Source organism: Paenibacillus sp. OAE614, assembly GCF_040546645.1.
GTDB lineage: Bacteria > Bacillota > Bacilli > Paenibacillales > Paenibacillaceae > Paenibacillus_AQ > Paenibacillus_AQ favisporus.
This window is the reverse complement of sequence record NZ_JBEPOD010000001.1, coordinates 7,348,872-7,406,542: the sequence shown is the minus strand read 5'-3', so window position 1 is coordinate 7,406,542 and position 57,671 is coordinate 7,348,872. Positions and strand designations below refer to the sequence as shown.

Here is a 57,671-nt window from a genome sequence, read left to right as displayed (position 1 = left end):
TACAGTCCCACCAGCGCATACAGCGCCTTCTCCAGCGACAGCGTGCAAGCGGCCAAAAGGATGACCGATCCGTCCAAGATCACAACGCACAGGGAGAAGCTCAGTCCGCTGTACTTCTGGATAATTTGAGCCAGCGTCGTCAGTCCGCCGGTAGAGCCCCGTCCCCGGTACACGATCCCGATGCCGAGGCCGACCGCGATCCCGCCGTAAATCGAAGCGAGCAGCGGGTTGCTCGTCGGCAGCGGCCAGTCCTTCGTCAGATAGACGAACAAAGGCAGCACCACGCTGCCCAGCAGCGAGCGGATGCCGTAATTTTTTCCGAGCAGCAGGATGCCTAGGATAAACAGCGGGATGTTGAGGGCCCATTGGGTAAAGGCCGGCTCCATGCCAAACCAGGCTTCGGTCAATACGGAAATCCCGGATACCCCGCCGGAAGCGATCCCGTTCGGCAGGAAAAACAAATTAAATCCTAAAGCGATAATAAAGGAACCGATAATGATGAGCAGGGTGTCCACCACATGGCGCCGGGGTCCGCTCATAGGCAGCGATGCCTTTCTGCGGTTCGATGACTTCTGAGACATGAACAATTTTCTCTCCTTACCTAAAATATAAATCAACATCCAGCAGCCAAGCCTTTCCAAAGTGCTAAAATCAGTCCATTACACCAAAAAATTCCTACACGAATAGCGTGTAGGAATTCACTTGGTTTTATTCGGTTTCCACCTTAATTTGGCTGCGCAAATAACCATCAATGAAAGGATCCAGGTCCCCGTCCATGACAGCGCCGACATTGCCGGTTTCCACTGAGGTACGGTGGTCCTTTACCATACTATAGGGATGAAACACGTAGGAGCGAATCTGGCTGCCCCAGGCAATATCCGACTGTTCCCCTCGGATTTCATCCAGCTGTTTTTGCTGCTCTTCGAGTTTGCGCTCGTACAACTTCGATCGAAGCATCGTCATCGCGCGCTCCCGGTTTTTGATCTGCGAGCGTTCGTTCTGACAGGTCACGACCACGCCCGTCGGGAGGTGGGTAATCCGTACCGCGGAGTCCGTCGTGTTAATGTGCTGACCACCGGCGCCGCTGGCCCGGTACGTATCGATCTTGAGATCCTCTGTCCGGATCTCCACGTCGACGTCCTCGGTAATCTCCGGCACGACATCGCAGGAGACGAACGATGTATGGCGGCGTCCAGACGAGTCGAACGGCGAGATGCGCACCAGACGGTGCACGCCCTTCTCGGCTTTCAGATATCCGTAAGCGTTAAAGCCTTTGATCAGCAGCGTAACGCTCTTGATCCCGGCCTCGTCACCCGGCAGATAGTCCAGAGTTTCGACTTTGAATCCATGCTTCTCTGCCCAGCGGGTGTACATCCGCAGCAGCATCTGTCCCCAATCCTGGGACTCGGTGCCGCCCGCACCCGGGTGAAGCTCGAGAATGGCGTTCATTTTATCATAAGGCTGATTCAGCAGCAGCTTGAGCTCAAAATCGTCCAGCTTCTTGGTTAACGACTCCACCGCCTCGGCGATTTCGGCGGCCAGCGATTCGTCGCCTTCCTCGTCGGCCAGCTCCGCCATCATCGAGGCGTCGTCGTATTCCTGCTGCAGCTTCTCATACTCGTCAACCGACGACTTCACAGCGTTCATTTCTGCGATGACCGATTGAGCCTTTTCGTTGTCATCCCAAAAATCAGGGGCGGACATTTTCTCTTCGAAGTTTGCGATCATTTCCTGCTTCAGATCTAAGTCAAAGAGACCCCCTAAGATTGGTGAGTTTCGTTGCGATTTCCCGCAGGTCGTGCTTAACGCTTGGATCTAACATGGTTTACTCTTCACCTCTTTATCGACATAAACTCCCTTAAGCGGAAAGACCCTGCGGCCACCCTCCTCTTCAGAGCAGCGCCGCTACGGGTCTCCCGGTTTAAGGGAGCTTTGGCTCCGCTTCTTAGGGTTGCCTAAGAAACGGCTGTTGTATGAATCATTGTACCATTGGCTTCTATATTATCTTATGCTTCTTGGCCGTGGCAGTGTTTGTACTTCTTGCCGCTGCCGCAAGGGCACAAATCATTGCGTCCGATCTGTTCGCCGACTTGCACCGGCTTCTTCTCGGTCGGCTCGCCATTCGTGGATACCTTGCTCTCTTCCACGACCGCCTGGCGCTCCTGGTTCGCTTCGATATGGGCTTTCATCACGTACATGGCCACTTCCTCCTGGATGCTGGCCGTCATCGTGTTGAACATCTCGAAGCCCTCGAACTGGTATTCACGAAGCGGATCCGTACCGCCGTAAGCACGGAGGTGGATACCTTGACGAAGCTGATCCATCGCGTCGATGTGGTCCATCCACTTGCTGTCGACGGAGCGAAGCACGATAACTTTCTCGAACTCACGTACCAGCTCGGAACCGATCCGCTCTTCGCGTTCGTCGTACTTCTTCTTCACCTTATCGAAGATAAACTCTTCAATCTCCTCAACCTCTTTGCCCCACAGATCGTCGCGGGTAATCGTGCCTTCGTCAAGGAGCTTGCTGTTCACATAATCAGCCACTTCCTGGAGTTCCCAGTTTTCCGGAATATCGTCGGAACAGTGCACTTCCACCGCACGGTCAATGACCGGCTTGATCATCTCCATGACGATATCCTTGATGTTGTCGGATTCCATGATTTCACGGCGCTGCTTGTAGATGATCTCCCGCTGCTGGTTCATGACGTCGTCGTATTGGAGAACGACCTTCCGCAGGTCGAAGTTGTTGCCTTCGACGCGTTTTTGCGCGGATTCGACCGCACGGGTAATCATCTTGCTCTCAATCGGCTGGTCTTCCTCGAAACCGAGGCGTTCCATCATGTTCAGCACGTTGTCGGCGCCAAACCGCTTCATGAGCTCATCGCCCAGCGACAGGTAGAACTGCGTCGAGCCCGGGTCGCCCTGGCGTCCGGCACGGCCGCGCAGCTGGTTATCGATCCGGCGGGATTCGTGGCGCTCCGTACCAATGATATGCAGACCGCCCACATCAGCCACACCTTCACCGAGCAAAATATCGGTACCCCGTCCAGCCATGTTGGTGGCGATCGTTACCGTACCCGGCTGACCGGCGCGGGAGATAATGTCCGCTTCTTCGGCATGGTATTTGGCGTTCAGCACCTGGTGCTTGATGCCCTTGCGCTTCAGCATTTCCGAAATCAGCTCGGAGTTCTCGATGGATACCGTACCAACCAGCACCGGCTGGTTCTTTTTGTGGCGTTCCACGATCTCGTCGACAACCGCCTTGAACTTGCCGTTCACGCTCTTGTACACGATGTCCGGCATGTCGTTCCGTTGGTTCGGCTTGTTTGTCGGTACCTGGATAACCTCCAGTCCGTAAATTTTCTTGAATTCTTCTTCCTCCGTCTTCGCCGTACCGGTCATGCCGGCCAACTTGCGGTACATCCGGAAGTAGTTCTGGAAGGTAATCGTCGCGAGCGTCATGCTCTCGTTCTGCACCTCGATGCCTTCCTTCGCTTCGATTGCCTGGTGCAGACCGTCGCTGTAACGGCGTCCGGCCATCAGGCGGCCCGTAAACTCGTCGACGATCACTACTTCGTCCTCCGTTACGACGTAGTCGACGTCGCGGCGCATAATAACGTTCGCTTTCAGCGCCTGCACAATGTGGTGGTTCAGCGTGATATGGCTGTGGTCATAAAGGTTCTCGATGCCAAAAGCGCGTTCCGCTTTGGCGACACCCTTTTCCGTCAAAGCAACGGATTTGACCTTGATATCAACCGTATAGTCTTCTTCCTTCTGCAGCTGCTTCACAAAGCGGTCCGCTACGTAATACAGCTCCGTCGACTTCTGGGCTTGTCCTGAGATGATCAGCGGCGTACGCGCCTCATCGATTAGGATCGAGTCCACTTCGTCAATCGTACAGAAGTACAGCGGGCGCTGCACCATTTGTTCCTTATACAGCACCATGTTGTCACGCAGGTAGTCGAAACCGAACTCGTTGTTCGTACCGTACGTAATATCACAGGCATATGCCACTTGTTTATCCGCATGGTCCATGCCGCTCAGGTTCACCCCGACGGTCATGCCCAGGAATTCGTAAATTTGTCCCATTTCCGCGCTGTCCCGCTGAGCGAGATAGTCGTTGACGGTGACCACGTGCACACCTTTGCCGAGCAGGGCGTTCAGGTATACCGGCAGGGTACCTACCAGCGTCTTCCCTTCACCGGTCTTCATTTCGGCGATCTTGCCTTCGTGCAGCGTCATGCCGCCAACCAGCTGAACGTCGTAATGACGCTTACCGAGCACGCGCTTGGATGCTTCGCGTACGGTGGCAAACGCTTCAGGCAAAAGATCATCGAGGGTTTCACCCTTCTCCAGACGCGCACGGAACTCCGCTGTCTTCCCTTTCAGCTGCTCATCGGAAAGGTTGACGAATTCCGGCTCTAATTTGTTGATCTGATCAACCGTCTTCATCAGACGCTTGACCTCACGATCGTTGACGTCACCGAAGATTTTTTTGACAATACCTAGCATGGTTAACCCCTTTCGCGCAAAACAATTGTTAGAATCAACTTCAGTTATTTCAGGGTTATGTTCAAATGAAATAGATTCTTCATGAACCAATTCACACAGACACCGGCTGAATGAGAAGGATTCATAAAGAATCGATTCATACAGGAGTATTGAAGATCTGCTGCTTGTTGAAATTGATCCGGACAGAATCGGCTTCATACAGACAAAATGCAACTGCTTGAAGTTCATTCCAATCGTGTTCAAACCGGTAATTAGAATAAAAACGGGTTTGCATAAATTGTAACAGTTTGTAAGAGATGCCGCAACAACTTACAGGCCTTACAAACGGCCTCTATTTATATACGCACGAAGAGCCCCATCCGTTGCAGGACAAGGGCTCTTTTTTTACTCGAAACTCAATAAATATTTACATAACCATGAAAATTGTTACAACGGACCATCAATTTGTTAATACGCGCGACCTTCATTTTGCTCGATCAAACCGTATTTTCCATCATTCCGTTTGTAAACGACATTCACTTCCTGAGTATCAATGTTCGAAAAAACAAAGAAATTATGTCCGACCATGTTCATCTGCAAAATGGCTTCTTCCACGTCCATCGGCTTCAGGGTGAAGCGCTTCGTGCGGACCACTTCCAGATCGTCGTGCTCTTCCTCCGTCATCGTCGGCAGCAGGCCGGTACCGGTCGCTGCTTCTTCCGTGAACAGCATCTTCAGGCTTCCTTCCTGGCGGAACTTGCGGTTGAGCTTGGTCTTGTGTTTGCGGATTTGGCGTTCCAGCTTGTCCACGACGGCATCAATGGATGCATACATGTCATCGCTGCGGTCTTCGGCCCGGAGCATCACTCCAGGAAGCGGAATCGTTACCTCCACGCTGTGCAAACCTCGAGTAACTCCAAGTGTCACATTTCCTTCTGAGGCGGGGGGTGCATCGAAATACTTCTCAAGCCTGCTGAGCTTCTTGTCGACATAGTCCTTCAAAGCGTCAGTAACCTCGATTTGTTGACCTCGAATAGCTAAATTCATAGGGCACTCCTCCTTTGCAGTTCCATTATATCACAATTGTTAACGCTAAGTAAAAAGGCGTTTTCGGGCGGCTGTCCGCCAAATGAAAGCCCTTTACTCACCCCCGCTGTCCGCCTAAAGCAGGGTAAAATTCCTTAACCGCATAGGAGGAAATGAAACAGGTTCGATCGTGGTAAAATCTGCCGGAACGCAAAGAAAGACCCTGGAGATCCAGGGTCTTATCGCTACCGTTCTTCAATTACTTAACCATCGAACCGTATATGTAGGTCGGCCTTGCCGGATGATTATAATTTCGTTACGTTAGCTGCTTGCGGTCCACGAGCGCCTTCGACGATGTCGAATTCAACGTCTTGACCTTCTTCCAAAGTCTTGAAGCCATCAGATTGGATTGCGGAGAAGTGTACGAATACGTCGCCACCTTCAGCAGTCTCGATGAAGCCATAACCTTTTTCTGCGTTGAACCATTTAACTTTACCTTGCATGCACTAACATTCCCTTCGTCGTCAAATAAAGTGTGACTTACGCCCACATTCCTGAATATACCACCCAAACTTGTCCATTGTCAATTGGAATGGAAAGGGGTTTAATTGTATAAAATTCCAACCAACTGGCTATTCGGAATGTCGATACGTAATCATTTATATGCTGTATTAAACGGATTTAATACGAGTGAAACGGGAAAATAATTAATTATTTGTTCCCAGTTCTTATGTGTCTTGCGGCCCTTGTTGCTCTTCGGTCGGTTGAGTGTCTTGTGGTTGTTGTGGTTCTTCGGGCACTTGTTGTTCGCCAGTCACTAGGGGCTCTTCTGGGGTTTCAGGAACATATTCCCCACTCAAGATCGTATTGTAGACTGAATAACTTTCTCCATTTTTTAATGTGATTGTAATTTTTGCTTTAAACGGTTTTTGTGTAATATCATACGGAGTGCTGTACCACCAATCGTTGGAGCCTGCTTTTTCACGATCTGTGAAAGCTGCGCTTAATTGACCGTCTAGATCACCATATTCCATATCATCCGATGCCAGTTTTTCAATTTGGGCGCCCGTTGCCGTGCGGGTCGCTAATGTCTTACCTTCCTCATCTTCTAGAGCCACTTCGATTTTTCCAATGTCGTCATAGCTAATATTGTTTAGCTGAAGTTGGAAGCCAACATTATACGCTTGGTAATCCACCCAGTATCCAAAATCTTGAGCAATAACAAAATCCTCCGGTTTTGGCGCTTCCGTTACAACTACCTCGTGTTTAGAAGTTGCGAGCACCTTACTACTTTCGACTTCAACCAATTCAAGCTTGTAGCCATACGTGCCTTCTTGGTTATACGTAACTTTAAACTTGCTCGTAGCATCCTTAAGCGGAAATCCGGAAGCAGGTCCGTAGACGGCTACTCCACTATTAAAGTTCAACGGATGGTAGTTTCGGTCATTGACTTCAAAGTATTGAAGATCTAGATTTCCAGCTTGGGTTGAGTCATCAAGCGTGATGACCACTTTTACATTTGAACCTGCTTTCCCATTGGCTGCAGTACTAACCTCCACGACCTGTTCGACATCAGTATACGCCGCATCCTTAATCGTACTTGTAATTACCGGTGATCCATGGATTGCTTCTAGATAATACTGTGTTTGTCCCGGCTCAATTGTAGTGGTGCTCGTTGCAGGACTATTATCTACTTCACCTTGGCCATCGATGACCCAAATGGTAGGTTTGCCATAGGACTCCGTTTCGTTGGTTAAAGTTCCAACCACATTTAACACGGAATTATTAAGCCCCGAAGCTGTACCTTTAGATACCTCGATACCGCCAAATTCGTTTCCGCCTAGATTAAGGTCACCTTCTAAAGTTACGTCAGATCCATTCACCAGCAACCCAGCGTCTCCACCTGTTAAATTGAGGTCGCTGATCGTTACGCCTGAAGTGTTGTAGACGTGCAGAACGTAGTTGCCTTGCCAGTCAGCAGCATCCCCCTTAAACGTAATGCTATGGTTTCCTCCATTAATAGATACCTTCCGAGTAACTGTGATTTTCTTATCGGTTTCAATATTCGCCGAAAGGATTATCGTTGCTTTTGCTTCATCTGCTAGGGCTGCATTCAGCTCATCCAGAGTGCTAACACGAATCGTATTCGCAGCATCAACCACAACGTTTCTAGTCACTTCTTTCGCTCTATTCCCTGCTGCATCGCTCACGTTGTAGTGAATCGTGTAGGTACCAGCTACTTCCGTATCAATCTTATCTACAACCTTACCGTCCTTGGAATAAGTGACATTTGCTTTCAAACCAGTATCTTTGTTATCCGTAATGGTAACACCTTCATCGAAATATTCTGCGCCATATGCCAGAGTTACGGTAGACTCACCTTTCAGGGTAATAACAGGAGCTACTGTATCCGTCGGAGTCGTCGTTCCCCCACCATTATTCCCTCCGCCATTCGATCCGCCGGAAGATCCGCCGCTGCTGCCCCCACTACTGGAGCCACCGGAATTGCTAGAGGATGTTGGTGACGATACTTGGATGGAATCTTTTTGAGAACCTTCCGTTTGGTTCGGTTTAGTTTGGAAAATAGAGCCTTTGGCGCCATCGTTAATCGTTGCGGTCTGAATCTGGCCGGAGCCGAGGAGTTTCGCTACCGCATCCAAAACAAGTTTCACGATTTTCGCTTCACGGCTCAGTTCGATCGATGTATTTCCTGCAGAACCATCAACTTGAACATTTTCGATGGAACCCTTAACCAATTGAACAGAAATGGATGCAGCGAAAACATCAACATCATCAAATGTTCCGTTCAGTGTGACTTTTGCATGTGCCGGGAGTTCCTTAGACAATTCAACATTTGTAAAGCCCTCGCCGCTGGCATGGTCTTCTTCCAATTTGGCCGACGACTTCACAACGACGCTTTGGGTGACCGTGGAACCTTCAGCCACAATACGCACGGTTCCGTCCTTTTTGTTCACAACGATATTCACCAGTACGGAATCAACGAAGTGGATCGAGTTTTCGCCGCCACCCTGAACGTTTGTGGTTCCATGAACTTTGACGTTTCTCAGGGTGGCATCTCCGCTGCCAATTCCTTCGGCAAGGGTCAGGTTGCCTTGGATCTCTACATTTTGGAGTGTTATTCCAGGAGCGGCGATGACAACGTTTCCATGAATAACCTGGATTTCTTGATCTTTACCGCCGTAGGTGCCAGCCTGATCAAAGGTCACGGTCTCATCTGTTTTCTTTGCAAAGGCTGCGTCAATCAGCACAACCGCTTCGGCTCTCGTTAAACTTTTCTGCGGTTCAAAAGTTTGGTCCGGGTATCCATTCATGATTTTACTTTCCAGGACTGCGGCGACACCTTGCTTGCTCCACGCAGAGGTGCGATCGGCATCCTTGAAGGTGGACAACGAATCCGTCTGTCCCGCGGTCAGTCCCACGACTTTGGCGATCATAGCCGCAGCTTCTTGCCGGGTGACATCAGCAGAAGGGTGAATCGTCTGATCTTGGTACCCTTGGACGTATCCTGCTCTAACCGCTTTGGCTACATCCGTATAGGCCCAGTTGCTGTTGGACAGATCGGAAAATTGAACTTGAGCAGATTCGGTGTATCCAAAAATACGATTGACCAACGCGATAAATTCAGCCCGAGTAATCGATTGATTGGGTCTGACCGTACCATCCTCAAAACCTTTCAAAGTCCCTTGGTTTACCCACTCCTGCAGCTGTTTTTCAGCCCAGTGACCATTGATATCTTTTACAGGTTGTGCTGCAAATGCGGGACTAACAGCACCCAAAGTCATCCCCAAACCTAGCAATCCGGTTAACGTACCATGCAAACCTTTTTTCACTAGAATATCCTCCTATAGACTTATGTGTTTATGCGTTAAAACGAAAAATTTGAAGTAAATCGACATTATTTTCATCTGAAATTGCTTTGTTTGACCTCCATTTCTCAAAAAATCAGAAAACTTATAACAATAGAACCAGGACTTAAAGACTATTAACACTTCTTGTATCCTACCATATTTAGACAAAGGAAATCTATACTTTTGTTCCTTTTGTTTCCTATTATCTTTTTTTTCGTTGCTAGGTTGAATTAAAAATAAAAACAAAAAAGACTAGAATATCGATTCTAGTCTTTTCCCGTGTCTTGCTATATTAGGCTTTGTTGTCAGGCTATGTGTTACTTCCTTTGGTCCATCAAAAAGCTATCCGGTGTGTATGCTGCTTCGTAAGCGCTCCGCTGCATCTTGGCTTGTCCTCTGTGCTGAAGCCAGTCGGAGGCTTCCATTTTTAGCTGGTCCATGCGGTTAAGGATGAGCGGATCCGCCTGTAAGATGCTTTGTAATTGCTTAACTTGGCTCGGTGAAAATGGGGTGTGCTGCTTGAGCCGGTTCAGTTCATCAATCAGCTGCTGACGTTCCTGAACAAAGTCCTGCAGCTCCTCATAAGCCGTATACTGCAGGCGTGCTACGACGTTTTCGGTTAATGCTTGGAGCGAAGAGATCAAGTTATCCATTAGCTGTCTCTTGGCTCAAGCTGCCAGCTGTCATTTTAGCAGCTTCGGCAAAGGTCTCCCGCAGATCCATCAAATACCCCAGCGCCTCTTCAGCAGGTGCCACTGTCTTTTTCACGTTGGACTCGATCAGTAGATGATTAATATATTCATATAAGGATGCGAGCCCTTCCGAAACCGCATAACTTCGGTCCAGCGTAGACAGCAGCTCGTTGACGATACTTTGGCTTTTGCCTAAATTCAAATTGGCCTTCTGCAAATCTTTCTTCTGCAAGCTGTCGATTCCAGCACGGACAAAGCGGATGGCTCCATCATACAGCATCAGAAGCAGCTGCCCTGGCGTAGAGGTTTGAACGGATGACTGACGGTATTTTTCATAAGGAGATGTAATCAAGTGTCTTCACCCTTTACTAAAAAAATTATTGGGTAGTTCCGAACAGACTGGACGACTGGGACTGCAGTTGGTTCATGGCCGTTTCCATCGCGCTAAATTGCTGGTAGTATCGGGTCTCCTGATCATCAAGCCGCTTCATTAAATCGCTGATTCGCGACGTGTATTCCTTCATTTGTTTGCCCATGACGCTCTCGTCTTTAAAAGCTGCGCTCAGGTCCCCGCTGAAGCGGTTCGTACCAGCGCGATCGGAGAACTTTTGAAGCGTGTTAGTCATGGTCGTGGACAACTTGTTAACGATTCCGTCTGAACCTTGAAACACATTGGACAGTTGCTGAGGATTGCTTTGTAAAGCTTTTTTCAGCTTATCCTCGTCAAGATATAGCTTACCGCCCTCATAGTATTGGCCAGTTGTAATCCCCAGAGAGCTAAGCTGGCCGATGCTGTTGTTAATGACAGAGCGCATAGCAGTAATCGTATCTTTGAGGATGTCGTCATTTTTTAGAAGGCCACTTTTCGCTTTAGCTTCCCAGGCTGTGATCTCGGTTTCCTTCATGGCCGATCTTTGCTCATCAGTCAGCGGCGGGTAGTCACGGTATTTCTCCTCGTCCACCTTGGTATTCATGGTGTTGAGAAGGTCGTTGTAAGTATCGATGAAAGATTTGATCGTTTCTACAGCCTTGGTTGTATCTATAGTGGTCGTTACGGTAGCCGGATTGGTCCCAGTTTCTTTCAAAAAGGTTAAGCTAATTCCGTTGACCTTTAATGTATTATCAGTAGTAGAAAATGTATTGGTGCCTACGACTTTTCCGCTAGAATCCAAGGTATTAATTTCGACTTCACCGTTTTGTCCGCTTTGAACCGCGGCTGTCTTAAGATTAAGCAAACCCAAAAGGCTCGACGTCTTTGTAGCTGATCCACCATAGTCACCTTCACTGACTTTAACTTCCTTGTTACTACCATAGTCTTTAGCAGTAATCGAAAACTTACCGCTGACTTCGTCAAAGGCCGCTACTACGTTGGCACTGGAATTATTGATCTTGCTAAGCACACTGGAAATTGTATCTTTTGTTGAGAAATTAAATTCTATATCATTGACTTTGATTTGGAATGTTTCTGGTTTATCATCCGTTGGTGCTGGATTTGTATCCGGCGTATAGCCATTTAATTCACCGATCGTAGTATTAAGGTTTGCTTTTGTAGGTGTTGTCGATCCAGAGGCAGGTTTAATATCAATTTCGCCTGTGGATTGGACAGCAGTTTTGGTGGCCAACTTCGTTACAGTAACACTCATTGGAACGGAGGAAGCATTTGCAGATGCCTCAGCCTTAATTGCATCTTTGTTCCCATCGACCACAGCGGTTTGAGCTGTCATATTGCTGGTTTTTCCAAAGAGGTCCGTGGCAGATAGTTTTGTTTTAAATGCAAAAACCTTGCTGTTCATTTCTCTGTAGCTATCACGCTGCCAGGAAAGGTATGTCTTCTGCTGATTTAATTTATCAAGTGGAGCACGTTTAGCATTCATTAATTCCTTGACCATGCTGTCGATATCCATTCCTGAAAAACCGTTTATACGAAGTGTCACTTTTGAAACTCCTCCTTACACTTTAGCGTCAATCATAATGCCCGCCAGTTCCATCATCTTGGCTACCAAGTCCAAAGTTTTCTCCGGCGGGACTTCTCGGATCACTTCTCCTGTTTCTTTGTTGAGTACTTTGACCATGATTTCATGGGTTTTATCGTGAATACTGATATCTAAGGTTGTCTCCGGCCCTTGAAGAGATTTTACGGCACGGTCAATGTTCCGGATCAGCTGCTCTTCCCCGATTGATACCGAAACACCTTGCTTTTCTTTCAATGCCAGATCTTCACCGTTTCGGATCATGGATGCTGCTGCGTTCATGGATGCGACGGAATCTGTTTTGTTCTGAGATGACGTACTCGCGGTTAAGGAAAATTGTACATTCATCCTGGCTACCTCCGACAAAAGGATATATATACTATATATCGGCTTCTATCGGTTGGAGGTTTAGTTGATGTTGCATAATTGTAGAAAATAAAAAAAAGAGTCCTGGGAAAATCCCAGAACTCTTAATAATAACTTTAAAATTAACGAAGCAATTGCAGAACGCCTTGTGGTTGTTGGTTCGCTTGGGCCAACATAGCTTGAGCAGCTTGAGCAAGGATGTTGTTCTTGGTTTGTTCCATCATTTCTTTCGCCATATCAACGTCACGGATACGGGATTCAGCAGCTGTCAGGTTCTCAGAAGCTGTTCCCAAGTTGTTGATCGTGTGCTCCAGACGGTTTTGAACGGCACCCAGTTTGGAACGTGCACTGGAAACGGTTTGAGTAGCTTTATCCAGAACTGCGATTGCTTTAGAAGCATCTTCAGCAGTAGAGATATTCAGGGCAGCTTCAGTTTTCACGTCGTTCGTTCCGTTAGTAACGGAGTTTTCTTTCGTGAAACCAGCTTGACCAGCGTTACCCGTGATTCCAAGAGCCGCTGCACGCATGTCGTCAATCGAAAGAGACATCGATTGTCCTGTGTTGGCACCGATTTGGAATTTAGTGTTGAAACCAGAGCCTTGTGCACCAGGTCCAACGACTTGGTCTACATTACCGATTGCTGTCATATCAGCAGGAGTTGTAAAGGATAATCCAGTTCCACTTGCGAGAGGACCGTTAGTTCCATCTTCAAGCTTGATATCTTTTCCTGTTTCAGAGATAAATTGAATTTTGTTATCTTTCGACAGGGAAGCAGTTACTTTACCATCAAGGCCAGCTTTTTGCAAGGCAGCGTTAACATCTTTAATCAAGTCTTGTCTAGCTGCGGCTGCAATGTTTTCATCAGCATTGTTAGTGTCGTATGTCTTAGCAGTAGTACCTTCGTTCAATTTTACTTCAACTGGGCTATCAGTACCTACAGTAACCTTGAAAGTAGAGCCTGCAGCAATTGAAGTTTGACCACCTGCTCCAATAGCAGCGGAACCTTGAAGGCCGGCACGTTCTACAGTAGTAGGATCACCTTTAAATTGAACCGCTTTTGCCGGTGTTCCACCATCGTTAACGTCACCGTCAGCTGTCAAACCAGAAGCAACGTCATCTGCTCCAAAAAATTGAATTGTACTTGTGGATCCCTCGGACTTAGCTTCAAAATTAAGTTTCCCACCTACCAAAGTAACATTGACAACATCAGATAACTTTACTCCGCCGGATGTAACATCTTTAATCTTTTGGAGACTTGCTTCGGTAGTTGCAGCGTCAGTAACGTCAATCACAATATCTTTTAGACTAAATGTTTGATTGTCAACACTAATTTTCACATCTCCAATTGTTCCATCTGCAAGAGCTCCTTGCAGGGTGTGAGATGCGCTTGTTGCCTTTGTTACCTTAGTTCCTTCATTCCCACCAATACCACCATTCAGCAACTTCTGAGTGTTGAACTCAGTTGTGTTACCGATACGGTTGATTTCGGAAGTCAATTGGTTCATTTCGTCTTGCAGAGCGTTACGGTCAGTATCCGTGTTCGTTCCGTTTGCGGATTGGTTGGAGATTTCGCGCATACGCTGCAGGATGCTGTGAGTTTCGTTCAGAGCGCCCTCAGCTGTTTGGATCAAAGAGATGCCGTCTTGAGCGTTACGGGAAGCTTGGTCCAAACCGCGGATTTGGCCGCGCATTTTTTCGGAGATTGCCAGGCCGGCAGCGTCATCGCCCGCACGGTTGATGCGAAGACCGGAAGACAGTTTCTCGATATTTTTGTTTGTGTTCGCTGTGTTAATGGACAGCTGGCGGTGAGTATTCAACGCCGCAATGTTGTGATTGATAATCATTGGGTATTTCCTCCCTGAAATATAGTTAGTACCACGTCCATGTGGTAACGCTGCCTCTTTAAGGTCGGCCGCCCCGCCAAAGCAGCGTCTAAACTATATATCGACACAGCGAACATCTCTTTTTAGACTTTTCTCGTGATTTTTTTATTTTTTATTCCGATCACGCAATTTTCCCAGGAGGGCTTCCAGCATGGCCGGTGCGGGTGCCGCCGACTCCTGGTTGCTCTCTTTGATTGAAAGGTAGATCTCTTTGCGTAAAATATCAATATGCGGCGGAGCGGAAATGCCGACTCTCACCGTATCTCCCTCCACGCTCAATATCGTGATTTCGATTTGATCCTGAATGACGATGGACTCATTTTTCTTACGAGATAATACCAGCACGATTATTCACCCGCCTTTGCTGAGGGTTGGGAGCCGCTTTCGCTCCAAAGTGGATGCCGCGTCTGATATGGAGAATGATGCAGCACTACCTGTTTGCCTAGGTTCTTCTCAGGGTTCAGCACGATAGGCGCGAGCAAATTCATCGTGGACTGATCTATCTGCTCTTTTAACGAGATAATGCAGCGAATCACGACCTGGGATTGAATATCAAGCTCCTCTGTATCCGCCTCCGGCAGGTCGAACTCGTACTGTGGAAAATATACAAACGGGTCTCCCAGCAGAAAAGCAAAGCCCGGCTCCTTCGTCGACTGCAAATAATCAAAAGGTCCTTCCTCCAGCGAAATCAGCGCGAACTCCGTTTCCTCCTCGAATCCCGGCATGCCTTTCGGAAACCGATAAATTTGCTCCTCGGCGATGTCGAGCTCTCCCCAGGATGCGGTCTGTATAATCATGGCGGTCACTCCTTGTTCATCGATTGATATTTCTTAGTCCAAAGACTCAATTATTTCTTATCTCTAAATAAAAAGAAAACTATAGAAGGCGATCAAGAATCCCCCTCTATAGTCTACTCTATCATTTCATGCCTTCCCAATCAGAGCTGGGTATCAATCTCCGGCGGGATATACTGCACGGACGCATACTGCTTCATATAAATGTCCAGCTTGCCCCGGGTATATTCGATCTCCGGCCGATTCACCTGCACCTGAATATCCGTATGCGCCTTCCGGAACTCGATATCCGGCTGACGCGTGTCGATCTGGATGTCGACGTTATCGATGGAAGCTGGCGTGCGCGTCTCCGGAAAAGGAACTGGCTGCCAGTCCTCGCCATAAATATTCGCAATCGTGTTGCTGGCAATATGAATGGCCGCGGCGCGGTTACCCTCCTCGACCCTTCGGGCAATCCCCTGCAGGTACAGCTCCTGAAAGCCGGAATAGATCCGGCTGTTCATATCGATAAAGTTGCCGCCGGTGAAAGCCGAGAACGCCTTGGATTGATCCACATGAAGCTCCGGCTTATACTGGTGAATTTCCAGCTCTGACGGCGTAGTGTTCATGGTCACGTCAGCCTTAGGCTGGCGGATGGAATACTGGCCCAGGTCGGCATCGATCCCAATCTGGGCCCGGGTCTGGCGGATTTGCAGAATAGGCTGTACCATACCTTCCTCCTACAAACGATACTATCTCAGAAAATCAACCAGAGTTGGTTGAATGATTTTGGAGCCGGCAGACAGCGAGGCGTTATAAATGTTCTCCTGGATTTTGGAGTTCATAATCAGCTCCGCGTAGTCGGCGTCTTCGGTTTTGGCCTGAAGGTCTGTCAAGTTGATGTTCAGATCGGACAACCGGTCCTGCATCAGTTCGATCCGGTTCGTTTTGGCGCCGAGCTCCGCGCGGGACGTGAGCATTTTCTCGGTACGGCTGTCGATCAGTTCAAGCTGGGAGGACAGGCCGGCAAAGTTGCCGTCGTCAAGGTTCTTGCTGATATTTTCGATAATGGTGAAAATGTTATCCGGATCGTTCCCGTTCCCAAACACGTCCGTACCGGTCATGTTGATCGGGAGCTTCACGCTTTCACCAACGCTGAAATTGATGAAGCCCTTATCCGTAACGATATCGGCAATCCCCATGCCATTGGAGGAACCGTCCGCGTTCAGACCGGTCGTATTGGAGGTACCGTCATCGTTTTTCGGAAAATCGTACGGCTTCTTGTCATACGCTTCCCCATTAAAAACATACTTCCCGTTCAGCTTGCTGTTTGCAATATCAATCAGCTGTTCTTTCAGCTGGGACACTTCCTGCTTGATACTGTCCAGGGCCGACTGCGGATTCGTGCCGTTCGCCGCTTTGGTTGTCAGCTCGCGCAGACGCTGCACGACATCTCCAGCTTCGCTGAGCACTGTATCATTAAAATCCAGCCAGGACAGCGCGCTGTCCACGTTGGATGTGTATTGGTCATTGGAAGCCAGCTCCGAACGGTAGCGCAGCGAGTAAGTAATGCCCACAGGATCGTCCGAAGGACGATTCAGCTTGCGGCCGGTGGCCAGCTGGTTCTGCGTGTTGTTCATCTCGCGCGCGTTGCGGTTCAAGTTCAGGAGCAGCTGGGAGTTCATCATATTGGAAGTCACTCTAAGCATTTCGTTAACCCACCTTTACCGTTATCTTCCTACAGTTCCTGTAGAGTTGATCAGTTTATCCAGCAGCTGGTCGAACGTGGTCATGAACCGCGCGGACGCGCCGTACGCATGCTGGAACTTGATCAGGTTCGCCATCTCCTCGTCCAGAGAAACGCCGCTGACCGATTGGCGCTGGCTCTCGACCTGCTGTACCAGAATGTCCGAGTTTTGCGTCTGCCGGCTCGCTTCCTGGGCTTGTACCCCCAGCTGTCCCACCATCGAGCTGTAATAGCCGTCGATCGTCGTAGAGCGGGTGCCGTCCGACGAAGTAAAGTTGGTCTGCTTCATATTAGCCATGAGCAGGGCCAGCGTATTGCTTCCTTTGACAACCTTCTCGTCCGTTCCCGAACCTTCGGTTCGCAATGAGGTAGCAATCAGGGTGGGATCTTCCGCAATCTTCGTGTTCAGGCGAATATTTCCCGCCGTAATCGGACCACCGTCGCTCGATTCAAAGAAAGGCAGACCGCCCGTGGTGGTCCCATCCATCGTATATCCCAGCTGGTGCAGGCCGTTCAGGCCTTTGACGGTTACGACCGTATCCTGATCGACCACCCGCCCGGTAATGCCCGGGAGGGTGACGCCGGCTGGAAGTACGCTGCCTTTAGGAATTGTGATCTGAATATCGCCGTTAGCCAAGGTGTTGGCCAGGTCATTGAGCTGCTTCTGGTAATCCTTCACATAGCCTTCGCGGGACGCAATGATGCCGTAAACTTCTCCGCCCTGCAAATTTCCTGACGCGTAGGCTGCTTCAAGAAAAGCACCCCGGTCATCCGGACCCGTACCATCCACATCCGCACTCACGGCAAACCCTTCGACGAGGGCTTGTCCGCCCATCGAAATGTTATAGCCCTGGTCGGTGTCCTGGACCGTGATGTTTATGATTTTGGACAGCTTGTCCGTCAGCAGGTCGCGTTGGTCTCTAAGGTCATTGGCGTTGTCCCCGAGCCCCTCAATCCGCGTGATTGACTGGTTCAGGTCCGCAATGGAGTTCAGGTAGTTTTGAACCTCGCTGGCTTTGACGCCAACATTGTTGGTCAAATCCTGGCTCATTTTATCCAATTGCCCGCTCATATAGTTCATTGCATCCGTCAGGGCCGTTGCATTTTCCTTGACGACTTTGCGCGCCGCGGCGCTTTCCGGATCTTTGCTCAAGTTGGACCAGGAATTCCAGAAGTTGCCGAGTACCTTGCTGATGCCCGTGTCCGACGGCTCGTTAAAAATACCCTGCAGCTTGTCCAATGTGTCCGATTTGATCGTCCAGCTGCCGTTGGCATTGCTTTCGCTGCGGAACTGCGTATCGAGAAAGCTCTCGCGGATCCGTTCAACCGACTGGTATTCAACCCCTGTGCCCAGCTGTCCAGGCGCAGTGGAGCGGTTCATGCCGTAAGCCTCAATCGGGCGGGACGCCTGCATTTTTACCGTTTGCCGGCTGAAGCCCTCCGTATTGGCGTTGGCGATGTTATGGCCGGTCGTACCCAGTGCAGCGGTCTGCGTGAACAGACTTCGCTTGGCCGTCTCGATGGAATGGAATGTGGATGTCATGCAACAAAATCCTCCTTCACGTTCGGGGGAGAGCCGGGCTCACCCATGTCTCAATAGCCCCACGTTGTGGGTCTCTGCTTCTTCGTTGGTTCATGTGAAAATCTGCGGGGAGCCCCGACACTCGTAATGCTCATTAGAAAAACAGACTTCTAAGAACCTAAGCCCTTGAATCGAAAAGGCCGCTCCGGGCCATGTTCCCGCTCCGATCCGCCGGATGGTGGTAGGTGACATCCTGATTCGGTCGGCCGACCAGAATATCCAGGGACAAATCTATAAACGAAAGCGACTGCTCGATCAGCTTCTGGTTCAGCTCGTTCGCCCTTTTCAGCTTCTGCAGGGTCTCCGACAGCTTCTCCTGAATGGCAAGCAGCCGCTTCTTCTCTTCCACGTCAAAAACAAGCCGCGACAGTTCCGTCAGATTCAGGTTCAATTCCGACTTGATGCCGCGTTCGCGTAAATACTGCTGTGCGGAGGCCGCGCGCTTCTGTTCGAGAATTTCGATCTGCTTCACCAGCTTGGCTTCCTGGTTCATGATCTTGATGAGAGACTCTACTTCATTGGCAATGATGGCTTTCTTCTTCTCCGCAGCCAAGTCCAGCATGTGGTGATGAACCGTATCCAGCTGCTCCAGCAGGTCGATTAAAGTATGAACAGACATATGGGGTCACCTAATTCCTTGGGAACTCTTTAAAATAGGGCATCAGCTTATCGGCCAGTTTACCAGCATCCACTTGATAGGTGCCGGAGGATATTCTCTGCTTCAGATCCTCGAGCTTCTTCGCTCTCTCCGGGTCATTGGCACGGCTCTGGGCCTCAAGCATTTCAATCGCCTCCGAGGAAATGGAAACCTGGTCCTTCTTGCGTGCAGGCTTTTGCGTTTCCTGCCGCTGCGTCTCCATATTCCGTTGATAAGGGTTAACTCCACCAATTCTGCCGGTATCATTAATTTTCATATCTTCCACCTTCTTTCACATTATGCGGGCTGCTCTGCCGGGTACTCACCCGGCTTCCCAAGCCGACACGTCAGCCCGTTCGCATGCAAAATGCAAACAACCGATAATCTTTACTAAGTTTATCGGTCGTCACTGAAACATTATTAATAGCTGCTGCCGTTTTTAGTGCGGCAGTCGGTTATTTGTGGAATTTATCCACGACACGGTAGGCACCTTCACCCGGTTTTCTAGGACCTGAATCCTGATCTTGGCCTGCTTGTGCAGCCTGGCTGAGCTCCCGGGTCAGACGGGTGCGGCAAGAGTCGCACATATGCCCCTCACGAATCAGTGTACCGCAAACCTCGCACGGATACATCAAGTTCGGTGCATTCACGACCGAGATCCGGCCCTCACGGACAAAACTCGTAATCTGCTTGACGGAAACACCCGTGGCTTCCGACAGCTCCTGTATATTGGCACCCTTCTGCTCCCGCAGATAATCCACGCAAATCTCATATTCGCGTTCGATCTCCTTGATGCAGTTCGGGCAAATGTCTCTGAAATTGGCAGCAAACAATCTGCCGCAGCGTGGGCAATTCGCAAGTTCCACAATAACTCTCCCCTTATCGAATACCAAATCAAGCCATGATGATATGGTTCTAGATTACCTTATTCCGGCTCCCCTCGTCCATCTTAATTTACGAATTTCGGTAAATCTTGACATGATTTTTTGTCGTTATTACGACCTGGCCCATGTCAGGCTATACACTTCAGAGGCAAGCCCCAATCCTTGGTGCAAAGTATCCCGCAGCACCTCTGCACACGCATTAATCGTGCTCCCTGTCGTATAAATGTCGTCTATTAAAAGAATTTGCATGGGCTGAAGCTCATCTTGGGCCGTTACTGCATGTCCATAGATTTCTTGACGAGTCATCTCGTTATTACTATGACTTATATTAGTTGGCCTCCCATATGTACGCATATACAACGATAAGGCTGCTATCACCCCCTCCTCATGTACAGCAAACACATTCTTCATCGATTCGATCCGCTCCTGGCGGGACTTATAGCTCTGCTTGGCGGTGTGCTCCCTGCGGACCAAAAGCGGCATGACAGGAATCCGATGCTTGCTTCCAAGCCCTCTCGCCAACACCTCCGCCTGATTAAATCCCCGTTCCTTCAACCGGACGTCGCTTACGGGGACATAAGTAATCACGTCCGGCTTCCATAAAGCCTGTTGCGAGTTTCCTCTTAATCTATGGAAAAAGGGGATCTCTGGCAAAACGGAGCCGCCCCTTGAAATAACCATGGAGCTAAGCGTTGAAAAGAACCCAATAGAGGCATCCGATTGAAACGGCCGATTTGGGGTATCAGACGTAAGGCCAAGCATAAACATGCCTAACTCCTCCTGCATCTGCACAAAAGCTTGATTCAGCATATGGACAATCAGATCCGCGTATTTCTCATGCCCGCGATACTTATATTGGGCCAGCCATTCCCTCATTATCCCGTTATACTGGACGGCGCTCCGGTTGCAGACAAAAGACCGCCGCCTCGTCTCTTCCCGCAGACAGTCCGGACAGCCGATGGCACGGCCGCAGCAGAGACAGCGGGGCTTATGAATCCAGGGGATCGCCACTGCGCAGGATTGGCAAATACCCGGCCATTCGCGGACAAGACGGCTAACGCTGCCGCAGGTCAGGCACGTTTCGCCGGGTGGAGATAGCAAATACTGCATCATCTGTAACAATGAACTACTGGACTTCAACTTATCATCCCTCCTATCGGCTTATGACTTAGAAGGCTGCTCCTTTAAATATCCGTGCTTGCCGGCAATCCGGTTCATCGCCTTGATCTGGCTCACAGCCAGCTTTTGAGACAATGTCCACTGAGATGAAGCAAAAATGACCCTTCCTGCCGGATCCTCGGAAGACCGTCCGGCCCGGCCGGCCATTTGGACGAGGGATGCGTCGTCGAACAGGCTGCTGTCTGCGTCCAGAATATACACATCGCTGCGGGGAACGGTCACCCCCCGCTCCAGAATGGTCGTCGTGACGAGTAAGCGGATGTCCTTCTTTCGAAAAGCCATGACTTTCTCACCACGACCAGAATCCTCCGAGGATGTCCCTTCCACCGAAATATCTTTGAACCGGCGGCGTAGAATCTCGACGAGCGGTCCGATATGGCGTATTCGGGAGACAAATAAAAAAATCTGCGCTCCCCGGTCGATCGACTGGCGAAGCTCCGCAGCCAGTGGCCCCAGCAGCTTCGGCTGCCGCAGGCAGGTTTCCACGCTGCGCATTGCGATCCGCTTCGGCACGGGCAGCGGGTGGCCGTGATACCGGACGGGTACCTTGGCATGCAGCAGCGTGCCCCGGGATACCTCCCGCTGCAGCGGGCGCGGCGGTGTCGCCGACAGGTACACAAATTTCCCGTCAGTCTTGCAGGCATGCTGCGCCGCATAGGCCAGCATAGGGTCGTTATGATAGGGAAATGCGTCGAGCTCATCGATCACTACCAGGTCGAATGCGTGATAGAAACGCATCAGCTGATGGGTGGTCGCGAGCGTTAAGGCGCCGCTCTCCCAGCGCTCGGCGCTGCCGCCGTACAGGGTAACGATCCGGACACCGCTGAATGCTTTAGCCAGGCGTGGGGCGAGCTCGAGCACCACGTCCCGGCGCGGCGTGGCCACAAGCACGCGCCCGCCCACCGCCAGCACGGAGTCGAGCAGCGGGAAGATCATTTCGGTTTTGCCCGCGCCCGTCACGGCCCACAGGAGGAAGCGGGAGGGCGCGATGCTGGTGCCGCCTCTGATCGCGGCACCCCATCTCGGCCGCATCCAGCCGGTGCGGCCGCCTGCTGCGGAGCCCCCTTTGGGCGGCTCCGCCAGGAACCCCAGCGCAGCCCAGGCGGCATCGCCCTGGGCTGCGCTCAATCCCCACCGCCCCGCGACGGCGGCGGTGGATTCCCCGGCCGTGCCCCGCACGGCCGGATCCGCTGCTGTGCGAAGCAGCAGCGAGCAGGCGCGGCTGCGCCCAAGCGCGAGGCATGCCTCGCAGTAGGCGCAGGCCGCGAGACCGCACGCGGCGCAGGCCGTGCGGCCCGTGGCTTCGCTGCCGCACCGGCGGCAGCGGGGGGCCTGGCCGCGGCCGGCGCGAAGCGCGCCGCGGGGCCCCTTGCGCGGGCTGGCGGCAGCCACGCCCGCGTCGAGCGCCAGCTGGCCCTGCAGGTAGGCCAGCTGCGCCGCACTGTGCCAGGCGCCGGCAAGCCCCGACGCCCGGTCGCTCAGCAGCGAGTCGACCTCCGCTGCAAGCAGAGATCTGCCGCGCAGCCTGTCCACCAGCTGCGCGGCCTGCTCCGCAAGTTCCCCGAGCACTGCCCTTACGTCTCCTGCCCACTGCCCTTCCTCCGGCCTGACGCATCAGCTCCTGCCAAACGGCAGGGGATAGCGGCTCGCCGAGCTCCCAGCGCCACATTCCTGAACAGTCATCCCCGACCTTTCTGTCATTGCCTTTTGTGTTGAATCCATCCCGCGCCGATCCGTCATTTCCCTTCGGGTTAAGCCCATCCCGCACAGCTCCGTCATGTTCCTTGGCTTTGAATCCTTCCCGGGTCACTCCGTTATTGCCCTTGGATTTGAACCCATCCTTCGTCGCCAAGCCATAGCCCTTAACCTTGAATCCACCCCGCACTGCTTCATCATAGCCCTTGAGGTTGAGTCCTTCCCGCTCCATCTCCTCCCTTAACTCCGCCTCCAACCACCCCTTCCACTGCTTCATCTTCCAGTGCCTCATCTCCGGCCCACCCACAAAATCTTTAGCCACCTTGCAAGCCCAGCCTAAAGGCATGTCCCCCGACAGCAAAACCATCGTTCCATCCATCCCGGTATTCCTGCTTACATACTCCCACCATACGATATCAATACGCAGGTCCAGCGAAATCTTCATCCTCCATCGCTGCCCTTGCCGGATGGCATATACGGCCACACGCATGCATGCTCCTCCTTTCTCCCTTCCCGTTTCGGTGAAACGTAAAAGCCGAATATCCTGTCCTCTTACGGAAAACCTCAATCTCTTCAAGAATCTTTTCAGCACGAGTGACATGTAAATCTATATAGAACGAACTAAAGAAATGAAAAGAAATGAATGTTATAGGCGACTATTGGGCCGTTATAACAGGAAGTTCAATGCATAAATTTAGTTCAAACTATATAAGTCATTAGAAATCACAGAGCTCAGACAATTTTCCGCCCAACGCAAAAAAGCACACCCCCGGCTTGTCGCCTCTGGAGTGTGCTTCACTCTGTATTCTGCATTATGCCGCCTCCCGGCATGAACGCAGTTCCCTGCGTATTAGACATAAGGAATGCGCTCCGCTTCATGCGGCTTTCTCAAATCAATCATTTCGGAAATCATGCCGTCAGCCAGCACCAAGGTTCCTTCGATGTCTCCGTTCTCCACGGAGGACTGCATCGGGACGACGGACAATTCCATACCCGCGGTTCCGTGCATTCGGTGGACAATCTCCACGGTCTGATCCGTGGAAGCTGCATCCATCACCGTTAGACGAAGCTTCTTGCCTGAAATGAACGAATACCACCCGAATGCCCGGATGTACCATTCGATCTGTCCTTCATGGTTGGACGTCACCAGCGTATAGTGAACCCAGGGTGAACTTTTGCGCTTCTGCCAAGCATGAAATAAGTGAACCGCCGCAGCCGCCAGCACGTATACCGCCGTGATCCACAAAAGCGGAATCATCATGCAGACTCACCTCCTGTATACCCACACTATATGCGGGTACAAACCGGACGGTGAATGATAAAGGCCGGATCGCCCACACCTCTGACGAAAGGGGCATGAGCGAGCGTACAGTGGAATTTTTCACAAACTTTGGCAAAGGCAAGCAGCTACCCCAAAATTATGGTATTAGAGCGTTACCCAACCGTATTTAATCGAGTTGATAACTGCTTGCGTACGGTCGTCGACTTCCATCTTCTGCAGGATGCTGCTGACATGGTTCTTGACCGTTTTCTCGCTAATGAATAAAAACTCTCCGATCATCTTGTTGCTCTTGCCTTCCGCCATCAGGCGCAGCACTTCAGCTTCCCGCCGGGTCAGCGGATTGTTCTCGCCGGCCACAAACTTGACGCCTGCTTCGCGGACGCCGCTCTCGGTCATGGCACCCGTTTCGTTCAGGAAGGTCATGCGCCGCAGCTGCTGAATCAGCTTGCCGGTCACTTTAGGATGAATAAATGCATAGCCTTCCTGAACCGAACGGATCGCATTGATCAGCGACTCGGCTTCCATATCCTTGAGCAGGTATCCGTTCGCGCCCTTGCGGAGCGTCTCGAATACGTAACTCTCATCATCATGAATGGATAGAATAATGACCTTTACATCCGGAAACAGCTCGCGGAGCTTCTCCGTGGCCTCCACACCATTTTCCACAGGCATATTAATATCCATCAGGACAATGTCGGGTTTGATATCGTTGCAAAATTCGAGCACCTGAATACCATCGCCGCATTCCCCGATGACCTCAATGTCTTCCTCCATGTTCAAAATACGCTTCAGACCCTCGCGAAACAGTTGATGATCGTCAGCCAGGAGGACCTTAATGGTTGTTTTGCCGGAATCTCTCGTTTCCATCCAACTACTCCTTTCCCTTTTCCACGTTCGTTGGGATATGGATAATGATCTTCGTACCCTGGTTCTCGGCCGATTCGATCTCCATTCTCCCTTCGAGAAGCTCTACCCTCTCGCGCATTCCGATTAAACCGAAATGATCCTTGCTCTTCTGTTCCAGAAGCTCGACTCGGAATCCAAGTCCATTGTCTTGAACGACAATTTTAACCATCTGCGCTTGATATGTAATTTCAATTAACACATAGGTTGGGTGGGCATGCTTCGCCGCATTGCTCAGTGCTTCCTGGACCAGACGGTAGATCGCCGCCTCCATTGCAGAAGAAAGACGATGCTCTTTTCCTCTCGTTTCGAACATGGTACGGATCTTGGTCTTCTCCTCGTAATCGTGCGCGTATTTGCGCAGCGTCGGGATCAGTCCCAAATCATCGAGTGCCATAGGACGCAGATTAAAAATGACCTTGCGCATTTCTTCAAGGCTGGAGCGTACCTGCCCCTTCAAATCTACTATTTCGTCCTGCACCATCTTAAATTCCTGCTTCAGCAGCATTCTTTCCACAATTTCGGTTCTCAGGACCAGGTTAGCGAGCAGCTGCGCCGGACCATCATGGATTTCACGGGCGATGCGTTTGCGCTCTTCTTCCTGCGCCAAAATAATTTTCAGACCGATCACCTGGCGGTTCTTGGCCGTCTCGATGATCCGGGTCACTTGTCCCAGCTCTCCCGACAGGTATTCCATGACAACGCCCATCTGCGATCCGATGGATTCGGCACGTTCTATCGAATTTTCGACACTTCTCACCCGCTTCTGGAGTTCATCGCGTCTGGCTTTCAAATACATTTCCTTCTCGCGATAAATCATCACATCAAGCTGCAGCTGCGTCGCTTTCTCGTAGGCCTGCCTAATATCATCCTCTTTGTACCGGACGAAGTCCCGGCTGACCTCGGTCAGCCGGATCCGGGAACGCCGGTAGTTCAGCTCCAGCTGATCTACCTTCTGCAGCGTATCCACGGTTTCCTTCATCACTAACTGCAGTTCCTGATTCAGCGTGAGCAGCTCGTCCCGGGCCGTCTCGAGAATCTCGAACATCTGATATTTGCTGTTTTCAACCACCTGGATGGCATTCTTAATGACTCGGTCTATCGCATCGGCTTGAAAATCCACGAATGTTCTACTCCATTTCTAACCATTACAGTTCTACATAGAATGAGCTGCAGTCGCATTTCCTAAGTTCAATTCTATACATATCATACCATATCATGATTGGATGGTAATGGTCTTCGTGTTTTGTTCCCAATTTACTTGTAATCCTAATTGCTCGGAAACGAGCCGAAGTGGGACTAAAGTACGACCTTGGGTGATGAATGGAGCAACTTCTGCGCTTTTACGCTTGCCGTTTAGGATATATTCCTTTTTGCCGACCGTCAAGTCCATCAGCTTGCCGCCCCGCAGGACGCTGATCCGCTGATTGGCCGAATCCCATGTGGCCTGTCCGCCAAATGTATCCAGTACGTATTTCACCGGGATATAGGTCGTACCGTTCTTCATGACCGGCGCAGCGTCCATGGATTTCTTCTGACCATTCGACATATAGGACTTCTGCCCGACCGCCATGATCACCTTGCCGGTTGGAAGGCCGGCATCGCTGGACAGCGAAGGCATCGTGAATTTAATGTTGTCAAAAGCAACCGTACCCGTCTTCGCCCGCTCGTCCTGGCCATCTTCGACATTGACGACGTAGAGGCGCTTCAGCTGGGCCGGGAAGGCGATACCCAGGCTGCTCAAATCGACGTTGATCGTTTTCCAGCCCGTCCAGTCAATGGCTTTGGCCAGATCGATGTATACCGTCTGTCCTTTCGCGTCCGTCAGCTCGGCACGCATCCAGTTCAGGCTGTTGTCGCCCATCGCGTCGATCGACAACGACGTGGCCGCTGCATTAATGCCTTTGCCCGAAGTACCGTTCAGTTGTGCATAAGCATACATTTTGCCGCTGCCGGCCGTCATGTCATACTGCAGTTGAAGCACTTTGGAATTGGCGTGGTCGCCAGTTCCCTGCGTCACCTGAGCCGATCCGGTCACCTGGCTGCCGCTGTTCGTCGTAAAATCGACCGGGTATGTGACATTTTCAAAGTTTTCCCACATGTCTTCGCCTGCTGCCGACAGCACAACGACGGTGCTGAAGCCGTTATAACGGGCGATCGCGTAACCAACCTTCGTATTGGCGTTCACCGAAGCGACCGTCAGCTTGTCATCCTGCACGCTGCCTTTAAAGCCAACGAATTCCCACTTCAGGGATCCGGCCGGAACCGCAATGCTCTGCCCGTCCTTCGTTACGGCCGTTACCGGCACCGATACCGTGCTGCCAGCCTTCAGCGGAGCCGTTGCCGTTCCGACGTTCAGGGCGGACAGGTCGTCACCGCCGATAACCTTCACCTGCATGCTGGCGTTGGCTTTGCCGCTGACCGCGGTAATCGTCGATGTTCCCGGCTTCACGCCCTTCACCGTCTGCCCGCTGACGACGATGTTGCCGTTGCTCGACTTCCAGGTCGGCGTAATGCTCGACACGTCGATCGGGTTGTAGTAGGTGTCATAGCCTTTCAGCTGGAACGACGCCTGCTGCCCGATCAGGATCGCGGAAGAGCCGCTGATTTTCAGTCCGAGCAGGCTGCCCTGCGGCGCCTCGGTGTACACGCCGACAGCGTTGACGACGCTGCGCTGGGTCGTGCCGTATTCCGTGTCGAACGTCAGCTTCGTGCCCGTTTCGCCAAGCGGCCGGTCCACCATCGTTGTAGAGCCGCCTCCGTCCAGGTTCATGCCTTTCCAGACGCCGACCTTGACCATAAAGGTCTGCAGCTCGGACAGCGACATGCCGGAGCTGTTGTCATTTTTTTCAACGGCTACGATATATGCGTAGCGCTGATCCTTCGAATATCCGAGTGCCGTACGGGCGCGGTAGCCTCCGATGCTGGATACGTCGCGCGAAAAGGCCGACGCCGCTCCATTATTCACCAGGATGGTATGCCCGCCGATCATCATCTGCAGGTTGGCCGGATCAAGCGACTGTCCGGACGTTTTGGACAGCAGCTTGTAGTCGGTTTGGATCGTTTGGCCGACTGCCATATGGTTCGTTACGAACTGCGCGGCCGTTCCGTGGGTCCGCAAAATGTACCCGTCCTCCGGCACTGCGAAATCGAAGCCGCCTGGCTCGGAAATTTGCGTAATCACGTTGTTTTGCACCAGAACCTCAACCGGTGTAGTGGAGCTGTTCTTCGGACGAACCGGCGACTTCCAGGCACTTGTATAAATATACATGGCATTCGCATGGCTGTAATTCGAAGTACCGCTCTCCGGCGTGTAAGATGCCTTATTGACACCAGCCAGCGGGAACGTAGAGCCGTCTTGGGCTGTCACCGTTCCGTCAAACGAAAACTGATCGATGACCGGCGTGCCGCTCTTGGTTACCGCAAAGGAATACATCCCTTTCAGATCCGAAGGCGTCGATACCAGTTCCCCGCTGGTGACCTGCCCCCCGATCGGCGCCCCGTCTCCGGCCGTATTAAAATAGTCCCCGTTCACGCCCGCTACCGCGCCGGTCTCTTTGACCATGCCGCCGGTGCTCTGTTTCGTGGTCAGCTGACCGTCCTGGCCGTTCATGACGTCAATCTTGACGTTCGGATTCTGCAAATCCACTTTGATAACATCCGCCAGTGCTGTCGCCTGTTTGCCGGAGCGCGTTGTCGTAAATTTGTACTTGGTCATTATCGCCCCAGACGTAACCGGGCTCTCACTGAGCTTCGTTACGGTCGCCGCCGTGGCCGCGCTGGCCACCGAAGCAATAGAATGTCCGTTCAGCGGGATGCCGCTGCCGATAACCGGCGTAATAAACAGCAGGCCAGCCAGCGATACGACCATCCACTTCTTGCCTGCACCCTTCTTGTGCTCGTTCCCCATGCGATCATTATGCCATTTCATGTACTGTTAACTCTCCCATCTTCTTCATACGCAAAGCTATTCTATCGTTGCTCGTTCATAAACAGGACCAACCGACTATACACGTTACAGCATGAGTTCACAGACTCTATTATCTAGGTCCAGTATGAACTCCCTATTAAATAGACTGAAATTATCCAAAAAAGTTACGGAAAATTAATCTTTTTAGCAAAATCCACCGGAAAATCCCACAAAAAAAGCCCCACCGAAGTAGGGCTGACGTACCGAAATGGAAACTCTATGATTTTGTGAGAGATTTAGCCTGTTCACTGCTCTGGTTACATGTACCCGATCTTCTCCAACAGACGCTGCAGCATGACTGCTGCCTGGGCGCGAGTCGCATTTCCGCGGGGCTGGAACGTGTTCGCCGTGACGCCCTGGATAATGCCTTCCTTCAGCACGCGGGCCGCGGAATCCGGATACTGGATTTGCTTGCTGTCCTTAAACACTTTCAGGTACGTGGACGCCGGATAGCTCAGCGTCGAGTTGTATCCCGCATAATTCATGGCCCGGACCATCATGATCCCCATCTGCTCGCGAGTAATCGAGCTGTTTGGCTTGAACGATCCGTCCGTATTGCCGGTGACGATGCCGGCTTTGGCCGCCGCCCCGATATAGGCGCTGGAGCCGATGTTGACCACGTCATAGAAGCGGTCCGCGCTCTGCGCATCCCCTTCCAGTCCGAGAGCCCTGGCCACGTACTCGGCGAACTCAGCACGGGTAATGCTCTGATCCGGGGCAAAAAGCGTATTCGTGCGGCCCTCGATGACCTGCTTGGCGGACAGCGTGCTGATCGCGTCTTTCGCCCAGTGATTGCCAAGATCGCTGTAATATTTGTAGAATGTCGCTCCGAAAACGGTGAAGTTCCCCTTTACCTTGGCATGGAACACGCGGCGGCTGCCTGCCGTGTCGATCACGCCTGGAACGTAGGTCAGCTTGTTCGCTCCGCTGTCGAAGCGGACCAGGCTGGACCGGCTGTCCTGCAGTGCGCTGCTCGTCCGGACGAGGTATTCCCCGCTGAGCTTCAGCTCACGCGGATTGTTCGGCGAACTGTTGTTCACGGCGGATACATAGAAGTCTACTGGCTCGGTGATCTTTTGGCTGGAGCTGGTGTTCAGCTTCTTGCTCAAATCCGCGGCGGCCTCCGTCGACAGCTTCTCTACCGTGATGCCCAGCGTGACGGAAGAGCTGCTGGCATTCAGGCTGCTGGCAATGTCCGGCAGGTTCATTTTGCTAAAAGGTACCATATACACGGCGTCCCCGGCTTTTACCGCCAGCACTGCACTGCGATCGATGTTATAGACTTGCTGCAGCGCATCCAAAGGGAACGTAACCGATGCAGAGTTTAGTCCAACGGCCGCATCCACAACGAGCGTGTGAATCTTTTCACCGGAATTCAGCATATATTGGTAGGCTTGCTTCAGCTTCTCTCCATCAACCCGATACTGCTTGATATATTGGTTGTTGCGGGACTTTACGTCCGACACGGCCGTCGCCTGATTGCCCAGCGCAAACATGGCCTGTCCAAACTCTCCCGCTTCCATCAGTGTCAGGTAGGACGGACGGTTCGGATCGGTCGTTCCGCCGCCGGTTGTCGTGCCCGTGTTGCTGACCGGGACTTTGTTAAAATACTTCAAATAAGTGCCTGCACTGTCCCTGAGCGGCGTAGCCCCTGGAATGTAGGACAGCTCCACCTTTTGTCCATTAATGACCGGATTGCTGAGCTTGATCGTCAGCGTGCTGCCATTGACCGAGGCGCTGGCCAGGGAGCTTGTCGTTCCGTCCACCAATACTTGGAATTGGGTTACTGTGACGGAGGACTGGGACACCAGCGTTTTATTGAACACGACCTGGATGGTATCTCCCTGTACTACCGCCGATTGGATGTCACCCATATCGAGCAGCGTCGTAACCGTAACCGGCTCCAGATTCAGATATCCGGCCGAGTTCCCATTTAGGTCCGTTAGGCGCGCGGTACCGGGTACGTACGAGATCGTCACTTTGTTATCTTTGCTCAGCGCAGACGTCAGCGTCAGCGTTACCTGGCTGCCCTTGATCTCCACCGCGGTCACGTAATTCGGCACATTGTTGACCAGTACGGAAAACTGGCTTTTCATCGGCACATTGGTCGTGCTGAGCAGCTCGTTATACGTCAGGACCAGCTTGGTGCCGCCGCCTTCCGCCTTGTCCAGGACCGGAGGCTTTGTGTCCCAATAGTTGCGGACGATGTAGTCTGTGAATTCGGCGATATTTTGTCCGCGGGAATCCTGAATCGGATACGCCCCCGGTTTGTAGCTGACCCGCACTACCTGCCCGTCGCCGACGGACGTGTTCAGGGACAGCGTCAAGGACTGGCCGCTCTGACTCACGCTTTTGACGCCCATACTCGTTCCGTCCGCCGTCACTGTGAACTGCTCGTAGGCATAGGCAGATGGGCTTTTCAGCGACTGGCTAAAATACAGCACCACCGTGCTACCCGAAATCGTGCCGCTGGTTGGCTTCGGCAGCGCGGAGTCCACGCCGTTCACGACCTCGCGGGCCCCAAAAGCCGCCGCCGCATTCCCCGCCGTATCGCGGATCGGGCTGGAGCCGCCGCTGTAGCTGATTTTCACATTTTGCCCGACAGCGACGCCAGTCTCCAGAATGACATAAACACTGTCACCGGAGGTATACACGTTGCTGATCCGCCGCGCTTCATCATTCACTGTCACGTTAAAGTTGGCCGTCGATGGCCATGAGTCCGAATACAAAGCCTCATTATATACGAGCCGGATCGTCGTATTGCTGTACATCTCACTGCTCTGCAGTACTGGAGCTTGCTTGTCCGACGTGTTCGTCTGAAACGTCCACCCCGTACTGCTTGTAATTCCGGCATAGTTCATGCCAGGGTTCTGTTTGTCGTAAAAAGCCCCCGGGTCAACGGTCACGTAATAGGACGCGTCTTTGTCGAGTGTGTAACTGGACTGCAGCTGGATTTTGGCCTGGGTCCCGCTCACCGTGACCGTCACTGGAACACTGGCACCATTGGAGGATTTACGGAGCATTACATTCCCCGAACCGCGAACCACTTCCCGGTTAAAATTCATATACAGCGTCGTGTCCACCGCCACGTTCGTGCTTCCGCTTGTCGGGGACAAGCTGGTCACGGACAGCGGAGTCGTGCTGCCTGGCGCCGCAGCTGTCGTGAAGGTCCAGCCATTGGTCGAAGTAATGCCCGGCACATTCTTGCCTTCCCCGTCCTGAAAAGCGCCCGTCGGCACAATCACATAATACGACGTCCCGTACGACAGAACGCTTCCCGGATCAATCGTCACAACTGGCGAGCCGCCGCCTGTCACCTGAGTGGATTGGACATTAATCGAAGTTACCTTGGTGCCGTTCAACTTATACAAATCAATCGTCCCCTGCCCCGGATACACCGGGTTGTTGAACGTCAGCTGGAGCTTGCTGTTCGTGGCGATCCCGGTCGCAGCGCTTTGCGGCGATTTGGCCGTAATGGTGGTATCACCCTGCGTCGTAAAATACCACTGCCCGCCCGTCGTCAACCCGCTGAACGCTTGCCCATCCAGCGTGGTGATCGCACCTGCTGGGATATACACGTAATACGTCGTGTTTTTGTCCAGAAAGCGGGACAACGTGAAGCTTACCTTTTTCCCATCCACTTGAACCCGCGAGTTCGTCTGCCCCTGCGTCAGCGTAATGGAGTCCACCACTTGGTTGTCGGACACGCGTTTGATCTGCACGCTACCGCTTCCCGTCTGAACTTCTTCATTAAAAGTCAGCTGCAGCGCGTTGGAAGTACTGGCTCCGATTGAACCCACTTGTGGCGTATAGTCCACGACAGCCAGCTTGCTTAGCGTGGTGAACGTAAACGTCGACTCGTCCAACGGTTGATCTGAAGCGTCTTCCAGAACCCCCGCCTCGACTTTCATCTGATATTCCGTCTTATAGGACAGCCATTTGCCTGCAGGCAGCTGGAAGGTGAGTTTATTGGTGGGCGCTGGATTCGTTGAATTCATGGCCTTCAAATCGCTTAGGCTGAGCTTGATCTGGTTGGCCTCTTCCGGATGAGCCGGATCGATGATCCGCACCGCTGGGTCCGACGCTGGATCGCTGGATGGATCGGCAATATGTACGTTTTGATTAAAGGTCAGCTGAAAATCCGGACGTCTCCCGACTTCCACAGCCCCATCTGCCGGTAGCGTGGAAACAAGCGGTCCGCTCATTTGAGCCTGTACTGCCGCAGCAGCAGCTGATACGGGACTTCCTCCCATCCCTCCTGTGATTCCTATGTCCAATGCCATGGCGAGTGCTAGCATGCATGCCGTTATTTTTTTCATAGAATGGCTTAAACCTACCTTTCCTCGTATTCCGACCTGTGAAATGAATCATACCGCGCCCTTTTCACAGGCACACGCTTATACTTCTATGTCGGTTAAAATGGAAAGGAAGTTTAGTCTATGGCTGGAAACGCAAGGTGATAGGCACGCAAAAAACCTCAGCCCGGCCATTTGGCCAAACTGAGGTTTAAAAAAATATCTTCTATTATAAGTAGTCGCTTCGATTACAAACCGGCTTGAGCACGCAGCTCTTCCGCTTTGTCCACGCGTTCCCAAGGCAGATCCACATCCGTACGGCCAAAGTGACCGTATGCCGCGGTTTGCTTGTAAATCGGACGGCGCAGATCCAGCATGCGGATGATGCCGGCTGGGCGCAGGTCAAAGTTGGTGCGAATCAGCTCAACGAGCTTCTCGTCACTTACTTTACCCGTTCCGTACGTATCGACGTTGATCGATACAGGAGTCGCTACGCCAATGGCGTAAGCCAATTGGATTTCGCATTTGTCAGCCAGTCCTGCAGCAACGAGGTTCTTCGCTACGTAACGCGCTGCGTATGCGGCGGAACGGTCCACTTTCGTCGGATCCTTACCGGAAAAGGCACCGCCGCCATGACGGGCATATCCACCGTACGTATCGACGATAATTTTACGTCCTGTCAAACCAGCGTCCCCTTGAGGTCCGCCAATGACAAAACGACCCGTTGGATTGATATAATACTTTGTCTCGGCGTCAAGCAGTTCAGCAGGAACAACCGGCAGAATGACCTGCTCTTTCACGTCCTTCTGGATTTGCTCCAACGTCGCATCTTCCGAGTGCTGCGTCGATACAACGATCGTATCTACACGAACAGGCTTGTCGTCCACATACTCGATCGTCACTTGCGTTTTACCGTCCGGACGCAGGTAGTCCAGGGTTCCGTTCTTGCGCACCTCAGACAGACGACGGGCAATCCGGTGGGACAGTGCGATCGGAAGCGGCATCAGCTCAGGCGTCTCGTTGGTCGCAAAACCGAACATCAGACCTTGGTCGCCGGCACCGATGTTTTCGGTTTCTTTATCCACCTGGGCAGGGTCACGGCTCTCCAGAGCGGCGTTAACGCCTTGTGCGATGTCGGCCGACTGCTCGTTGAGCGATGTCAACACGGCCATCGTGTTGGAGTCAAAGCCATACTTGGCACGAGTGTACCCGATTTCTTTTACCGTATTTCGAACAATTGCTGGAATATCCACATATTCGGATTTCGTACTGATTTCACCGATGACGAGCACCAGGCCGGTCGCAACCGACACTTCGCACGCCACGCGGGCATTCGGATCATTTTCCAGAAAAGCGTCAAGAACTGCATCGGAGATCTGGTCGCAAATCTTGTCCGGATGTCCTTCCGTAACGGACTCGGATGTGAACAGATGACGTCCTTTTACAGACATTGTATCAACCTCCTATAAGGGTATTATAACAACGGCAGATAAGTTCTAAACAAAAAATGAACCTTTTCCGCAAAGGAAAAGGTTGTTCTACAATCCTCGTATGTCATATTAACGTATTTGTCAACCCATGTCAATCAAAGCAGTTGCAACATGGGCTTCGGAAAAAGCTGCATGAGTGCTTCTCTGATCAGCGTTGAAATAGGTTGTTACAGCAGGTTTTGCTGCGCCAGACGAACGAGGCGTTTCGTCATTTCGCCGCCCACTGAACCGTTCTCCCGGGATGTCAGATGAGCCCCGTTCACACGGCCAAATCCAACGCCTCCAGCTTCACCCAGGTCGGATGCAAATTCAGTGTCCGCACCGCTAAATCCTGCAGATCCGTACGCTGCACCCAGCCCAAACTCGGCAGCGATTTCGTACTTCATTTGATTCAGCATATTCCGGCTTTCCGGTACCACTTTACGATTGCTTCTTGCCATGATGGATACACCTCCTGCAAATATGGTCTTGCAAGAGTAGTATTTGTCATCCGGCCGTCTCTAGACGTATAAATCATTGTTACTTCTGGCAAAAATAAGATTATGTAGTGCGTCGTTTACTGGATTGAATAACCGCCACGAACCATAACCGTCAGGCTGGACTTCACGCCGTCTTGGACCATAATGCCGCGTCCGGCTCTCGGAAAGGACATCAGATGGTTATTTCCCACGGCTTGTCCATTCGTTACATCTTTGCCATCCGTAAGATCAGCGACACCGTTGGAGTCGGCACTGTAGATAACAGCATGTCCATTGCGGACGATAAACTCGGCACCTGCAGCGGCGATCAACTTCTCGCCTGGTTTTACAGTGACAATCGTTACTTGGTCACTTGAAGAGGATGAATTATTATTCCCTGAATTGTTGTTTCCATTATCCGTTGGTGTTGTAGGCGTAGTTGGCGTCGTTGTTCCTCCGCCCAACGCTTTTTGGATCTGTTGATCAACGTAGCTCTTCGTTACGACCGGATCATCGGCTGTGCCTGCTTGGCCTGTCACACCTGCGCCTTGCGCGGTGATGTCAAAGATGGAGCCGAGGGCTACCCCAGCGCCGAGAACGAACACGGTAAGGGATAGTTTGGTGATGGATTTCATGTGGGACCTCCTGTATTGATATTTGGGCTTGTATAAATTATCCACTCGTAAAATAAGCCCGACACAAAATTTGTGTCGGGCTTATTACAAACATTTCAATTCACTAACGAGGTATTATTTGTTTACTGCAGCTTTAAAAGTTGTTTCAGCAGTTTTCAAGTCATCTACTGCTTTATTAACTTCATCTTGCGTTGCATTTGCTTTGTTAAATACTGCTTTTGCATTTGCAATTGCTGTATTCAATGCATCAATAGCAGCTTTAGGATATTGACCAGGGTCAGTTCCTTCAACAGCACTATCGGCAAGATTTTGTGCAGTCAGAATCTCAGTGCTCAATGCAGACTTGCTCACTGTAACTTTTTTGGATTCAAAATCCTTAGTTGCAGTATTCAAAGCTGAAAGTGCAGCATCAATTTGAGCCTGAGTGCTAGAAGTGTTTTTCACAACATCTTCAGCTTTTTTGATTGCTGCTTCGTATGCATCAATAGCAGCCTGTGGATATTGGCCATCAGCTGTACCCGGTTGAGCAGCAGCAAACTTAGTTTTTGCATCAGTGATAGCTGCTTGAAGACTAGCAGCGCTTACTGTTGAAACCTTAACTTGCACTGCATCAGTTTGAGAAGCTACAACATTGTCAGATGCATCCAACAGGAATCTTGGGTTTGGAATAGAAACTTCCAAGATGCCGGATTGAGGTTCTGTGAAAGTCAGAGTAACAACGTCACCAGCCACTGTTGCAGTATAGCCTTTGGAAAGAGTGTTAGGAGCAAGTGTTCCATCGCTATTCTTTACAACAAAGTCTGTAGCAATGTTTTTCAAGTAATCAGCATCATTCGATGCTTTCAGTGCTTCATTGAACTGGATTGCAACAGTACCGTTGTTTGGACCAGATACGCTTTTAACAGTTGCTTTGATTGCATCTGCAACTTTATTAGCATTTGTGTTAGTAGTCACAGCACTAATTGGTTGGCCTACAGCAGTAGAAGTTGTTGCACCGTCTTTAATTTGAACATAAACATCGCTGTCTGTTGCTCCAACTTTTGCATTTTGTTTCAAATCTTCAGCAAGTGTCAGAACAACTGTATCAGCGTCCGAAACCTCTGCACTTGAAACTGCAATTTGGGAACCATTAGCCAATACTACACTAAAGTCGCTTGCTCTTACAGTTGTAGAAAGAAGGTTTTCAGTAAATTTAACCGCAATTTTGTTAGCAGCAGTAGCTTTTACAGATGTAACATTAACAGCAGCAGGATCTCCAACATTCAAATCCTTGCTAAGTCCTTCCATCAGGTTACCAGCTACGTCCTTAACAAGCTGCACACGTACTTTGTCTACATTAGCAACTTTAATGTTAGTTGGGAATCCAAGAACAGCAGCTTTTCCATCAGGAGTCACGTTAACATTAACGGAACCTGGGACAACTTTCCAATTGTTTTTGTCATCAGAAGTTGTGTAGAAATAATGAGTACGGTCAACAATAGATCCGTCGCCACTTACAGCCATTTTCTCTGGGTAAGAAACAACGATTGTGTTGTTAGCAACATTTCTCTTAGCTGCATTATCGGATACTACTGGTCTAGTAGTGTCTCCAACGTTAATTTCCTTGGAATAAGGAAGCAGCACATTTTGAAGAGTTGTATTGTCGCTAATTCCGCTGATTTCAAGTGTGTACTTTTTAGATTCGTCAAGCGGAGCTCCCAAGTTAACGAGAACTGTTCTGTCACCGCTCAAAGATACGGTTTTCAGCTTGTTAACTTCTTTGCCGTCTGCATCCTTAATTACAAAGTCTGTTGCTTCAACAGAAGAAGCCAACAAAGCTTTAGAGAATTTAACTGTAATCACGTTACGAGCGTCGTTCACACTAACGTTTACTACAGTTGGGCGGTTTTGATCAAGCACAGGATTAACTTGTACTTTAGTATCAGCAGCAATTGTGTTTCCGGAATAGTCTTTTACGCCGGTTACAAACAGATCAGTTGCATATTGAATTTTGTTCGAACCACTAAAAGTAAACTTGTAAGTGTCGTCTGCAATTTGGACTACAGAACCAACATCAGCTGTTCTCTTAGTAGTTCCTTGCATCCAATAAACATTGGAAGCTACAACTGTTTCAGGATCAACTGGTTCGCTGAATTTCAATGTTACCGATTCGAATGTTGCATTAACAACAGAGGCTACAGTTGGTGCAGTCTCATCTTTAACCACATCATACGTAAGCTCTTTGCTCAAGGATTTAAAGCCAGCGAAATCCTCAACATTCGTAACAGTAATTTTGTGTGCTCCATCAGCAAGTGGAGTATACAGTTTAACAATTACAGTGTTACCGGACACTTTAGTATTTCCAACCAATGTGTTACCGTCAACCAGGAAGTTGGATGGGTTAGCTTTTTCGATAGGCTCATTAAATACTACGCGAATTGTGCTGTTACCCAACGCTTGAACACTTTCTGGTACTGGAATTGTGGAGTCAACTGGAGTAAATTCATAGTCAGTCGCGCTAAGAACTTTGTCTCCTGCCTTCACATTGTTGAAAGTAATTTTATAAGGCAATTGGTTTACAAATTTGTCGCTGTCAGCAGTTGCGTTTGGCAAAGCAACAGTCAGAGTAACGGATTTACCATCCTCAGACAGTACTGCAGATTTTACTGTTTTAGCAGTAGTAGTGTCACGCTCAGTGATTGTGTAGTTATCTACCAGCTCTGCTGTAGATTTATCTACTTCACCGTCGAAACTCACTACAACTTGAGCCAGGTTGCTCGAAGTTACGCTAGCTACTTTAGTAGCCGTAGTCACTACATAAGTAACTTTTGCAGTGTACTCGTTACCAGCTGCGTCTTTGAATTTCACTTCAGTTTCTTTGTTGGCTTCAAGCGGTTTGTCAAGTTTAACCTTTACTACTTCACCAGTAGAAAGTGTGAACTCAACGTTGCTTGGGTCAACGACTTTGTAAGTGAAAGTGATGTTAGCCGCTTGGTCGATTGCGTATGCAGCTTCGACCAGTTGGGAACGGCTAGCGTTTGCTTTGAAGTTAGCATCTTTAGAGATGAGGCCTTTGTCGATTGCTGCTTGAACATAACCTTTAGCCCAGTCAGCTGCGTTGTTGTCTGGGTTCGCAGGAACTTCAAGTTTCAGCGCACGAGTCAGAACAGTCGCCATTTCTTGGATGGTTACTTTACCGTTGTAGTTGAAGATTTTCTTCACGCTGTCTTGACCTTGCATGATGCCAGCAGCAGTTACTGCTTCAATGTAAGGTACTGCCCAGTTCTTGGCATCGTAACCTTTATCTTTGTAAGAAAGAGTTCCAGTTACTTCTTTCAGTCCAAGAAGTTTTGTGATGACTTTCGCGAACTCAGCGCGAGTCATTTCTTTTTCAAGATGAGCTTGTTTGTCTGGGTAGCCGTTGAAGATCCCTTTAGCTGCCAGAGCGTCGAATTTTTGTTGCGGAGTTACTGCGGTATCACCGAATGCTACAGAAGCAAACATGGAGAATGCCATTGCTGTAGACAGAGCGACTGTCAAAATTTTCTTCATAACCTTTTTTTCTCCTCCTTGAACATTCATCACATTAGAGTTTTCTTTAAATGGGTAGCTCGTGTTACTCATTAGCCAGTGCACCCCCTTTCCCGAGTTGAGCATGGTTCTTATAAATGATGTCTGTGACGATATCACAGAAACTGGTAAACTTATCAATAAAAAGCGGCAAAAAAAAGAGTAGATTCCTAATCCTACCTAAGTATTATACAATGGGCCCCAGATAGCGTAAAGATAATTTTTCTAAAAAATAGACATCTTTCTTGCTTAGGGCAATGCTGGTTAAATACCCATCGTAATTGACTCTACATCTTAGACGCGCGTGTTTCTAAAAAGTTGCACCTTTTTTAAAAAAATTTCAAAATTGTTACCGAACCATAATAAAAGACGACAGAAGGTCTGTTTGTCCAAGAAATATCTGGAAAACATTAACCTTTCCTTGCTTGCTTGAAACATTGGAAAACAAAAAAACAAGGCGCCGATTGGCACCTTGTTGGACAATGTAAATGAGTCAAAGGTTACAAAATATTAACGAATCTTCATGGCAAGCTGAATGATCTGAGCGCGCATTTCCGGGCTTGTATTAAGGTTTTCATACATTTGCTCGATCGGCTGCTTATTTTCGCGGTAGGTTTTGTCATGCTTAATTGTCGAATGAGACCATTCAATGAGTTCGTTTTCAGAAATGACCAGCTCGTTATATGCATCATGGAATCCGGTCTCCATTACGAGACCCTCCATTACTTCCTGCGTAATTTCTCTCGTTTTCCGAGTGGTTTCGATTTTCTTCTCCAAAATGCTAGCTTTATTCTCAAATTTAGTCTTCGCTTTCAAATAATCCAGCTGCGCCTTCGAATAGATCGGTTTCATAAGATTGCCTTCACCCTCTAAGATAAAATATCGTTCTACGCCATTGTATCCTAATTTCCGACAAATTACAAAGAGTTGAAATTGGAAAAAGATAGCCTCTCCCCATAAATAAAGGGAAGAGGCTTATCCATACTAGCTTAGATTTTTAGGGAAGATGCTGGTGCTCTTCTTGAGCAGCTCAACAGCAATCTTACCGGCTTCCGCACGCGTCATGCTGCTTTGCGGATTAAAATTATAAGAAGGTTTTTTCTGGCCCGTAATCGTAATCGGCTGGCCAGCCATGATTTTAGCGCTCACGACGGCTGAAATACCAGGACGCGCGTATATATCAATTTTCCCCGAATCTTGGAACTGCTTATCTAACGAAGCCTTAAGCTTAGCGTCATTCGCAGGCATTTTCAGTTTCAGTGCTCGTGCGACCATGACCGCTGCCTGTTCACGGGTAATCGGTTCTTCGACACCAAAGTATCCCTCACCAATGCCCGTGACAATGCCTGCTCTAGAGGCTGTCTCAATGTATTTGAAATCCCATGTATCGGTCTTAGCCCCAGGCACAATATCGAAATAGGTCTGTACATTATTATCATAATTCAACGGAATATCGAGACCCTTAACCAGCAATGTAGCAAACTCACCACGAGTCGTCAGGTCATCAGCACCGAAGGCATCGGCTTGAACATTGGACATAATGCCTTTGGCATAAAGAGCATTCAGAATGTCTCTTGCCCATGGATGCTTCGTAATATCGCTGAATCCGCGGCTTTGCTTCATGACGACATAATAGCCCGAGTCATCAAAAGGAACGGTAATGGTGTGAGCCTTGGTGTTCACGGCTCCTCCGACATTCTCCCATTCTGCTTTATCCGTAAATCGGAATACGGTCACGGTTGTGCCTGCCGCATCCACCACGTCCGGGTTAAACGCAATGGTCAACGTTCCCCGCTGGGAAGGTACAATTTTTCTCTCTGGCTCGAGGATCGACAAATCTCTGAAATTACCTTCAATAGAGTATGGCGCCAGGCCATTCGTTGATGGTTTATAACCCGGCGTATCTGGGGACCCAGATTCCCCTAATCCAGCGCTAATCCAATATACATTAGATACTCGTGTGAAGTTATACGTCTTGGCTGTAGAATTGAAGAACTCCAGCAAGTCGACCGGAAGCTTGATCGTTTCCTGCCCATTCGGCGTTCTTTGGTCTTTGTTCAAGCCGATCACGTCTCCGTAATCGTTCTTTCTTTCCAGGACCCCGTCTTTAGGATCTGCAATGCCGAACAAATACTTATTGTCAGGATAGAATTTTGCCACTTCCCCTATACCGACATTCGCCGATTTCAGCACGGTTCCTTTCGGGAAGGAAAGTTCCAGGGCTTTATTAAAGGCACTGTACTTGGTAGCCGGTTTTTCCGTCATGTATTGGGAGTCAACGGTCACGGCGCTGGTGTAATAGACATCCACCGTTTGGGTGAGCGTCTGCGTGCCTCTTACAATTGATATCTTGATCTTTGTGGATTTGTCCGGTTTCAGTCCTACAAAATCATAGAAGAAACGGTCGTTCATATCCGATCTCTTCGTGGCTACACCTTTATCGACCAGAACTTGAGTGGCTCCTTCTGCCTCGATATCGAAACGCACAAAGTTCTTATTGACCACGATCTGGTCTCCAACCGTTGCTTTCGGCGACAAAATACGGAACGGTGCCACGACGCGTGTAATTTCAAGGCGTTGACTGGTACGCGCCCCTGTACTATTAATCAGCTCCAGATTATAGACATGACTTCCTGGTGCATCAAACGGAATGTTTCGGATTCGCAGCAGGAACTTCCCATCAACTATGGCCAGATCATAGTCATAATCCTTGCCATTGTATCGGAACTTGTCTGTTTTAATCTCTGTGGTTCCCGTTGTCACTTTGGATAGGTCAATTTTTTGGTCCTGAGACGAGAAGAACTTTTGCGATCCAAGGTTTAGATTGATAATTTTCGTACCGCCACCTTGAATCACCAAGTCGTACTTCAACTGACTTGTTTCATAAATATTGTCCTTATATTCGAAGAGCGGCGAACGTTCCAAAATCTTATCCAGTTTTGGATTGCTTGTCGTCTGCGCCAAGTTCAATTGGCTAAATGGTTCACGGTTTGCATCATCAGCAATGGAAGGCTGGAATGTCGTAATATTTGAAACGTTCGTATCTACGATATAAATTCGCAGTTCTTTACGGACGACCCGTGTATTGCCCTTACCGTCCATCGAAGAACCTGTCAGAACGATCCGGTTCTCTCCATAATAAAGAGGACCTGACACATCAACCTTAAGATTTAAATCAAAGTTTTTGGTTGTATTGTTGATTTCAAAAGACTTATCGAGCTTCAAGTCATCTCCTGTAAGGCCATTGACGAACAGTTCTGCATTCGAGATGTTTTCAAAATCACGGTATTCACCTTTTAGACGAATGGTTGCTTCTCCCTTACTGGAGTCAATTTCAAATGTCTGACCGTCGTAGAGATTTTCTACATAAATATAGTTCTTCGTAGCATAGGTGATATTGACCGTATAATAAGCGCTGGAGTCATTGAAATGGAATCTCACCTGCTGCTTACCGTTGGAGAATCCTGTTACTTTGTATACAGCTTCGTTATCCTTTAGATCGGACGGCTTCGTTTTAGCTTTAGCAACTGTCACGCTGCCGGTAGGAAGGTACTCTGCTTTCAACACAGGTTCCGGCGTGATGTCGTCTAAATCCTGGTCTGCTTGTACAAGCACGTAGAAGGAATCAGACTCAAGTTCCGTTCCATCCAGCGGCAGTACACTCGTTGCGGCCAGCGTATTGCCTTCCTGATAGCCCTTCAAGTACTTCATATTCAAAATGCCAATTTCACCCGGCAAATATTTGAAAATCAAGTCCGTAGCAGCATCGATCTTGTTGTCATAGGAAACGCCAAGCTTGATTTTTTGCGCTTGGACACCGGCAGTGAACGCCAGGGAGTTTACTTTAAACGTAACAAGACGATAAGCTGGAGTAACTCCGTCTGGTGCCGGAATAGCTACTTCTTCTAAAACGGAGTAATCAGTTATTTTTTGGTTTTCGATGAGGACCGTACCGGCATCTTTAAAGGATTTACCTGTGTCATCAAGAAGAACTCTTGCGGTTAGAGTACCCGCAGGAGACCCGTTTTGGCCGTTATCAGTAACGGTTGGCGTGTTATTCAGCAGGTTGTAGTCCTTACCGTTATAGTTCATGTCCAAAGTAACAAACGGACTTTTCTTGTCGTAGTAATAAACCTCACGTGTAACGGAGACTGAGTCCGAGCCATTCTTGATCGCAATCGTCAGCGTGTTAAGACCCGTTTTCAGTTTCAACGCCGGGGAAAAGAACTTACCCGTTTGCGTTAAAGTTGATACCAGCGGCGTATCACTATTTACGGCTACGGTAACATCCGTTGCATTCTTGACATCCCCTTGAAGGGTTACGGACTGCTTGTCCGAGACAACCTGTGTCCCTTCATTAAGATAAATTTCCCCGAGGCTGGATCCTAGCAGCTTCAGGTTTTGGACATAAGGTACTTGGTCAAACAAAACGTAGAACACGTCAGACCGTGTAATTCCGTTTTGCGAACCCGACAAGGTAATCTTGTTAAATCCAGGGAACAGAGATAAGTTCGTCGCCTTAAATTTTTGAGCTGAAGACGAAGAGTCCTTTGTAATATTGCCGTCTTTAAAATGGGACGAATCCGTTACCCATTCAATTCCGCCACCCTGCAAAGTTTTGGAGCTTAACTGCTCCACTTTTGCTTTGAGTGAATCCTCGGTAACATATGCGTATGTACCGGTTATGGTAAGGGTGGGACTGCTGGACACATACACATTACCCCTGCTAATTTGGTCTTCGGAGACTTCAGTCGTTAATAACGATGTTTTCCGCAGATCCAAGTCATCCGGTATAAAATAGGTGGCCGGCTGCGAATCCGCTGCATGCACAGGCTGAGTTAACCCTACAGGAAACAATGAAACGATCAATGCCATAAGCATGATCCAGACATACGTCTTCTTAATGCGGTGCATAAATGTTTGATCTCTCCTTTTCTCCTAACTTCTGTGAGATTTCCGGTAATCATGACTGGAAATTCCAATTGGTTCTCTTACTCTTTGTATCGGATACTTTCTACCTAATTTTTAGGGAATAACAAAAAAAGTCCCCCCTTAGATTCAATCGGGATGGGGAACTATCTCTGACACAATAAATAAACCCTGCACTGGTCAGGGTTTATTATCCATATGATATTTATATTATTTTGCGCGATATCCAGCATCTTTAAGATCTTGTTTACTTAAGTAAACTGCCCCTAAAACTTTCTTTATTTTTATTTTTTTACTATTAATATCGTATATTGTGCTATTTTCTCCATCTTCTAAAGTTGATGTATTTATCTTAATGAGTTGTACTGATTTACCATTAGTAACTTCATAAGTATCTTGACCATTAAGGTGTACATTCAAATCACTATTTGCAATTTGAAAATCATTTAGTGTAACCCATCCATCACTATAAGAATTCTTCGAGTTAAATGATATTGATTTGGACTTGTTATCATAGTTCACTGAATAATCAAACAGATCAGCGGTATCCCGAATAGGGACGTAAGTAGTACCTTTATACAACAATTGAGTTGATGTTCCCGTTCTTGGTGTTCCATCGATAACAATACGGAATTTCTGTAATGTCGCCTGCACCGTATTCGTAGCAGCAAGCGCAACCGTAGACGAACCAAGCAGCATTCCAACCGTAAGACCAATAATCAATTTTTTCATATGTACCCTTCTCCCCTTTTAAATTACTTACACTCATGTTTATTACCCAGCTAGTTAGCATTTGACTAAACAAACTTTATTTATTTTTTAAATTATTGTCGATAGGCTGTTCATCCTGATTTTGGATAGGCAGGAAGCCTTACGACTGCTCCATAAGTAATAAAAAACGCCGCACCCCAGGTGCGACGTTCCACTTACAAAATATATATAATTGCACAACGCTCATTATCTTTCCCTAATTATGACGATTCTCACTAACCTTCATCCGCAGCCTTGCGATCAGATTCAGGATCGGCCGCTTCGTCTTGCCAACGAGGCCGATGATCTCTGCGCCGATTTGCAGGAAGAACATCATGACGCAGATCACGACGAACGTGACCCAGTTCGCTTCATACATCGCCGCCGAGGACTGGATGACCGCCAGGACGCCGAAGAATGCGGCGATACCGTACACGATCAGCACTGACTGGCGGTGGCTGAAGCCGATTTCGCGAAGGCAGTGATGCAGGTGGCCCTTGTCCGGTGCGAAAATCGGTTTCTTCTGCATCCAGCGGCGGATGATCGCAAAGAACGTATCCGACAGCGGCACGCCGATGATGATCAGCGGAGTGATAAACGAGATGATCGCGATCTGCTTGAATCCAAGCAGGGAGAGCATCGCCAGACAGAAGCCCAGGAACAGCGATCCCGTATCACCCATGAAAATCTTGGCCGGGTGGAAATTGAAGTACAGAAATCCGACGATGGCGCCGAGAAGCAAGAGACACAGCATAGCGACCATCATGTTGCCCATCAGCAGGGACATCACGAGGATGGTGCCGATCGCGATGCCGGATACGCCGGCTGCCAGGCCGTCGAGACCGTCGATAAGGTTAATGGCGTTTGTCACACCGATAATCCAAATGATGGTCAGCGGAATGGAAATCCAGTTTTCCAGCGAAGAATAGTTATCAGCAAAAGGAATATTTACAAAGTCCACTTTGATATCGAATCCGAACACGACCACGCACGCAGCAATGATCTGGCCGAGCAGCTTCACCTTGGCCGACAGTTCGAAGCGGTCGTCGAGCGCGCCGATCAGCACGATCAGCGTTCCGCCCAGCAGGAATGCCTTAATAAAGTTGGAATCCCGCATCGAGAAATGATCGGCGACAAACGGAAGCACTGCGAACATGGCTAGTATAAAAGCAAGATATATGGCTAAACCGCCAAGCCGGGGCATAATTCGCGTATGCACTTTTCGGGCATTCGGTACGTCCACGGCTCCGATCTTCACCGCCAGCTTCTTGACGAGCGGCGTCAGGACCAGTGCCAGGATGAGCGACACGATACATCCGATGATGGCTAGCATTAACATGTGATTGTTCAACCCCCAATTGTTCTACCGGATTGAATTATACTCTGATCGAAAAATAAAACCAATCCCGTTTTTTCGCAAAATATCGGGTTATTCAAGACGATTTCATCTTTTTATCTGGGTTTTGTCAGGTTTTCTTTATCCCGCAGTACTTTCACTACGAATTTCGGCAGCGCAAGCATTCTTTTGGCTCGCGTCGGCTCTCTCAGCAGGCGGTATAACCACTCCGCCCGCAGCTGCTGGAACAGCTTGGGAGCCCGTTTGGACTTGCCGGAAATGACGTCGAAGCTTCCGCCGACGCCCATCATGACCGGTACGCCGAGCTGCTCCTTGTAACGCGCAATCCAAGGCTCCTGCGTATCTACGGCGCGTGCCACGAACAGAATGTCCGGCTCCGCTTCGCGGATTGCCGCAATCACATCGGCGTCCTGCTCTTGGGAAAAGTAGCCATCACGAAATCCCGAGATTTGAATCCCCGGATACTGCAAATGTAACCGCTCCGCCGTCGCCTGAATCACTTCGGACGTCGAGCCGAGCAAATACACTTTCCAGTGATAGTCTTCTCCGACCTTCATCAATTCATGTAGGAGGTCAAAACCTGCAACGCGTTCCTTCACGGGCGATCCGGCCTTATCCGCCGCCCATACCACTCCCGTCCCGTCCGGGACGAGCAGATCGGCTCCCCTCATGACCTCCATATAAGCAGGGTCCTGAAGGGCCGTCATCACCATAATGGGATTGGCGGTAATGATCTGATGCGGCCGGCGCTCACCCGACTGGATGAGTCCGGTTAAATATTGAACGGTATCGGTCATGCCCCATCGGCTCACCGGTATGCCGAAAATCGGCACCGTGGGCACTTGGCTTGGTTGGTTCACGCTATAATCACCTTATCCTTTATTGCTGCTGCAAAAAATCAATAATATGCTGCGCCGGAGCCTGCGCTTCTTCCTTCAGCACCGCGATACGCTCGCGGTTCGCCTCCTGCCAGAGGCTGTTCTCGCTGAGCAGGCGGGACACCTCGCTCTTCAGCGCCTCAGGCGCCAGCGAAGCGCTTGTCCCTACAGGCTCCAGATCCAGCCGCTTCAAAAAGTTATCGATCTTCGGATCATAGGACACGCCGATCATCGGCACCAGCTGATTCGCGGCATAGATGAGGCTGTGCAGCCTCATGCCGATAACGACGTCACAGCGGCCAACTTCGGCCAGCATCTGCTGCGGATGTACCGCATCGTGGCACACCGACACGACGCTGCCGTTCGCGGATACATCGCCCATCCGGTCGATGATTTCCTGCGATGCTTTCACATCGTCCGGCAGATGGAAAGGCAGGAAGCGCAGATGCACCGCCTGCTCCTGGCACAGCTTGCTCAGCCCGTCGGCCATCGCCTGCAGCTCCCGGCGCTCCGGATCCCAATAGCGGACCGAGATGCCGATTACCGGCAGCGGACGTTCGGCGTCCTGCTGCAGCGATTCCGGCTTCTTGCCACCGGTCGTCAGGCCCATCACCGGGTCAGGCACGACCTGAACCCGGTTCCAACCCAGCCCCATGCGCTCCAGCAGGCGTGCCGACTCTTGATCCCGAACCGATATATATTCACATTTGTTAAATACGCTTTTGATGAACGGGTGAAACAACTTCCGGTTGACGGGCCCAATCCCTTGAGAGTAGATAAAGACCGGCTTTTTCAACCACTGGGCCAGCTTGATCACCCCGAGATAATAAGGGATCGTCTTGGAGCTGGTGGCATCCTGCAGCAGGCTGCCGCCGCCGCTGATCAGGCCCGAGCTTTCCTTCAGCGCCTGTCTCACTTCGCCCAGCTTCATCCGGTGCACCGCGTCCACACCATAGGTGGCCTTGGTCCACTCGGGATCGATGGAGAGGACCACCGGCCGAATCGGAACGCCGGCTGCCTTCCCCCGCTCCTCCAGAGCGGTTAAGATCGATTGGAGCACCGCCTCATCCCCGCTGTTCCGGAACCCGTAGTATCCGGAGATGACTACGGTCTTCTGAGACGTGGTACCCATCGTTTCCAACACCCTTCCAGTACTTGCCATACGCCAATAGCGATCAGGCCAAAGATAAATCCGAGACCCAGGCCGAGCAGGTCACGAACGAACGAAATTTTCATCGGCGAGTGGATATGCGCGAACGTATCCACCATCGACAGCTGGCCGATGACAGTAAAGATCATCAAGTAAACGACGTTACGGTATCTAAGCGATAAGAAGATGCCCAGCAGGAACAGTGGATGCGCGACGAGCTCCTTGCTCCGCGGACGAACGTGGAACGTATTCTCCAAGAACGTGCGGAATGTCATCTCGATCGAGCTGACGCTTCCCCCGTTACCGGTGCGGCTCAGATAATATAAGCCTAACACACCTAGGACAGCCGCTGCCACTACCCAGACCAATGTAATCGGGGTACGGAATAATTTACCGATTTGCTGCAGCGGTTTGCCGCCGCGGTACAGAACGACGTAGATCGCAATGAGACCGATTGGCGCAGCATGCAGCAGGCTGACGCCGCGGAACTGATTCAGCACCAGGCTGTACGTAATGTTGTTCAGCAGCGCAATGACAAAAGGAATCGCACTCATCGAAATAATCGCCGTCTTGATATAAGTCACAACCGCATGCGCCAACCGGCGTCCAGACGTAAGCCCGGCGTTGGCTGCGTTCATTTCGTTCAGCTTTCTGACCGCCAGCAGCACGGCAATCGTCGGTGCGCTGATGGCCACGAGCAGAGCCAGCGCCTGCTCAAACAGCGTCGGCTTGAGGACATACAGTCCTGCGCTGCCGATTAACCCAAGCACGAACGCGATCAGGGTCAGTGCCGGGATAAAGTAAGAAACGAGGAGCGCAACGAAGGCAACCCCGCCGAGCACGACAACCATTTTGAAATAACGCTGTCCGGCCGAATCATAAATATGGAATGCTCCCGCTTGTCCCATCTTGAAGCCGTTGTTTTCCATCTGCTTGATGGCATTTCCCGGCTCCTGCAGAGTTTTCACGATGTTATCCACGGAATCTGTAATCGTGGCCTTGGTCGTGTTGCGGGATGGAGCGACGTTGATATACAGCATCCGGATGTTCCGGTCCTTCGTCGCCAGCGCAAACCGGTCGGCGATCGTCTCCGGACTCAGCGCCGCAGCATCACGGTCGCTCAGAGAGTAGATACGGGCTACGTTGTAATCCGTATCGTAGGCCAGCTTGGACAGCCCCTTCTGCGGCTGCTTCAGGTTCTCGATGGCCGCAATGCCGATCCCGTATTGGTTCAGCAGGTTGGCAAAGCCCTGCAGGCTGTTCATATCCTCATTGTCATTGAAGCCTTTAACGGAATCGCCCTCAAACAATACGCGTTTGACGCCGTTCGCTTGATAATAGGCCAGCAGCTTGTCCATCGCTTCCTGATTGTAAGGAAGGCTGTCGGACATCCGCGGAACGATGTTGAATCCTTTGCTGCGCAGCATTTCGAATGCAATCGGATCTGGCTGCATTGGCTTGAGCACGGCATCCTCCGGGGAAGTTTCCAGAATCAGGCCTTTCTGCCCGTTGAATTCCCATGGCTTGACGCCGATGCCGATCCCCGTAAAGGTATCTTCGATCAGGGGAGACAAGCGGCCCGCATTCTCTTCGTTCGTAAACAGAATATAGGTATAGTTATCGTTGGTCGGGATGACGCTCTTCGTCATCGAGGCGACGTCCCCCGCATTAAACATCATGATGCGGCGGGATTTTTTAAAATCGTCCAGCGTACTCTCGAACATCGCCATGCTCGTCACGCCCGCCGCCTTCAGCTGATCCAGCTGCTGCTGAAGGTATTCCTCCGGATGGGCTTGATACGAAGCCGTCTCCACCAGTCCGCGATAGTTATACACCAACTCTACGTTATTGGAAGATGACTCCGTCCGGTAGCGGTCATAAATCACCGGAATCGCGGCGATTATGCCCAGCACGACGAGAATCCACAGCCATTTGCGGGATGCCGTGTTCCAACGCTGCCATTTCTGATGCACCAAAAGTACCTCCTCATAATAACTCCGGGAATCCGCAGTGTTCTTCTTCGAACACGCGGCCTCCCGGAATATCCATTTCTTAAATGTTAGGCGTCTACCCTTGCCATCACTTCATCCGACAATTTCTGAATACGCACATTCGCATCATCCAGAGAATCGCCTCTCACGGCAAAGTATACCTTGATCTTCGGCTCTGTCCCCGATGGGCGCAGGCAGAACCAGGAACCGTCTTCCAGCATATATTTCAGCACGTTTTCCTTCGGCAGGCCGTCCAAGCCTTTCGAATAATCCAGCACCTGCGTAACGGTCTTTCCTGCCACCGTCTGCGGCGGGTTGCTGCGCCAATCGGACATTTTCGCCTGGATTTGGGCCAGGCCGTCCTTGCCTTTCAACGTGCGGGACTCCAGTTTCTCCTGGAAGTAGCCGAACTGCTCATACAGCTCCTGCAGCACTTCGTACAGCGTCTTGCCTTGAGCCTTGTAGTAGGCACCCGCTTCACAGATGAGCAGCGAGGCCAATACGGCGTCCTTATCGCGGGCATAGTTGCCAGCGAGGTATCCGTAGCTCTCCTCGTATCCGAACAGATACGTATGGGAGCCGGTCTTCTCGAATTGGGTCATTTTCTCCCCGATGTATTTAAAACCGGTCAGCGTGTTGAACACTTCCGCCCCAAAATGCTCGGCGATCGTCGCTCCCATCTCGCTGGTCACGATCGTTTTGATGACCGCCCCGTTGCTTGGCAGCTTGCCTGCTTCTTTTAACTGGCTGAGCAAATAATAAATCATAAGTGCCCCGGACTGGTTACCGGACAATACGACGAACTCTCCTGCCTGGTTCTTCACTACCGCACCCATACGGTCGGCATCCGGGTCGGTTCCGATCAGCAAATCAGCACCGATCTCCTGTCCTACCTTCATGGCCAGCGTGAACGCTTCGCGTTCTTCCGGGTTCGGAGACTTCACAGTGGAAAACTCGGCGTCTGGCTGCTCCTGCTCCGCTACGATATGCACGTTCGTAAAACCGACTTCCTCCAGCACGCGGCGGACCGGAATATTTCCCGTTCCATGGAGCGGCGTGTAGACGATTTTAAAATCTTTGCCAAGCGCCGAAGCAATCGCCTCCCGGTTAACGCTGACATCAGCTACGGTGCGGATAAACGCATCGTCATCCTCTTGGCCGAGCCACACGAGCAGCCCCTTCGCTTCCGCTTCCTGCTGATCCAGCCGCTTCACCGCAGCAAAGGAATCGACCTGCTGGATGTAGGAGATGACCTTCTCCGCTTCGTCTGGCACGAGCTGTCCACCCTCGGCGTTGTACACCTTGTACCCGTTATACTCCGGCGGGTTATGGCTCGCCGTAATGACGATGCCGCCGGTCGCTCCCAAATGGCGCACGCTGAACGAGAGCTGCGGTGTCGGGCGCAGGGACGGGAACAGCTTGGCTGTGATACCGTTGCCTGCAAGCACCAGAGCGGCCTCCAGCGCAAACTCCGGCGAGAAGTGGCGGGAATCATGGGCGATCACAACCGAAGGCGTGCCTTCGGCCGAACCGTGCTGCTCCAGTATGTAGCGTGCAAATCCTTGTGTCGCCTTGCCGACGGTATACCGGTTGATGCGGTTGCTTCCTGCACCGATCACGCCGCGGAGGCCGCCTGTGCCAAACTCCAAATCTTTGTAAAAACGGTCTTCCAGCTCCAGCGGCTGATCGGACAGCCCTTCGAGCTCCCGTTTGGTTTCTTCATCTATAGAAGGATCTTGAAGCCATTGCTTGACATTCTCACTTGCTTGATTGCTGAGCTCTTGTGTCATTACTGCTTCTCCTTTCCATAATAAGAATGATGGGTACTTAAGATTGTGCGGGGTCGGACAGGGCAAACATGATGTCGCCTTCAGCGACCACTTTATCGTCGACCTTGGCTACGGCGTGTCCCTTCCCGATACTTCCCTTCAGGCGGGTAATTTCCACCTCGAGGCGGAGCGTATCGCCGGGTACCACTTGTCCACGGAAGCGGAAGTTATCGAGACCGGCCAGAAAACCGATTTTACCCTGGTTGCTCTCTTCCTTCAAAATAGCGGCCGCCCCTACCTGCGCCAGCGCTTCAGTGATCAGCACGCCTGGCATAACCGGATATTCCGGAAAGTGGCCGATGAAGAAAGGCTCATTAATCGTAACGTTCTTGATCCCGACCGCGCGCTTGCCGACTTCCATCTCGATAATGCGGTCCACCAGCAAAAACGGAGGCCGGTGCGGGATGATCTCCTGAATTTCTTTCACGTTAAGCACGTCTCTCAATCTCCTTTCAAAATAGGCGAATCACCGTAACTTTCAAGGGTTATACTGCATAAAATCCATAGTTTTCGGAAAAAACTAAACTATCCTTCACCCTCTGCAGAAGTGAAGGTTCAGATAAGGGGCCTTTCTCCGGTATGCCGATCCTGATGAACGGCATGGGGGAGGCCCTTTTGTATGGGCTTCGGAAGTCCCCCATCATTATACATTTTCCGAGCAAAAAAAGAAAACTCCCGAATGGAAGGAGTTTTCTGTCAAAAGTCAGCGGTTAGACGCCCTGTCAGGGCGCAAATACCAAATCGATCACATGCTGCCAAGTCTTCCATTGAAACACGTCGGACAGGCTCTGTTTGCCGATAAAGACATAACCGAAGGTCATCCCGCCAACCAGAGCGAGCAGCAAAAACAGCGGAATCATCCAGCGGATGACGATTCTCCATCTTGCCGTCTTCCGCACGGCCGGTTTCGCTTTGCCAGCTGCTTGGGTTTTCTCACTCATTGCAGAACTCCTATCCACGGATATTGTTCGCCAGATTCATCATCGTGTCGCTGGATGTCAGTGCCCGGGCGGATAGCTGATAAGCGCGCTGCGCCTGCATCATATCCGTTATTTCTTGTGCATAATCGACATTCGACTGTTCCAGATATCCCGAACGGATGGTTGTCCCGGAGGCGGTCGCGGTATAAGGGGCGTTGCCGAACACCTGAGCTTTCGTCAGGTTGCCGGGAATGACAAACAGGTTGCCGTCCATCTGCACCAGCGCATCCGGGCGGACCGGAGACGCCAACTGAATGGTAGCCACGGCGTTTGTCCCAGCCGCATTCGAAACAATAACCTGTCCGTCCTGATCGACGGCCACCTTGGCATTGTTCGCAACGGAGATCTGTCTGCCTTTCGTGTCCAGAACGAAGTACCCCTGATTGTTCACCAGCACCATGTTATCCGGCTTGGCAGGGTCGGGATCGGGTACAAAATGGAAGGCGCCTTCCCGGGTATAAGCCGTGCGGCCGTTCGCTTCAACCGCAAACAGACCCGTGCCTTCAATGGCGAGATCCAGCGGATTCCCCGTCTGATTCAGCGGTCCCTGCTGCATATCCCGGGTGATTTCCGTCATCCGCATGCCAAAACCGTTTGTGTATCCAAGCGGGGAAACCCGTCCGTTCTGCTTGAAGCCGTCCGGCTGCTGCGTGACCGTTGTAAGCACGTCCTCGAAGGAGCTATCCTTCCGCTTGTATCCGTCCGTATCGATGTTGGCGATGTTATCCGCGATGACGTCCAGCTTCCGCTGCAGCGCATTCATGGATACCATCGCGCTGATCATGGAGTTATTCATTTACGTCCACCCTCCCTAGTCCGTAGCATCCTATACCTTGCCGACCTCGTTGACAGCCTTGTCCAAACTTTTATCATAAAATTGCACGACCTTCTGATTGGCCTCGTAGGCCCGAAGCGCCGTGTTCATGTCTACGACCGCCGCGGAGGAATCCACGTTGGACTGCTCCAAATAATGCTGCCGCACTTCTACGCGGTCGGCGTTACCCAACGCGCGGACACCGGCAGCTACGGTATCATCCACCTTGAACAATCCGTCACCCGTACGCACCATCTGGCCGGGCTGCCCCACGACGGCAATGCCAAGCCGTGTTCCGGGCGCACCCGTTGCGGGATTCAAAATAAACCCCTGCTCGTTCACTTTAAGGCTGTCCACCGAGCCTGTCAACCGAATGGGCCGATTATTGGCATCCAATACCTGGTACCCGGCCGAAGTCAGCAGCAAACCGTCCGGAGTCACCTTGAAGCTGCCGTCTTTCGTATACCCGATTTCCCCATCCGCGTTGCGGACGGTAAAGTACGCCTCCGGCTTGTAGGTCACATTGCCGTCCGCATCGACATACTTACCGGACTGGTCGAACGGAATGTTCTGGCCCGTTGCCGGATCGGTGACTTCAATATCGGACACCAGCGCAAAATCGGTCGGCTTCTCGCTCTCCGTGATGACGCCCTGCTGATACATGGACAAGCTCTCTTCGGCAAAAACGCCCGTGTTCAGCTTGCCGAGCTGCGGGCTGGGGTTCTCCGCTCCCCCACCGATCATCGAAATCAGAACCTCTGGGAACGAACGGGCCACGCTGTTGACCTGTTTGTACCCTGGGGTGTTGATGTTGGCAATATTTTGGACGTCGGTATCGTGGCGGCTCTGCTGCGTCATCATGCCGGCAGCGGCGGTGTAAAGTCCTCTCAGCATTGAGATGGGGTCCCTCCCTGTTTCATGTGCTTGTTCGTTGGTTAATAAAAATTTTATCTTCATTAATATAAGTTAAACCATTGAAATGGATGATGGGGCAAGTGCGTAAAATGTTCCTACGATCGCTCTTGTTTTCGGATTTCTTGATGGTATAGAGCCCACTTAAGGTAGAAATCCGAAAGCCAAATACGATCGCTTCGCTTCTTCGGAATCCTTTTACTCCCTTGCCTGCATCCTATTCTTTAGTTCAACTTATATATAGAATACATCGCTGATCTATATGAACGGGCTCCTCAGAGCCCGCGATCCATAGTACATATATCGGACATAGGCCCGGGTTTTTTAGGGTTTTGCCGCAGCCGGCTCAGGGGCCGGCCATACATCATTAGAATGCTTTCTTGGACACCTTGTCCAAGTGATCGAGCATGAGTCCCGTGCCTTTCACGACACAGTGCATCGGGTCTTCCGCGATCAGCACCGGCACGTGCAGCTCTTCAGCGAGCAGCTCGTCCAATCCGTCAAGCAAAGCGCCACCGCCGGTCAGAATTACGCCGCGGTCGATAATGTCGGCGGACAGCTCGGGAGGCGTCCGTTCCAGCACCGACTTGGCAGCGGCCACGATCATCGAGACCGGCTCCCACAGCGCTTCCTGAACTTCGTTCGAAGAGACCGTCACGGTAAGCGGCAGTCCGCTGACCATATCGCGTCCGCGGATATCGATCTCATCCTGGCGTCCGCCCGGACGGACGGTGCCTACTTTGATCTTGATATCCTCGGAGGTGCGTTCACCGATCAGAAGCTTGTACTTATTTTTAATATATTTCACGATCGCTTCGTCGAACTTGTCCCCTGCCATTTTAATAGAAGAGGCGGTAACGACGTCGCCCATGGACAGGACGGCTACATCCGTCGTTCCGCCGCCGATATCGACGACCATATTGCCGCTTGGCTGATAAATATCCATACCCGCGCCAATGGCTGCGGCTTTCGGTTCTTCTTCCAGGAATACATCCTTAGCTCCGCTTCGCTCGGCGGCTTCCCGGATGGCCTTCTGTTCAACAGAGGTAATATTCGTAGGCGCGCAGATCAGAATCCGCGGCCGGCTGCTCCAGCTGCGTCCTCCCACACTGCTGATGAAGTACTTCAGCATCGCTTCCGTAATTGCAAAATCCGCAATGACCCCGTCGCGCAGCGGACGAATCGCCACGATATTCCCAGGCGTGCGGCCAACCATTCTCCGGGCTTCTTCCCCGACGGCAAGGACTTTTTTGGTGTCGCTTTCGATCGTCACGACGGAAGGCTCGTTAAGTACAACCCCCCTCCCTTTGACATGAATCAGCACGTTGGCTGTGCCAAGATCAATTCCAATATCCTTGCTAAACATCATGAAAAGAGCCCCCAAAGTATTATTTTATGGTAAAAGAGTCCCTGTTACCGCTTATAAGAAGTCCCATTTCGACAGGATGTGGCAGGAAGTTATGTATTTTTGGGAAAAAGGGATCACATTTTTCGACCTTATACCATCTTTTAACATATCATACTTCAGGGGAGGGTTACAATGGGCACAGGTGTGCCCTGCCGCAAGATCATATGAACCGGGCCCGGAAGCCCAGATGGTCAGACTTTGGCGGAAGCGACGGCTTCCCGTTTCTTTCCGCTGGTCTTTTTATACTTAATCTTGGTCGCTTCGCCTCCCCGGAGATGACGGATCGATTTGTGGTATTCCAGAATGTGCTTAACCTGATCAGCCAGATCGGGATTGATTTCCGGCAAACGTTCGGTCAAATCCTTATGCACTGTGCTCTTCGATACGCCAAATTCCTTGGCAATGGTTCGGACCGTGTGTCTCGTTTCCACGATACAACGACCAATTTTAATGGTCCGTTCTTTGATGTAATCGTGCACGCTCCCGCCTCCCTACTGTGGATAGTTTGGTACATTATATGAGGGGCGTGCCTATATATTCGCGCTTTCCAAGCCTGACAAGCTCCGCAAGGCCCATTTATTTTACGGGCAGCGCAAAATACCCCCGCAAATCGAGGGGGCTGCCAAGAGCCCTTTCCCGCCATTCACAAGGGTTTGCACACAAAAAGGCAGGGATTGTCCCTGCCTTTAGGCTTATTTTTTCTTGACGCTTTCGGTTATTGCTTCGGAAGAACGGTTTCCGGATTGACCGGAGTTCCATTGTCGTACACCTCGAAGTGTACGTGGTTGCCCAGTTCCTTCTCGATTTCGCTGCGTCCGGCGGTGCCGATCGTATCGCCCTGCTTCACGGTGTCGCCCAGTTTAACTTTGGCGTCCGAGAGGCTTTGGTAGACCGTCTTGAGATTGTTGTCATGGGTAATCTCGATTACGGTTCCCGTCAGCGGCGGGTTCAGATCGACGCGAGTGACTTTTCCGCCGAGAGCGGCTTTGACGTCAAACGCCTGATCATCTGCGCGGGCCAGGTCGACGCCGACGTTCGGAGTGAACGTGTCATCGTACTGAACCATCGCGGCTTGATGATTTTCTTCGGTACCATTTTCATCATAGAACGGCTTCACGACTTTTACGTCTTTGGCATTCGCCACCGGCCAAACCATACCTTCGGCATTGGCGGTTACTTCAACAGCATTGTCCTTGGCGTCTGTGGCAGAGTCTTTGCCGGCTGCAGCATCCGAAGCGGTAGTAGATTGCTCCGTTACTTTAGCGGGGTCTTGGGTAAGGTTCTTCTGGCTGGTA

At 50.7% G+C, this 57,671-nt stretch carries 44 protein-coding genes and 1 pseudogene (2 of these 45 cut by a window edge); all 45 read right to left on the bottom strand.

Annotated elements, in window-relative coordinates; translation table 11 throughout:
* Positions 1 to 581, bottom strand: partial view of a YitT family protein gene (locus tag ABIE48_RS33815; RefSeq protein WP_145028139.1) — the 5' portion only. The gene continues 307 nt to the left of window position 1, outside the view; the window shows 581 of its 888 coding nt (coding positions 1-581); it begins with the start codon at positions 579 to 581; the stop codon falls past the left edge of the window.
* Between the two features lie 127 nt (positions 582 to 708).
* A protein-coding gene (prfB, locus tag ABIE48_RS33810) for a peptide chain release factor 2 (RefSeq protein ID WP_192716672.1) occupies positions 709 to 1,822 on the bottom strand; the annotation gives its coding sequence in 2 pieces (ribosomal slippage) (positions 709 to 1,749 and positions 1,751 to 1,822; 1,113 coding nt in all).
* Between the two features lie 184 nt (positions 1,823 to 2,006).
* Positions 2,007 to 4,514 (bottom strand): preprotein translocase subunit SecA, encoded by a 2,508-nt coding sequence (gene secA, locus ABIE48_RS33805; RefSeq protein WP_145162956.1) that lies wholly within the window; start codon positions 4,512 to 4,514, stop codon positions 2,007 to 2,009.
* 447 nt (positions 4,515 to 4,961) lie between these two features.
* A complete protein-coding gene (gene hpf, locus ABIE48_RS33800; protein WP_145028133.1) occupies positions 4,962 to 5,540 on the bottom strand; it encodes a ribosome hibernation-promoting factor, HPF/YfiA family in 579 nt (192 codons plus the stop codon).
* A 284-nt stretch (positions 5,541 to 5,824) separates the two neighbouring features.
* Positions 5,825 to 6,022, bottom strand: coding sequence for a cold shock domain-containing protein (locus ABIE48_RS33795; RefSeq protein WP_105444831.1), 198 nt, complete (start codon positions 6,020 to 6,022; stop codon positions 5,825 to 5,827).
* Positions 6,023 to 6,247: 225 nt separating this feature from the next.
* The gene (locus ABIE48_RS33790; protein WP_192716673.1) at positions 6,248 to 9,370 is read right to left on the bottom strand and encodes an S-layer homology domain-containing protein; all 3,123 of its coding nucleotides are present in this window, start codon (positions 9,368 to 9,370) and stop codon (positions 6,248 to 6,250) included.
* A gap of 335 nt (positions 9,371 to 9,705) precedes the next feature.
* Entirely contained in the window at positions 9,706 to 10,041 is a 336-nt protein-coding gene (gene fliT / locus ABIE48_RS33785) for a flagellar protein FliT (protein ID WP_192716674.1), read from the bottom strand.
* Complete coding sequence (gene fliS, locus ABIE48_RS33780; protein WP_152399990.1) at positions 10,034 to 10,432, bottom strand: flagellar export chaperone FliS; 399 nt, start codon at positions 10,430 to 10,432, stop codon at positions 10,034 to 10,036. Before fliS ends, fliT begins: the two co-directional genes overlap by 8 nt.
* Positions 10,433 to 10,457: 25 nt before the next feature.
* Positions 10,458 to 12,014, bottom strand: a complete 1,557-nt coding sequence (gene fliD, locus ABIE48_RS33775; protein ID WP_354520517.1) for a flagellar filament capping protein FliD — start codon at positions 12,012 to 12,014, stop codon at positions 10,458 to 10,460.
* A gap of 15 nt (positions 12,015 to 12,029) precedes the next feature.
* Positions 12,030 to 12,398 carry a flagellar protein FlaG gene (locus tag ABIE48_RS33770; RefSeq protein ID WP_192716675.1) on the bottom strand — a complete coding sequence of 123 codons (369 nt, stop codon included), beginning with the start codon at positions 12,396 to 12,398 and terminating at the stop codon, positions 12,030 to 12,032.
* Positions 12,399 to 12,538: 140 nt separating this feature from the next.
* A complete protein-coding gene (locus ABIE48_RS33765) occupies positions 12,539 to 14,260 on the bottom strand; it encodes a flagellin N-terminal helical domain-containing protein (protein WP_192716676.1) in 1,722 nt (573 codons plus the stop codon).
* Positions 14,261 to 14,404: 144 nt separating this feature from the next.
* Complete coding sequence (csrA, locus tag ABIE48_RS33760) at positions 14,405 to 14,644, bottom strand: carbon storage regulator CsrA (RefSeq protein WP_192716677.1); 240 nt, start codon at positions 14,642 to 14,644, stop codon at positions 14,405 to 14,407.
* Positions 14,645 to 14,646: 2 nt separating this feature from the next.
* On the bottom strand, positions 14,647 to 15,096 hold the full coding sequence (gene fliW / locus ABIE48_RS33755; RefSeq protein WP_192716678.1) for a flagellar assembly protein FliW: 450 nt from the start codon (positions 15,094 to 15,096) through the stop codon (positions 14,647 to 14,649).
* Between the two features lie 140 nt (positions 15,097 to 15,236).
* Entirely contained in the window at positions 15,237 to 15,803 is a 567-nt protein-coding gene (locus ABIE48_RS33750) for a DUF6470 family protein (RefSeq protein WP_192716679.1), read from the bottom strand.
* Between the two features lie 21 nt (positions 15,804 to 15,824).
* The gene (gene flgL, locus ABIE48_RS33745) at positions 15,825 to 16,781 is read right to left on the bottom strand and encodes a flagellar hook-associated protein FlgL (RefSeq protein ID WP_192716680.1); all 957 of its coding nucleotides are present in this window, start codon (positions 16,779 to 16,781) and stop codon (positions 15,825 to 15,827) included.
* A gap of 21 nt (positions 16,782 to 16,802) precedes the next feature.
* On the bottom strand, positions 16,803 to 18,362 hold the full coding sequence (gene flgK, locus ABIE48_RS33740; RefSeq protein ID WP_192716681.1) for a flagellar hook-associated protein FlgK: 1,560 nt from the start codon (positions 18,360 to 18,362) through the stop codon (positions 16,803 to 16,805).
* Between the two features lie 157 nt (positions 18,363 to 18,519).
* On the bottom strand, positions 18,520 to 19,020 hold the full coding sequence (locus ABIE48_RS33735) for a flagellar protein FlgN (RefSeq protein WP_192716682.1): 501 nt from the start codon (positions 19,018 to 19,020) through the stop codon (positions 18,520 to 18,522).
* A 10-nt stretch (positions 19,021 to 19,030) separates the two neighbouring features.
* Positions 19,031 to 19,315 carry a flagellar biosynthesis anti-sigma factor FlgM gene (flgM, locus tag ABIE48_RS33730; protein WP_192716683.1) on the bottom strand — a complete coding sequence of 95 codons (285 nt, stop codon included), beginning with the start codon at positions 19,313 to 19,315 and terminating at the stop codon, positions 19,031 to 19,033.
* Positions 19,316 to 19,493: 178 nt separating this feature from the next.
* On the bottom strand, positions 19,494 to 19,904 hold the full coding sequence (locus ABIE48_RS33725; protein WP_116233491.1) for a TIGR03826 family flagellar region protein: 411 nt from the start codon (positions 19,902 to 19,904) through the stop codon (positions 19,494 to 19,496).
* 129 nt (positions 19,905 to 20,033) lie between these two features.
* Positions 20,034 to 21,062: a ComFC family protein gene (locus ABIE48_RS33720; protein ID WP_354520512.1), complete on the bottom strand. Its 1,029-nt coding sequence runs from the start codon at positions 21,060 to 21,062 to the stop codon at positions 20,034 to 20,036.
* A gap of 21 nt (positions 21,063 to 21,083) precedes the next feature.
* Positions 21,084 to 22,577, bottom strand: a pseudogene (locus ABIE48_RS33715) (helicase-related protein); the annotation flags it as partial.
* Between the two features lie 1,069 nt (positions 22,578 to 23,646).
* Complete coding sequence (locus ABIE48_RS33710) at positions 23,647 to 24,057, bottom strand: hypothetical protein (protein WP_089549740.1); 411 nt, start codon at positions 24,055 to 24,057, stop codon at positions 23,647 to 23,649.
* A 165-nt stretch (positions 24,058 to 24,222) separates the two neighbouring features.
* Complete coding sequence (locus ABIE48_RS33705) at positions 24,223 to 24,945, bottom strand: response regulator transcription factor (RefSeq protein ID WP_076174607.1); 723 nt, start codon at positions 24,943 to 24,945, stop codon at positions 24,223 to 24,225.
* Positions 24,946 to 24,949: 4 nt separating this feature from the next.
* Positions 24,950 to 26,104 carry a sensor histidine kinase gene (locus ABIE48_RS33700; protein WP_089549739.1) on the bottom strand — a complete coding sequence of 385 codons (1,155 nt, stop codon included), beginning with the start codon at positions 26,102 to 26,104 and terminating at the stop codon, positions 24,950 to 24,952.
* A gap of 93 nt (positions 26,105 to 26,197) precedes the next feature.
* Positions 26,198 to 28,912, bottom strand: a complete 2,715-nt coding sequence (locus tag ABIE48_RS33695) for a stalk domain-containing protein (protein ID WP_192716686.1) — start codon at positions 28,910 to 28,912, stop codon at positions 26,198 to 26,200.
* 296 nt (positions 28,913 to 29,208) lie between these two features.
* A complete protein-coding gene (locus ABIE48_RS33690) occupies positions 29,209 to 33,204 on the bottom strand; it encodes an Ig-like domain-containing protein (protein WP_354520509.1) in 3,996 nt (1,331 codons plus the stop codon).
* A 290-nt stretch (positions 33,205 to 33,494) separates the two neighbouring features.
* A complete protein-coding gene (gene metK / locus ABIE48_RS33685) occupies positions 33,495 to 34,697 on the bottom strand; it encodes a methionine adenosyltransferase (protein ID WP_192716688.1) in 1,203 nt (400 codons plus the stop codon).
* 206 nt (positions 34,698 to 34,903) lie between these two features.
* Positions 34,904 to 35,176, bottom strand: coding sequence for an alpha/beta-type small acid-soluble spore protein (locus ABIE48_RS33680; protein WP_089549734.1), 273 nt, complete (start codon positions 35,174 to 35,176; stop codon positions 34,904 to 34,906).
* A gap of 116 nt (positions 35,177 to 35,292) precedes the next feature.
* Complete coding sequence (locus tag ABIE48_RS33675) at positions 35,293 to 35,829, bottom strand: hypothetical protein (protein WP_192716689.1); 537 nt, start codon at positions 35,827 to 35,829, stop codon at positions 35,293 to 35,295.
* Positions 35,830 to 35,943: 114 nt separating this feature from the next.
* The gene (locus ABIE48_RS33670) at positions 35,944 to 39,432 is read right to left on the bottom strand and encodes an Ig-like domain-containing domain (RefSeq protein WP_192716690.1); all 3,489 of its coding nucleotides are present in this window, start codon (positions 39,430 to 39,432) and stop codon (positions 35,944 to 35,946) included.
* Between the two features lie 456 nt (positions 39,433 to 39,888).
* The gene (locus tag ABIE48_RS33665) at positions 39,889 to 40,230 is read right to left on the bottom strand and encodes a hypothetical protein (protein WP_076174635.1); all 342 of its coding nucleotides are present in this window, start codon (positions 40,228 to 40,230) and stop codon (positions 39,889 to 39,891) included.
* Positions 40,231 to 40,362: 132 nt separating this feature from the next.
* The gene (locus tag ABIE48_RS33660; protein ID WP_192716691.1) at positions 40,363 to 44,292 is read right to left on the bottom strand and encodes an S-layer homology domain-containing protein; all 3,930 of its coding nucleotides are present in this window, start codon (positions 44,290 to 44,292) and stop codon (positions 40,363 to 40,365) included.
* Between the two features lie 225 nt (positions 44,293 to 44,517).
* Positions 44,518 to 45,039 (bottom strand): stalk domain-containing protein, encoded by a 522-nt coding sequence (locus tag ABIE48_RS33655; RefSeq protein WP_192716692.1) that lies wholly within the window; start codon positions 45,037 to 45,039, stop codon positions 44,518 to 44,520.
* A gap of 235 nt (positions 45,040 to 45,274) precedes the next feature.
* Positions 45,275 to 46,396, bottom strand: a complete 1,122-nt coding sequence (locus ABIE48_RS33650) for a glycosyltransferase family 4 protein (RefSeq protein ID WP_145139566.1) — start codon at positions 46,394 to 46,396, stop codon at positions 45,275 to 45,277.
* A gap of 113 nt (positions 46,397 to 46,509) precedes the next feature.
* On the bottom strand, positions 46,510 to 47,274 hold the full coding sequence (locus ABIE48_RS33645; RefSeq protein ID WP_354520504.1) for a WecB/TagA/CpsF family glycosyltransferase: 765 nt from the start codon (positions 47,272 to 47,274) through the stop codon (positions 46,510 to 46,512).
* Between the two features lie 19 nt (positions 47,275 to 47,293).
* Positions 47,294 to 48,424 (bottom strand): polysaccharide pyruvyl transferase CsaB, encoded by a 1,131-nt coding sequence (gene csaB, locus ABIE48_RS33640; protein WP_192716693.1) that lies wholly within the window; start codon positions 48,422 to 48,424, stop codon positions 47,294 to 47,296.
* On the bottom strand, positions 48,397 to 50,415 hold the full coding sequence (locus ABIE48_RS33635) for a DUF5693 family protein (RefSeq protein WP_192716694.1): 2,019 nt from the start codon (positions 50,413 to 50,415) through the stop codon (positions 48,397 to 48,399). Before ABIE48_RS33635 ends, csaB begins: the two co-directional genes overlap by 28 nt.
* An 86-nt stretch (positions 50,416 to 50,501) precedes the next feature.
* Positions 50,502 to 52,223 (bottom strand): phospho-sugar mutase, encoded by a 1,722-nt coding sequence (locus ABIE48_RS33630; protein WP_192716695.1) that lies wholly within the window; start codon positions 52,221 to 52,223, stop codon positions 50,502 to 50,504.
* A 37-nt stretch (positions 52,224 to 52,260) separates the two neighbouring features.
* A complete protein-coding gene (gene fabZ, locus ABIE48_RS33625) occupies positions 52,261 to 52,698 on the bottom strand; it encodes a 3-hydroxyacyl-ACP dehydratase FabZ (protein ID WP_145028073.1) in 438 nt (145 codons plus the stop codon).
* A 286-nt stretch (positions 52,699 to 52,984) separates the two neighbouring features.
* Entirely contained in the window at positions 52,985 to 53,203 is a 219-nt protein-coding gene (locus ABIE48_RS33620; RefSeq protein WP_076174647.1) for a DNA-directed RNA polymerase subunit beta, read from the bottom strand.
* A gap of 10 nt (positions 53,204 to 53,213) precedes the next feature.
* A complete protein-coding gene (locus ABIE48_RS33615; protein ID WP_192716696.1) occupies positions 53,214 to 54,038 on the bottom strand; it encodes a flagellar hook-basal body protein in 825 nt (274 codons plus the stop codon).
* Positions 54,039 to 54,068: 30 nt separating this feature from the next.
* The gene (locus tag ABIE48_RS33610) at positions 54,069 to 54,950 is read right to left on the bottom strand and encodes a flagellar hook-basal body protein (protein ID WP_192716697.1); all 882 of its coding nucleotides are present in this window, start codon (positions 54,948 to 54,950) and stop codon (positions 54,069 to 54,071) included.
* A 385-nt stretch (positions 54,951 to 55,335) separates the two neighbouring features.
* On the bottom strand, positions 55,336 to 56,334 hold the full coding sequence (gene mreB / locus ABIE48_RS33605; protein WP_181909208.1) for a rod shape-determining protein: 999 nt from the start codon (positions 56,332 to 56,334) through the stop codon (positions 55,336 to 55,338).
* 233 nt (positions 56,335 to 56,567) lie between these two features.
* The gene (spoIIID, locus tag ABIE48_RS33600) at positions 56,568 to 56,855 is read right to left on the bottom strand and encodes a sporulation transcriptional regulator SpoIIID (RefSeq protein WP_192716698.1); all 288 of its coding nucleotides are present in this window, start codon (positions 56,853 to 56,855) and stop codon (positions 56,568 to 56,570) included.
* Between the two features lie 236 nt (positions 56,856 to 57,091).
* Positions 57,092 to 57,671, bottom strand: partial view of a peptidoglycan DD-metalloendopeptidase family protein gene (locus ABIE48_RS33595; RefSeq protein ID WP_192716699.1) — the 3' portion only. Its footprint extends 176 nt past the window's final position; only the last 580 of its 756 coding nucleotides appear in the window; the start codon falls outside the window, past its right edge; the stop codon is at positions 57,092 to 57,094.

Coding starts and splice junctions, on each gene's coding strand:
- secA (WP_145162956.1), bottom strand. CDS start 4,514: ATGCTAGGTATTGTCAAAAAAATCTTCGGTGACGTCAACGATCGTGAG.
- hpf (WP_145028133.1), bottom strand. CDS start 5,540: ATGAATTTAGCTATTCGAGGTCAACAAATCGAGGTTACTGACGCTTTG.
- ABIE48_RS33795 (WP_105444831.1), bottom strand. CDS start 6,022: ATGCAAGGTAAAGTTAAATGGTTCAACGCAGAAAAAGGTTATGGCTTC.
- fliT (WP_192716674.1), bottom strand. CDS start 10,041: ATGGATAACTTGATCTCTTCGCTCCAAGCATTAACCGAAAACGTCGTA.
- ABIE48_RS33770 (WP_192716675.1), bottom strand. CDS start 12,398: ATGAATGTACAATTTTCCTTAACCGCGAGTACGTCATCTCAGAACAAA.
- ABIE48_RS33765 (WP_192716676.1), bottom strand. CDS start 14,260: ATGATTATCAATCACAACATTGCGGCGTTGAATACTCACCGCCAGCTG.
- fliW (WP_192716678.1), bottom strand. CDS start 15,096: ATGATTATACAGACCGCATCCTGGGGAGAGCTCGACATCGCCGAGGAG.
- ABIE48_RS33750 (WP_192716679.1), bottom strand. CDS start 15,803: ATGGTACAGCCTATTCTGCAAATCCGCCAGACCCGGGCCCAGATTGGG.
- flgL (WP_192716680.1), bottom strand. CDS start 16,781: ATGCTTAGAGTGACTTCCAATATGATGAACTCCCAGCTGCTCCTGAAC.
- flgK (WP_192716681.1), bottom strand. CDS start 18,362: ATGACATCCACATTCCATTCCATCGAGACGGCCAAGCGAAGTCTGTTC.
- ABIE48_RS33735 (WP_192716682.1), bottom strand. CDS start 19,020: ATGTCTGTTCATACTTTAATCGACCTGCTGGAGCAGCTGGATACGGTT.
- flgM (WP_192716683.1), bottom strand. CDS start 19,315: ATGAAAATTAATGATACCGGCAGAATTGGTGGAGTTAACCCTTATCAA.
- ABIE48_RS33710 (WP_089549740.1), bottom strand. CDS start 24,057: ATGATGATTCCGCTTTTGTGGATCACGGCGGTATACGTGCTGGCGGCT.
- ABIE48_RS33705 (WP_076174607.1), bottom strand. CDS start 24,945: ATGGAAACGAGAGATTCCGGCAAAACAACCATTAAGGTCCTCCTGGCT.
- ABIE48_RS33695 (WP_192716686.1), bottom strand. CDS start 28,912: ATGAAATGGCATAATGATCGCATGGGGAACGAGCACAAGAAGGGTGCA.
- ABIE48_RS33690 (WP_354520509.1), bottom strand. CDS start 33,204: ATGGGAGGAAGTCCCGTATCAGCTGCTGCTGCGGCAGTACAGGCTCAA.
- metK (WP_192716688.1), bottom strand. CDS start 34,697: ATGTCTGTAAAAGGACGTCATCTGTTCACATCCGAGTCCGTTACGGAA.
- ABIE48_RS33680 (WP_089549734.1), bottom strand. CDS start 35,176: ATGGCAAGAAGCAATCGTAAAGTGGTACCGGAAAGCCGGAATATGCTG.
- ABIE48_RS33675 (WP_192716689.1), bottom strand. CDS start 35,829: ATGAAATCCATCACCAAACTATCCCTTACCGTGTTCGTTCTCGGCGCT.
- ABIE48_RS33670 (WP_192716690.1), bottom strand. CDS start 39,432: ATGAGTAACACGAGCTACCCATTTAAAGAAAACTCTAATGTGATGAAT.
- ABIE48_RS33665 (WP_076174635.1), bottom strand. CDS start 40,230: ATGAAACCGATCTATTCGAAGGCGCAGCTGGATTATTTGAAAGCGAAG.
- ABIE48_RS33660 (WP_192716691.1), bottom strand. CDS start 44,292: ATGCACCGCATTAAGAAGACGTATGTCTGGATCATGCTTATGGCATTG.
- ABIE48_RS33655 (WP_192716692.1), bottom strand. CDS start 45,039: ATGAAAAAATTGATTATTGGTCTTACGGTTGGAATGCTGCTTGGTTCG.
- ABIE48_RS33650 (WP_145139566.1), bottom strand. CDS start 46,396: ATGTTAATGCTAGCCATCATCGGATGTATCGTGTCGCTCATCCTGGCA.
- csaB (WP_192716693.1), bottom strand. CDS start 48,424: ATGGGTACCACGTCTCAGAAGACCGTAGTCATCTCCGGATACTACGGG.
- ABIE48_RS33630 (WP_192716695.1), bottom strand. CDS start 52,223: ATGACACAAGAGCTCAGCAATCAAGCAAGTGAGAATGTCAAGCAATGG.
- ABIE48_RS33620 (WP_076174647.1), bottom strand. CDS start 53,203: ATGAGTGAGAAAACCCAAGCAGCTGGCAAAGCGAAACCGGCCGTGCGG.
- ABIE48_RS33615 (WP_192716696.1), bottom strand. CDS start 54,038: ATGAATAACTCCATGATCAGCGCGATGGTATCCATGAATGCGCTGCAG.
- ABIE48_RS33610 (WP_192716697.1), bottom strand. CDS start 54,950: ATGCTGAGAGGACTTTACACCGCCGCTGCCGGCATGATGACGCAGCAG.
- mreB (WP_181909208.1), bottom strand. CDS start 56,334: ATGTTTAGCAAGGATATTGGAATTGATCTTGGCACAGCCAACGTGCTG.